This window comes from Desulfosporosinus acididurans, from assembly GCF_001029285.1.
Lineage (GTDB): Bacteria > Bacillota > Desulfitobacteriia > Desulfitobacteriales > Desulfitobacteriaceae > Desulfosporosinus > Desulfosporosinus acididurans.
The window spans coordinates 57,672-115,342 of sequence record NZ_LDZY01000015.1; the positions used below are offsets into that span (position 1 = coordinate 57,672).

The 57,671-nt window shown below is 43.0% G+C and carries 47 protein-coding genes and 1 pseudogene (2 of these 48 cut by a window edge); 7 read left to right on the forward strand and 41 right to left on the reverse strand.

Translation table 11 applies throughout. The features are described from left to right. From DEAC_RS18345 to DEAC_RS18385, 9 genes are all read right to left on the reverse strand, one after another. Positions 1 to 122 carry the start of an O-methyltransferase gene (locus DEAC_RS18345; RefSeq protein WP_047811532.1) on the reverse strand. 532 nt of this gene lie to the left of the window's left edge, so the window shows 122 of its 654 coding nt (coding positions 1-122); its start codon is at positions 120 to 122; its stop codon lies off the left edge, out of view. A gap of 181 nt (positions 123 to 303) precedes the next feature. Beyond that, positions 304 to 1,542, reverse strand: a complete 1,239-nt coding sequence (locus DEAC_RS18350; RefSeq protein ID WP_047811587.1) for an HD domain-containing phosphohydrolase — start codon at positions 1,540 to 1,542, stop codon at positions 304 to 306. Positions 1,543 to 1,565: 23 nt separating this feature from the next. After that, entirely contained in the window at positions 1,566 to 2,813 is a 1,248-nt protein-coding gene (locus DEAC_RS18355; RefSeq protein ID WP_047811533.1) for a globin-coupled sensor protein, read from the reverse strand. A 397-nt stretch (positions 2,814 to 3,210) separates the two neighbouring features. Then, positions 3,211 to 3,423, reverse strand: coding sequence for a hypothetical protein (locus DEAC_RS18360; RefSeq protein WP_047811534.1), 213 nt, complete (start codon positions 3,421 to 3,423; stop codon positions 3,211 to 3,213). 102 nt (positions 3,424 to 3,525) lie between these two features. Continuing rightward, a complete protein-coding gene (locus DEAC_RS18365; protein ID WP_047811535.1) occupies positions 3,526 to 4,083 on the reverse strand; it encodes a Fe-S-containing hydro-lyase in 558 nt (185 codons plus the stop codon). Beyond that, positions 4,080 to 4,940 carry a fumarate hydratase gene (locus DEAC_RS18370; protein WP_047811536.1) on the reverse strand — a complete coding sequence of 287 codons (861 nt, stop codon included), beginning with the start codon at positions 4,938 to 4,940 and terminating at the stop codon, positions 4,080 to 4,082. The genes DEAC_RS18365 and DEAC_RS18370 overlap by 4 nt, the downstream gene beginning before the upstream one ends. 108 nt (positions 4,941 to 5,048) lie before the next feature. Then, positions 5,049 to 8,285, reverse strand: a complete 3,237-nt coding sequence (locus tag DEAC_RS18375; RefSeq protein WP_083996292.1) for a cell wall-binding repeat-containing protein — start codon at positions 8,283 to 8,285, stop codon at positions 5,049 to 5,051. Between the two features lie 438 nt (positions 8,286 to 8,723). Continuing rightward, positions 8,724 to 9,530, reverse strand: coding sequence for an acyl-CoA dehydratase activase (locus DEAC_RS18380; RefSeq protein ID WP_047811537.1), 807 nt, complete (start codon positions 9,528 to 9,530; stop codon positions 8,724 to 8,726). A gap of 109 nt (positions 9,531 to 9,639) precedes the next feature. After that, on the reverse strand, positions 9,640 to 10,653 hold the full coding sequence (locus DEAC_RS18385; RefSeq protein ID WP_047811538.1) for a 2-hydroxyacyl-CoA dehydratase family protein: 1,014 nt from the start codon (positions 10,651 to 10,653) through the stop codon (positions 9,640 to 9,642). A gap of 511 nt (positions 10,654 to 11,164) precedes the next feature. Between DEAC_RS18385 and DEAC_RS23655 the strand changes: the two genes are divergently transcribed. Then, the gene (locus DEAC_RS23655; protein WP_161796475.1) at positions 11,165 to 11,488 is read left to right on the forward strand and encodes a hypothetical protein; all 324 of its coding nucleotides are present in this window, start codon (positions 11,165 to 11,167) and stop codon (positions 11,486 to 11,488) included. 74 nt (positions 11,489 to 11,562) lie between these two features. On the opposite strand, the gene DEAC_RS18395 is transcribed toward DEAC_RS23655, so the two are convergent. The 14 genes from DEAC_RS18395 to DEAC_RS18460 form a co-directional block, all read right to left on the reverse strand. Next, positions 11,563 to 12,813, reverse strand: a complete 1,251-nt coding sequence (locus DEAC_RS18395) for a methylaspartate ammonia-lyase (RefSeq protein WP_047811540.1) — start codon at positions 12,811 to 12,813, stop codon at positions 11,563 to 11,565. Positions 12,814 to 12,889: 76 nt separating this feature from the next. Continuing rightward, positions 12,890 to 14,341 carry a methylaspartate mutase subunit E gene (locus DEAC_RS18400; protein ID WP_047811541.1) on the reverse strand — a complete coding sequence of 484 codons (1,452 nt, stop codon included), beginning with the start codon at positions 14,339 to 14,341 and terminating at the stop codon, positions 12,890 to 12,892. Positions 14,342 to 14,353: 12 nt separating this feature from the next. Beyond that, positions 14,354 to 15,733, reverse strand: a complete 1,380-nt coding sequence (glmL, locus tag DEAC_RS18405) for a methylaspartate mutase accessory protein GlmL (protein ID WP_047811542.1) — start codon at positions 15,731 to 15,733, stop codon at positions 14,354 to 14,356. Between the two features lie 14 nt (positions 15,734 to 15,747). Continuing rightward, the gene (gene glmS / locus DEAC_RS18410; RefSeq protein WP_047811543.1) at positions 15,748 to 16,167 is read right to left on the reverse strand and encodes a methylaspartate mutase subunit S; all 420 of its coding nucleotides are present in this window, start codon (positions 16,165 to 16,167) and stop codon (positions 15,748 to 15,750) included. Positions 16,168 to 16,212: 45 nt separating this feature from the next. Beyond that, positions 16,213 to 17,142: a glutamate racemase gene (gene murI, locus DEAC_RS18415; RefSeq protein ID WP_047811544.1), complete on the reverse strand. Its 930-nt coding sequence runs from the start codon at positions 17,140 to 17,142 to the stop codon at positions 16,213 to 16,215. Further along, the gene (locus DEAC_RS18420; RefSeq protein WP_047811545.1) at positions 17,139 to 18,092 is read right to left on the reverse strand and encodes a GntR family transcriptional regulator; all 954 of its coding nucleotides are present in this window, start codon (positions 18,090 to 18,092) and stop codon (positions 17,139 to 17,141) included. The genes murI and DEAC_RS18420 overlap by 4 nt, the downstream gene beginning before the upstream one ends. 751 nt (positions 18,093 to 18,843) lie before the next feature. Then, positions 18,844 to 20,457: a cell wall-binding repeat-containing protein gene (locus DEAC_RS18425; RefSeq protein WP_047811546.1), complete on the reverse strand. Its 1,614-nt coding sequence runs from the start codon at positions 20,455 to 20,457 to the stop codon at positions 18,844 to 18,846. A gap of 102 nt (positions 20,458 to 20,559) precedes the next feature. Further along, on the reverse strand, positions 20,560 to 21,777 hold the full coding sequence (locus DEAC_RS18430; protein WP_047811547.1) for an ABC transporter permease: 1,218 nt from the start codon (positions 21,775 to 21,777) through the stop codon (positions 20,560 to 20,562). Beyond that, the gene (locus DEAC_RS18435; protein ID WP_047811548.1) at positions 21,774 to 22,499 is read right to left on the reverse strand and encodes an ABC transporter ATP-binding protein; all 726 of its coding nucleotides are present in this window, start codon (positions 22,497 to 22,499) and stop codon (positions 21,774 to 21,776) included. Before DEAC_RS18435 ends, DEAC_RS18430 begins: the two co-directional genes overlap by 4 nt. A gap of 37 nt (positions 22,500 to 22,536) precedes the next feature. Then, a complete protein-coding gene (locus DEAC_RS18440) occupies positions 22,537 to 24,180 on the reverse strand; it encodes an efflux RND transporter periplasmic adaptor subunit (RefSeq protein WP_047811549.1) in 1,644 nt (547 codons plus the stop codon). Positions 24,181 to 24,323: 143 nt separating this feature from the next. Next, positions 24,324 to 25,844 (reverse strand): sensor histidine kinase, encoded by a 1,521-nt coding sequence (locus DEAC_RS18445; RefSeq protein WP_047811550.1) that lies wholly within the window; start codon positions 25,842 to 25,844, stop codon positions 24,324 to 24,326. Then, a complete protein-coding gene (locus tag DEAC_RS18450) occupies positions 25,841 to 26,536 on the reverse strand; it encodes a response regulator transcription factor (RefSeq protein WP_053006501.1) in 696 nt (231 codons plus the stop codon). The genes DEAC_RS18445 and DEAC_RS18450 overlap by 4 nt, the downstream gene beginning before the upstream one ends. Before the next feature lie 198 nt (positions 26,537 to 26,734). Beyond that, the gene (locus tag DEAC_RS18455) at positions 26,735 to 27,169 is read right to left on the reverse strand and encodes a MarR family winged helix-turn-helix transcriptional regulator (protein ID WP_047811551.1); all 435 of its coding nucleotides are present in this window, start codon (positions 27,167 to 27,169) and stop codon (positions 26,735 to 26,737) included. A gap of 83 nt (positions 27,170 to 27,252) precedes the next feature. Then, the gene (locus DEAC_RS18460; RefSeq protein ID WP_053006502.1) at positions 27,253 to 28,080 is read right to left on the reverse strand and encodes a GerMN domain-containing protein; all 828 of its coding nucleotides are present in this window, start codon (positions 28,078 to 28,080) and stop codon (positions 27,253 to 27,255) included. 196 nt (positions 28,081 to 28,276) lie between these two features. On the opposite strand from DEAC_RS18460, the gene DEAC_RS18465 reads away from it, so the two are divergent. Beyond that, a complete protein-coding gene (locus DEAC_RS18465) occupies positions 28,277 to 29,023 on the forward strand; it encodes a ZIP family metal transporter (RefSeq protein WP_047811552.1) in 747 nt (248 codons plus the stop codon). Positions 29,024 to 29,037: 14 nt separating this feature from the next. On the opposite strand, the gene DEAC_RS18470 is transcribed toward DEAC_RS18465, so the two are convergent. Continuing rightward, positions 29,038 to 29,739 (reverse strand): GDSL-type esterase/lipase family protein, encoded by a 702-nt coding sequence (locus DEAC_RS18470; protein WP_047811553.1) that lies wholly within the window; start codon positions 29,737 to 29,739, stop codon positions 29,038 to 29,040. A gap of 174 nt (positions 29,740 to 29,913) precedes the next feature. On the opposite strand from DEAC_RS18470, the gene DEAC_RS18475 reads away from it, so the two are divergent. The 3 genes from DEAC_RS18475 to DEAC_RS18485 all read left to right on the forward strand — a co-directional run bounded on the left by DEAC_RS18475 (position 29,914) and on the right by DEAC_RS18485 (position 31,433). Then, positions 29,914 to 30,396 (forward strand): YlbF/YmcA family competence regulator, encoded by a 483-nt coding sequence (locus DEAC_RS18475; RefSeq protein WP_047811554.1) that lies wholly within the window; start codon positions 29,914 to 29,916, stop codon positions 30,394 to 30,396. Between the two features lie 163 nt (positions 30,397 to 30,559). Then, the gene (locus tag DEAC_RS18480; RefSeq protein ID WP_047811555.1) at positions 30,560 to 31,159 is read left to right on the forward strand and encodes a hypothetical protein; all 600 of its coding nucleotides are present in this window, start codon (positions 30,560 to 30,562) and stop codon (positions 31,157 to 31,159) included. After that, positions 31,146 to 31,433, forward strand: coding sequence for a hypothetical protein (locus DEAC_RS18485; protein ID WP_047811556.1), 288 nt, complete (start codon positions 31,146 to 31,148; stop codon positions 31,431 to 31,433). The genes DEAC_RS18480 and DEAC_RS18485 overlap by 14 nt, the downstream gene beginning before the upstream one ends. A 104-nt stretch (positions 31,434 to 31,537) precedes the next feature. Here the strand turns inward: DEAC_RS18485 and DEAC_RS18490 are convergent, their stop codons facing one another. Then, a complete protein-coding gene (locus tag DEAC_RS18490; RefSeq protein ID WP_047811557.1) occupies positions 31,538 to 32,437 on the reverse strand; it encodes a hypothetical protein in 900 nt (299 codons plus the stop codon). Positions 32,438 to 32,550: 113 nt separating this feature from the next. Between DEAC_RS18490 and DEAC_RS18495 the strand changes: the two genes are divergently transcribed. Continuing rightward, entirely contained in the window at positions 32,551 to 33,507 is a 957-nt protein-coding gene (locus DEAC_RS18495) for a metallophosphoesterase (RefSeq protein ID WP_047811558.1), read from the forward strand. Between the two features lie 279 nt (positions 33,508 to 33,786). Here DEAC_RS18495 and DEAC_RS24870 read toward each other — a convergent pair. Beyond that, positions 33,787 to 34,143: pseudogene (locus tag DEAC_RS24870) on the reverse strand (cell wall hydrolase); the annotation flags it as partial. A 506-nt stretch (positions 34,144 to 34,649) separates the two neighbouring features. Here DEAC_RS24870 and DEAC_RS18505 point away from each other — a divergent pair. Further along, entirely contained in the window at positions 34,650 to 35,045 is a 396-nt protein-coding gene (locus DEAC_RS18505; protein ID WP_047811559.1) for a hypothetical protein, read from the forward strand. 290 nt (positions 35,046 to 35,335) lie between these two features. On the opposite strand, the gene DEAC_RS22950 is transcribed toward DEAC_RS18505, so the two are convergent. The 15 genes from DEAC_RS22950 to DEAC_RS18580 form a co-directional block, all read right to left on the reverse strand. Beyond that, a complete protein-coding gene (locus DEAC_RS22950) occupies positions 35,336 to 38,950 on the reverse strand; it encodes a cell wall-binding repeat-containing protein (RefSeq protein ID WP_047811560.1) in 3,615 nt (1,204 codons plus the stop codon). Between the two features lie 735 nt (positions 38,951 to 39,685). Further along, positions 39,686 to 41,023 (reverse strand): TolC family protein, encoded by a 1,338-nt coding sequence (locus tag DEAC_RS18515; RefSeq protein ID WP_047811561.1) that lies wholly within the window; start codon positions 41,021 to 41,023, stop codon positions 39,686 to 39,688. A 19-nt stretch (positions 41,024 to 41,042) separates the two neighbouring features. After that, positions 41,043 to 42,218, reverse strand: a complete 1,176-nt coding sequence (locus DEAC_RS18520) for a TolC family protein (protein ID WP_053006503.1) — start codon at positions 42,216 to 42,218, stop codon at positions 41,043 to 41,045. A 282-nt stretch (positions 42,219 to 42,500) separates the two neighbouring features. Beyond that, positions 42,501 to 42,845, reverse strand: coding sequence for a hypothetical protein (locus tag DEAC_RS18525; RefSeq protein ID WP_047811562.1), 345 nt, complete (start codon positions 42,843 to 42,845; stop codon positions 42,501 to 42,503). Between the two features lie 48 nt (positions 42,846 to 42,893). After that, positions 42,894 to 44,546 carry a S41 family peptidase gene (locus tag DEAC_RS18530; RefSeq protein ID WP_047811563.1) on the reverse strand — a complete coding sequence of 551 codons (1,653 nt, stop codon included), beginning with the start codon at positions 44,544 to 44,546 and terminating at the stop codon, positions 42,894 to 42,896. Positions 44,547 to 44,767: 221 nt separating this feature from the next. Continuing rightward, on the reverse strand, positions 44,768 to 46,243 hold the full coding sequence (gene cshA, locus DEAC_RS18535) for a degradosome RNA helicase CshA (RefSeq protein WP_047811564.1): 1,476 nt from the start codon (positions 46,241 to 46,243) through the stop codon (positions 44,768 to 44,770). 384 nt (positions 46,244 to 46,627) lie between these two features. Continuing rightward, positions 46,628 to 47,080 carry a hypothetical protein gene (locus tag DEAC_RS18540; protein WP_047811565.1) on the reverse strand — a complete coding sequence of 151 codons (453 nt, stop codon included), beginning with the start codon at positions 47,078 to 47,080 and terminating at the stop codon, positions 46,628 to 46,630. Between the two features lie 190 nt (positions 47,081 to 47,270). Further along, entirely contained in the window at positions 47,271 to 49,121 is a 1,851-nt protein-coding gene (locus DEAC_RS18545) for an O-antigen ligase family protein (protein ID WP_047811566.1), read from the reverse strand. Positions 49,122 to 49,675: 554 nt separating this feature from the next. Then, the gene (locus DEAC_RS18550) at positions 49,676 to 50,821 is read right to left on the reverse strand and encodes a glycosyltransferase (RefSeq protein WP_053006504.1); all 1,146 of its coding nucleotides are present in this window, start codon (positions 50,819 to 50,821) and stop codon (positions 49,676 to 49,678) included. Positions 50,822 to 50,834: 13 nt separating this feature from the next. After that, positions 50,835 to 51,494: an acetyltransferase gene (locus DEAC_RS18555; RefSeq protein WP_053006505.1), complete on the reverse strand. Its 660-nt coding sequence runs from the start codon at positions 51,492 to 51,494 to the stop codon at positions 50,835 to 50,837. 2 nt (positions 51,495 to 51,496) lie between these two features. After that, on the reverse strand, positions 51,497 to 52,426 hold the full coding sequence (locus DEAC_RS18560; RefSeq protein WP_047811567.1) for a glycosyltransferase: 930 nt from the start codon (positions 52,424 to 52,426) through the stop codon (positions 51,497 to 51,499). Continuing rightward, complete coding sequence (locus tag DEAC_RS22380) at positions 52,423 to 54,687, reverse strand: class I SAM-dependent methyltransferase (RefSeq protein WP_053006506.1); 2,265 nt, start codon at positions 54,685 to 54,687, stop codon at positions 52,423 to 52,425. The genes DEAC_RS18560 and DEAC_RS22380 overlap by 4 nt, the downstream gene beginning before the upstream one ends. 11 nt (positions 54,688 to 54,698) lie before the next feature. After that, a complete protein-coding gene (locus tag DEAC_RS18570; RefSeq protein WP_047811568.1) occupies positions 54,699 to 55,823 on the reverse strand; it encodes a DegT/DnrJ/EryC1/StrS family aminotransferase in 1,125 nt (374 codons plus the stop codon). A gap of 29 nt (positions 55,824 to 55,852) precedes the next feature. After that, positions 55,853 to 56,578: an ABC transporter ATP-binding protein gene (locus DEAC_RS18575; protein WP_047811569.1), complete on the reverse strand. Its 726-nt coding sequence runs from the start codon at positions 56,576 to 56,578 to the stop codon at positions 55,853 to 55,855. A gap of 9 nt (positions 56,579 to 56,587) precedes the next feature. Beyond that, a protein-coding gene (locus DEAC_RS18580) for an ABC transporter permease (protein WP_200903161.1) crosses the window boundary here: on the reverse strand, positions 56,588 to 57,671 show its 3' portion. 362 nt of this gene lie beyond the right edge of the window; only the last 1,084 of its 1,446 coding nucleotides appear in the window; its start codon lies off the right edge, out of view; the stop codon is at positions 56,588 to 56,590.

Genomic DNA, 57,671 nt, shown 5'->3' on the forward strand with positions numbered 1-57,671 from the left:
ACTGCCGGTGTCACCACAGGTATGGTTTCCTGAAGAGCTTGTTCTTCCATTTCCCGCAGCAAAGGATCCCTTTCGCCTAACAAGGTTTCAAGGTAACGTTCCATTTCAAAAGGGTAAAACAAGGTAATCGCGCCTTTCTCTATTCAATAATTCCACTTTACCATAAATTCGTCCTTAAATAAAAAAAGTATGTGCTTTCTCTAAATTGCTTGATCACCGAACAAACAACTACAGCAAGGCACATACTATCAATAATATAGTCATCGTAAAGGCAAGCAATTTGCGCAAACAAAATGCTTTGTCTTAACGACAGAAGAGCTGACTCCTGGCTAAAACAATTAATTCCCCGTCAACACTAGTGCCTGCACCTCGTTGAATAATATCGAGGGCTTCAGTTGTTGACATGGCAGGACGATAGGGACGATCCTCAGTTAAAGCAGCAAACATATCTGCAATCGTCATGAGCCGAGAGCCAACATCGATTTCTTTATCCTTAAGTGCAAAGGGATAACCTTTGCCGTCAAGACGTTCGTGGTGATGAGCAGCCCATTCAACCATCCGTGTCGGGAAACCGGCCTCAGTCAACAAGCGATGAGTATAATACGTGTGAGTTCGGATGATATCTACTTCCGAGGCATCTAGGGGCCCTTGCTTATCTAAGATCTTTTTCGGTATAGAGAGCTTGCCTAAATCGTGGAGCAAACCCGCTACATAGATTTCGTGACGTTGCTGTTCACTCCAACCCAAGCCTTCGGCTAAACGTTCCACAACCTCTGCCACTGACCGTGAGTGGCGAGCCGTAAAACTGCTTTTTTGGTCGATAAGATCTGCGAACGTCGCTGCCAGCTCATCAGTAAATCCCGTAGTTTCTAATTCTCTAATCAAGGGAACATGCCAATTCCCAAACAAGAGTCCTAAAACAATTTGCAGCAAATCCGGCTGCTCGATATCCAGCCAAAAGGATTCTTTGGCGGCTAATTGTTCAAAGGCTGCTGCCGGTTCAGAAAAAAACGAAACTCCCTTTTCCCTGGAAATCCAATGTAATAGTTCCTCCCGTTCTTTACGGGTATGCTGACGCCGAGACAGATGCAAATCCACCTGATCGGCTAAGGATAAAATCCTAGCCATCAGCGGGACTTCATCAGCAGGAACACCCAAGGCGCTCCGAGCTGAACCCGGCATTTCATGGTGATATTTTATCGCAGGGGCAAGAATTGCTCCCGAAGGAAACCGCTCAACGATCGCTGAACCGACCAGACAGTGCTTGCTAAGAAGCTTAGCGTTGCCATAGTGAGTCCTAAAGGACCCCATGGCTCCAATATCATGGAGCAGCCCGGCCACCGTTAAATGTACCAATTCCGTTTTATGAAGTCCCAAACTGCGGCCCAGACGCATGGCAATATAAGCTACCCGTTCTCCGTGCTGCTGCCCGACCGCAAACTTTAATCCGCGTTCAACCTCTTCATCAACTAACCCGAGGTCAAGAGCTCGGGAAAAGCTCCACATTCTCCGAATGTAAAAGGCATCCTCAGGCAAAGACATTTTCTCCACCAACTTAACCCTCTCTATTCCCTCATGCCCATTTGCGCCAGCGATGTGGCTGAATTAGCGACATCTTCCGAGGCTGCTCCGATCTGTCCTGCCGTCATAGCTAAGGCATCAATCTGCTGAGCGATTCCCTGAACTTGTTGAATGCTGGAATTGATGGCTGACATAATATCACCGAAGCGATTGACGACTTCTCCTGCCTCTACTGCTGCGCTTTTCATAGCATCCGTAGTTTCCTCAATCGACTGATTAACGGCAATGGTATTTTCTTTGCTCTGGGTAATAAGAGCACTAATTTCCCGAACCGATTGTTCTGAATTGGTGGCCAGTTTCTTAACTTCTTCAGCAACAACACCGAAGCCTCGGCCGCTGTCCCCGGCCCGTGCCGCTTCAATAGCCGCGTTTAAGGCTAAAAGGTTAGTCTGAGAAGCTATTTCTCGAATGACATCAGTAACCGAAGCAATGCGGGCTGAACTTTGATCCAACTGGTTCATTTTTTCCTGCATATCGGAGGCCATGTCTGCCAAACGCAGAATAGTTTCAGAAATCATTTGAATTTTACTCGCTCCTTCTTGAGCTAAAGCATCGACTTTCCTCGAAAATTCTGCTGCTTCGGAAGCATTATCGGAAATACGAGTGGTCGCTTCATTCATTTCAGCCGCAGATGCAGCCGTTTCCTCCGAAGTCGCCGCCAAAGCCTGGCTCGCTTCATTGACTCTCCGCTGCAAACTGTCAATCTCAAACAGTGCCTTTTCCAATTCAGCTTTCTTATCAATCTCAGTCATATAGGATTGTATATAACTAGCCATAACAACTTGCTGGTCGAAACTCAAAATTCTTTGAAAGGCTAAAGCTGAGCGCAGCGCCAAATCGGTTTTTTTCTTGAAATGTTTATAGATCAAGGGAATAATTTCATCACATAAGACCTGATTAGCGCTTAAATAATAAAAAGGCGGTAAATTGATACGATTATGTACTTCTCCAATAGTCACACGCCATTGCATAAATTGTTCGTCAATCGTCTCAGGACAAATTGAGAGCAAATATTTCTTCATCGTAATTTTAAGCTTATCCACCGAAGAAAAACGATCAATAATTGCTTTCAAACCCGGAATCGTCGTAACATGGGCATAAAAGTTGGTAATGATTTGATCGGCATCCTTCTCGATAATCGCACGTACCTCTTTAAGCAGGCTCAACTGCTCGGAATCAATCTTCAACAACCGAGTCGATTCCGTCAGCTCAAATTGATGTAATTGTATCAATGTTATGCACCCTTTCTTAAGTTAATCATTCTTTTTCTTGCCATGTTAATGAACTATCTGATCTGAATAATTTCCCTGTTAATCAAAAGCAACCCTTACCAGCGACGGAGGACTCTAATTACCTGAAGTTAACGAGGGACCCACAGGATAAACTATCCAATTTTAATATCACTCATATTTTATTTTAGGATTTTTATACTAGATTTTTAGAATTCTATTAATAGTCGACAAAATCCTGCTTTTACTATCAAATTCCAATGATAATTTTCTCAAAACGAAAAAAGAGCCCGATTTCGAGCTCTCTTTTCCTTGAGTTGATTCTGTTGTCATGTACTTATGTCAAGCCTTAGTAAGTAAAAGCCTCTTGCTATGCTTTAGTTAATCTTCAAAATTCGGTTCATCCGGCTCGGCGAACGGCAGGACGAGTTATAACATGAGTGATAGATTCATGGTCAAGGATCAGTGGTTCAACCGATCCGTCAGACATAACCTCATAAATCTTAACCTCTCCACCTCCCTTAGTCCACTCATGACAACACTCGCGGCAATAATAACGTTCACGGCCAATTCTGCCTACCTCACGCGCTCCACAAAAAGGGCAATAATCCATAGTTAGCACTCCTATCAAGGATTTCCAATAATATCTTATTATATATTAAAATCCTCAATTCTACTTTAAGAAATTGTGAAGCTTTTGTGACCAATTTTGAGCTTAAACGGTTCTATACCGGGCCTTCCCGCTCTCATACAAATTCGTTCCTTCTTGATCAATAATCACAATCGCCGGAAAGTCTTTGACAACCAACCGTCGAACAGCTTCCGGTCCCAGTTCAGGATAAGCAATCACTTCTGCCGAAACAATACGTTTGGCAATAAGAGCACCAGCCCCGCCGATAGCCCCAAAATAAACGGCACCATGTTCCTTCATGGCATCTATAACCTCGGGACTGCGCAGCCCTTTGCCTATCATTCCTGTTAACCCTTGAGCAATTAACTTAGGGGAATAAGCATCCATCCGGCCGCTTGTCGTTGGTCCCGCCGAGCCAATCACTTGTCCTTCCTTAGCTGGAGTCGGCCCCACGAAATAAATTACTTGATCTTTCATAGCGAAGGGCAATTCAAGACCTTGCTCCAAAGCTTCAACCATTTTCTTATGAGCAGCATCTCGTCCCGTATAAATAACACCACTTAATAAAACATTATCTCCCGCTTTTAAGGTCTTGAGTTTTTCTTGCGTAAGAGGGGTTTCGATGCGTTTTACGTCACTCATTTACTCTCCCTCCCTTGTAAGGTGATTTCCTTATGCCGCGTCGCATGACAGCCTATATTTACAGACACAGGCATGCCGGCGATATGGGTGGGATATACTTCTAAGTTGACGGCCAGCGCTGTCGTCAAGCCGCCAAATCCTTGGGGTCCAATACCCAGTCGATTGATACGCTCTAATAATTCTTTTTCAATATTTGCCAACCGTTCATCCTGGTTATGGATTCCTACTTCACGAAGCAAAGCCTTCTTAGCCAAGAAGGTAGACTTCTCCATAGTTCCTCCGACACCCACGCCGACGATAATCGGAGGGCAAGGGTTTCCGCCGGCTCGGTCTACCGTATCGACAACAAAATCCATCGCGCCTGCCAAACCTTCCGAAGGCTTACACATTTTCAGGCCGCCCATATTCTCACTCCCAAATCCTTTCGGAGCAACAATAAGGCGCAAAGCCTCACCGGGAACAATATCGTAATGAATGATCGCCGGAGTATTATCTCCAGTATTGACCCTGTCAAAAGGATCCTTGACAACAGATTTGCGCAGAAATCCTTGCTCATATCCCTGTCGTACTCCTTCATTAAGCGCATCCGTCAGGTTACCGCCTGCTATGTGCAAATCCTGACCGATTTCCACAAAAAGCACAGCCATCCCGGTATCCTGGCACATTGGTACTTGTTCTTTATGGGCAATATCAGCATTTTCGATAAGACGCTCTAAAACCTCCAGGCCCAAAGGCGAAGATTCGCTTTTCAGGGCTGACTGAAAGCCTGTCATAATATCCGAACTCAAATTATAGTTTGCCTCCATGCAGAGGGTTCGGATGGCCGAAATAATTTCATCCACGTGGATTTCTTTCATTTGGATGTCTGACCTCCTTTAAAGGAATTATTACATAATTTTGCAGAAGAAAAATCTATAAAAGCAATGAAGGAAAGCCTAATCGAACATCTCCTCCGCGATCAACCTTTAGCTGCTTGTAGTCGCTGAAGCTACGGGCGAATATTGACTTGTACCAGAACTGTTAACTGCCTGGATTTTGTAATAATAGGTTGTATTTGCCCAGAGACCGGTATTTGAATAACTATTCGTCGTTACTGTTGCAATATGACTAAAAGTACCTGTGGAGGAAGTTGAACCATAAACATAATATGAAGTCGCACCGCTTACAGCATCCCAACTCAGGTTAATTTGACTTGAGCTTACAACGGAAGCAGTGGCAATTGTCGGCGCAGAAATTGTATTTGAAGCATTCCCTGAACCATTTAGACTGGTTAATACGCTGTCCGGGACAACGACTGTCCCGCCGAAAACAACCTCTTTATTAATACTTCCGGCGATGCTCCCCATATAATCAAGGGTTGACTGTTCTACCGGATTGCTTACCAAGATCACTGGTGAATTTGTTATTGAAGCCAATACTGAACCAGCTAAAGCGTCAGCATAGTTTTCACCGGTGGATATATAACAGGTGCTGAAATCTAGTTGACCGGCGAATGCTTTGAGTACACTAATATTGGTATCATAGCGATCTTCTCCGCTCAGGCGCGTAGGTGAGGGAAGTTGACTATAAACAGCATCGCTGATAACTCCAGTACCGCCTACGACATAAGTACTTTGTATCCCCTTGAGATAGGTTTTTACACTGTCCGGAAGAGTATCTTTTGTAGTCAGCAGGATTGGCATTCCCTTCATTGCAGCAATAGGAGCGATTGACAGAGCATCCGGGAAAGTTTCGCCGCTGGCGATAACTGCCTGGGTAGTTTGTCCAAGTGCTTGGGCGATTTTAACGGAGGTTTCGTAACTATCGTTTCCCGCGATTCTTGTTACCTGCATTCCCATACCTTCAATAGTTTGTTCAACTGCCGAAGAAATAACACCGACTCCACCCACGATAAAAACACTTTTTACTTTTAAGCGTGTAAGTTGTGCCTTTGTATCTTCGTTCAAGGAATCCTTGGTGGTTAGCAACAATGGAGCATTATATTTTTGAGCAAGAGGTGCACTGCATAAAGCATCAGAAAATGTTTCTCCACTGACAATGACAGCATAATAAGAAGTAAGCCATCCTGCTTTGGCTACTTCTGCAGAAGTACCGTACGAGTCCTGCCCCGCTAATCGTTGGGAGGAAATTTGTGAGGTATTGCTGGAAGAAGTAGAGCTGCCGGATGTTCCCGTAGTTGCCGCAGAGACAACTGATGAAAAAGAACTCAAGCCCGAAGTGCCTGCAGCCTGTATTTCATAATAATACGTGGTATTCGCTGGCAGGTTGGTATCTGTATAATTGGTAGTTGAAGTTGTAGCAATATTCGTGTACGTATCTGTGGGCGATGCAGCCCTGTACACATTGTAGGAAGTTGCATTACCAACAGGATCCCAAGTTAAATAGATTTGATTGGTACTTAAGGCAGTGGCTGTCGGATTTGTCGGAGTCGGCAGGGCACCGTTAGTACTCGTTGTTGTTGCAGGGACGATCGCCGAGTCTGCGCTGCTGCCTGCACTTCCAACAGCCACCACTTTATAATAATACGTAATGCCTGTTGACAAGCCTGTATCAGTATAATTAGCTGTTGTAGACGTACCAATAACAGTAAAAGTTCCCGAAGCTGAGGTTGCTCTATAAACGTTATAGCTTGTCGCATTACTCACAGAAGACCAAGTTAAGTATACTTGACTAGTGTTTACAACAGTAGCGATAAGATTTGTCGGCGCAGCTATCGCTCCATTTGTATAGGTTGTAGAAGCAGAAACAATTGCCGAATCCGAACTAGTACCCGCATTGCCTACCGCCACTACTTTATAATAATAAGTTGTGTTCGATGACAACCCCAGATCGGTGAAAGTCGTCGTTGACGGCATACCAACAATCGAAAACGGACCCGCTAGAGAAGTCGCTCTATAAACATAATAGCTCGTTGCATAGCTTACAGGGTTCCAGGTTACGCATAATTGACTTGTACTTACAACACTTGCTGAAACTTGCGTAGGGGCGGACAAAGTACTGTTGGAAAAATTGGCTGTGGTTGAAACTATTTGAGAATCCGGACTTGATCCTGCGCTATTTACCGCCTCAATTTTATAATAATAAGTTGTGTATAATTGCACAGAAGAATCCGTGTAATTTGAGGTTGTTGGTGCCCCAACAATCGTGAAAGGGCCTGAAACTGTGGTAGACCTGTAGACGGAATAATAGGTTGCGTAATTAACGGGACTCCAAGTCAAATACACTTGACTACTGTTCGTAGGCGTAGCTGTAAGATTTGAAGGAGCAGATAGTGCGATATTGGACGTATTTGTTATCGCATAAACTATAGCAGAATCCGAACTTGTTCCGGTACTGCCAACTGCATCCACTTTGTAATAGTAGGTTGTGTTTGGAGACACATTCGTATCCATCAAAGTCGAAGATGAAGGCGAACCAACAATAGCAAAGGGTCCGCCGTATGACGTTGATCTGTACACAGAATAATAGGTAGCATTAACAACAGGATTCCAAGTCAAATATACTTGATTACCACTTTGCGCCTGAGCAACGAGATTTACCGGAGCCGACAGAGCAGTATTAGAATTAGTTGGTATCGCATATACGATTGAAGAATCCGCACTTGTTCCGGCACTATTTATAGCATCTACCTTATAATAGTAGGGTGTGTTTAATGACACATTATAATCCGTATAATTTGTAGTTGTTGGTCCAGCAATGAGGGAATAATTTCCAGTAACGGTAGTTGACTTATAAACATAATAGTAGGATGCGTTGGCAACGGGACTCCAGTTAAGATAAATTTGATTACCATTTGCTGCAGTTGCTGTAAGATTTGTTGGTGCAGCAGGAGCACCATTTGAATTATTCGATGTAGCATATACTATTGCTGAATCTGAGCTTGTTCCGGCAGAATTCGCAGCTGTAACTTTATAATAATAGGAAACACTCGGCGATATACCAGAATCGGTATAATTTGTAGATGTTGGAGAAGCAATAATGGTGTAATATCCATCAGGTGAAGTCGCCCTGTAAACGTAGTACGCCGTTGCATCGACCACCGGATTCCAGGATAAGTAAATTTGGTTACTATTTACTGTTGTAGCAGTAAGATTTGTTGGTGCCAAAGGAATAGTGCTTGCGAGAGTGTTTCGGGGAAAAATCACTCCAACAATCATTAAACAAATCACTATAGCCAGCACCTTGTGATAGAGCCTTTTCATCAATTTTCCTCCTCCTATGTGTAAAAGAGTATTATTCTAATAGTTTTAGGCAGCATATCGCAAAAGAAATAAACCAATTCCGACAAAGAACTCTTGAATCCGATAGTATTATTCTTGTTTGTATGTGCATTATCCTTCTTAGGAAAGGAAACATTTTCACAAAAATGATTGAATTATTAATTCACAGATCTAAATTTTCCTATGTTTCTTTATCGCTCTTCCAAAAACCGCCAACCCTATGTATATTGCAAATGCGACTAAGAAACCCCAGAGCCCTTCTACAATATCTTGGAATTCCATATTTCCCCGACCGGTTATTTTCTGTTCAATTTCGATTGTGAAAACTAAAACAACACGGACTGTAAAGGTATATCTCCCCTATCCCGAAGTGGACCTCGAAGGCTGACTACTCAAAGTATTACCTTAATATTGCTTAAATCAGTCCGAGTAGTTCATTAGGAGATCGCGGCCTTTAACGCAGCACCCAATCGCCCCATTAAACTGAGGTTCCTGTGGAATAATAATCCGCCTGCCCGTACCCTCCTGCAAAAGCCTTGTAACCGCATAATTATGGGCAACTCCTCCGGTAAAGACTAAAAGCTCCCCATCAAAGGATCGTAGGAGTGGCAATATCCTCTTAACTATGGTTGCATTTACTCCGGCAGCAAGCTCATTAAGAGAAAAGCCTTCAACAATCTTACCAATGAGTTCACTTTCCCCAAACACAGCACAGGTAGAATTCAACTCCACAGGAGAATCTGCATAATGGCCAAGCTCCTCAATCGACAAATCTAATACAGCCGCCATGTTTTCTAAATAACGTCCAGACGAGGCTGCACACTTATCATTTGTCAAAAAGTCAATCATTTTGCCTCTGCGGACTTGAATGATTTTACTATCCTGTCCTCCTAAATCAACGAGAGTGAAATCGTTAAGCCCAGTTTGGTAGATAGCGCCCAGAACATGAGCTTTTAATTCCGGAATTGCTTCCCCCCCAGCGAGCTCTAAGGTATTTCGGCCATAGCCGGTAGATACGAGACTGTCAATTTCAGGCAAACCCAGAGCTTCAAAATTCACGACCAGCTTCCCATCGCGCTTACGTCCATACTCTCGATAAAAACGAATAGTATCCAACTTTTCCAGCCGCTTAATCTCTAGGGAATCAGATTCCGTTTGGAACTGCATGAGGGCCATCTTAATACTTCGACTTCCTAGATCAATACCACAAATCGTTTGCACAGACATTTTACCAATTGCCTCCAATGATTCAAACTTCTCCTATAACACGTTTGGATATCAGCGTTACGTTACTGATACTCACAATCAAAATTCAAAAAAAGCGAGGAGCCTTTCTCTATTCCTTTAGCATACTCAAAAATGACTCAATCCTCATCTTGCTCCGTGCATCAAGCCCCGTCGGATTCTCGCCTTCCAGCGTTAAGATCGGGTAGTCCAATTTTTTGCGGATAATCAAATCCTCGATTTGTCGATAGCAAAAGCTTTGGGTATAGTGGATAATTCCATCCAACTGACGTCGTTCAGCTTCATTACGAATGTCCTCGATCCGCTGAAAAACTTGATAAGGATAAGTGTAACGCCTGTATTGTTCAACGATATCCTCTGTTGGAAAGGGCATGGAAAATTGCCTTTGAACTTCATTAAAAACGATACGCGCGCCATGTTCCTCGATAAAATCATAGATCTCAGGAAAAATCGGAGGAACTCCGATAAACCCCAATCGTACCTCCCGTGTCTTTTTCCGGCCTTGGAACAGATTCCCCTCCGCTAACGATTCTCTTTGACGAGCCTCTGCGATAAACTCCTCCATCTCGCGGGCAAATCGTTCCGGATCACCGTTAAAATCCGAGCAGGAAACTTGATAAAGATGATTTTCAAATCCCCTTATCCGATTATCTTCCCAAGTCAGCCGATCAATCTCCCAGGCCAAGGCCCGGACTTGGTCAAGCCGCCTTTTCTGCTCCTTCACACCCTCCCAGGTTGCTCCTAAAGCAGTAATAAGTTTGTCCATTTGCAGCCTAAGCATATCGGGATCACCATCATAAGGAAACGCAAAAGGGATTATATCAATCCCCTCAACTTCCCACGTCTCCATCAAAGCATGGGTATTGCTGCAATCTCCTTGAGTAACAGCGACAATACGGCGGATTTCAGGGTCCTGCAGAGCACTGGAGTACAACCCCTTAATCCAGCCGCAGACATTCCTCGGAAAACCAGCCAACTCAGCATCCTCAACACGCTTCATCGCATCAGAAGCAGTAATAAAAATATTATTCAAATCAATCGGAGTTTCACCTGCCGCATAAATAACCTCAACCGGCACCGTCGTCGTCAAACCAATTTTACCCATAAAAACCTCTTCCCCTTGTCCTTGCGCTTAGCTTAAATTACTTACGCTCTCTATTGTAAAGGTTTCAGCCCCAAAAGTTAAGTCGCCAGCCCCTCTCAGCATCATAACATCCTTCGCGAACACCAACCAATCCACACGTGGCACGAAAGTGCACAACATGGGCTCAGCTGCCCGACCCATAGCATCTACATTTATCCCTCAATAGCGCCATCCGGTCGACTTTAGCATCGACTTTAGCCTCGACATAAAAAAGAGAAGACCAGCCCCCCTACCATCTAAGCCAATAAGGAAACCCAGTCTTCGTCTAAAGATTGTTAACCCAGAAAAGCCCATAGACCACAGAGGAAGGCAGCTTCGCCCACAAGAGTGAACTCATTGCATGGAAAGGCGGTAAAGCTCACAAAGTTTGCGCAGGAGAGTGAAACCGTGGTTCACATCAGGTACTACCCTGAGGTTCGGTGTAGCTCCCGCGCAAACGAGTGAGCGAGCCTTGGAATGCTGAGTGAACGGTGTGGGCGAAGCTGCCCGACCCAAGGATCTACCTTTATCCCTCAATATCACCATCAGCATCGACTTTAGCGTCGACTTTAACATCGACATAAAAAAGAGAAGACCAGCCCCCCTACCATCTAAGCCAATAAGGAAACCCAGTCTTCATCTTAAGATTGTTAACCCGAAAAACCACGGTCCTAAGAGGAAGGCAGCTTCGCCCACAAGAGTGAACTCATTGCATGGAGAGGCGGTAAAGCTCACAAAGTTTGCGCAGGAGAGCGAAACCGTGGTTCACATCAGGTACTACCCTGAGGTTCGGTGTAGCTCCCGCGCAAACGAGTGAGCGAGCCTTGGAATGCTGAGTGAACGGTGTGGGCGAAGCTGCCCGACCCAAGGGACCCCAAATTCAAAGAAAAACTAACGCGATGACGCCTTCCTCCGTAACAGCGCCAACGTCCTATTCATCTCATTGTGCACAATCATATACCCCTCATCGACACCCATCCCAGGCTTAGCCAGCATCTGATCCGGACGGCTAGCCAAAGCAACATGAACAGCCGTTCGTCCGCCTGCATCAGTTTCGTTGCAGGACCCTCCGACATAGGCGCCCACGCCATACTTTTTGGCATAAATCACCGCTTCAATAGTATTTTGTATCCCGCCAAGATCAGGCGTTTTAATTTGTACCATATCTGCCGCTTGAGCATCAACAAACTCGACAATATCTTCATAGGTGTTGCACCACTCATCGGCAACGATTTCCACCTTCACGCCACGCTCTTTCAAGGCTGCCCGCAGGGCCTTCAGTTGAGCAATCTGTCCTTCTGTACTGCCGGCATCCATCGGACCTTCAATCCGTAAATGCAGCGGGGCAGCCGCTTTTTCCAGCTTCGCAAAATACTCAGCCATTTTTTGGGTATCATCTTTGAAGGCAATCCCAATGGTTCCATAAACATCAATATGCAAAACCGGCCGGTAATCATCTCCGCCAATAGTGAGAATACGATCTCTCAGCCAGGTGACGTAGTCTAAAAGCAGTTCCCCGTTAACGCCAAGCTTTGTTTCCACATTATTGATTAAAGCATGAGGCAATACTCCCGCACGCTTAATAATAGCCTTATCGGCATTATCATAGCGATCATCACCTGTTTGGGCAAAAATCGGAACAGGTTCCAAAATCATAGGAAGATCATATTCTTCCAGAATAACTTCCGTCATGGTTTTCTTCTTGGCTTTGGCAACAGCATCAAGAATTGCTTGGCTGACCCCATAGCGAATAGCCGTATGGTAACGGTCTCCGTTAGGACGTTTTGAATTTTCCACTAAACCTACTAAGTGACGGAAAGAATCGAGTTCCTGGCCCAAAAGCTTAGGCGCAATTTCCTCCAAAATAATGGGGATAAATTCTTCCGCCAAAAAGAGAGGATCACGGCCGCCCGCTCCTGAATACTGAACGGCAGCACAATCTCCTGAAGCGACTTGACCATCTTCTAAGATTAACATCACGGAAATAGACTCTCCGCGCTGTCTCACAGCTTTAAACCCCGGGGTCATCGGTTCGCCGGTATAAGTGAAACCGTCATGACCGGCTCCTGCTTTAATGGCCTGCTGATCGTCAAAATAAAACCCTGTAAGTCCCGGTGATGCAATTATGTCAACAATCTTCATGATAATGTTTCCTCCCTAGCTTCTTTCATTTTTCAAATATAACCTGTTCAGTTAAAATATTTCGCTCCCACTCGTCTTACCTTGGCCGTCCAACGAGCATTCCTTTACCAATAGCATAAATATCATCGATGACCATCTGGAAGGAAGGATCCCGGCCCTCATCACGTCCCCGTTGGGCAATGCGTTCACGATGGAAATCCTTGATCGTCTCATCAAAGGGAAGATTGCCGAAATCGAGCATTCTTACAGCTCCCGTAGTATCCCGTGCCGGTAAAATTTTGCCGGCATTAAAACGGCTGGGAGCAAAAGGAACGTCGATAACACCTGCCTGGAATGCCCGAACAGTACCTACAGCGATGTCACCTTCACCGAGACTTAAGACGCGATCCAAAATAGTCCTGGTTTCCGCCAAAATCATCTGTTCTTCTAAAGCCAGTTCCTCAGTCATCGGCAGAGTCTGGTCTTTTAACATACTCAAGACCTGTTTCGTAGCTCGAATCCCTGCCGCATTGGCTTCTTTGGTCGGTATACCCAAGGCTTCGTGAGGCGTTTTCACAATAACCTTCGTCGCTTTGCCTAAGGCAGCCGTAGCAGCACCCCAAGAAATAACACCGAAAGCCTTAGCTTCGTCTTGGGGGAATCCGCCCATCCACTGGTGAAATACGGTGGTAATCATAGCCTTAGGATACCCAAGCTTCTCCATATATTCTTCAGCAAGGACCGGCAGAGTATGCAGAGCAGCGACATCTTGAATCAAGTTGCCGCATTGCCCATAACCCAGGGTCAAACTGCGAACTCCCTGAGCCACAGCCAGAATTCCTTCAATTACAGCCACAGCGTGAGAAATCGCGGGAGGAACAAGTGTCCCGGTCAAGGGGCCGAACGGTTCGCGATTAATTTTTACCCCTTGTTCCTCATACAAGCCAATAAGCCGGTCAACATATTGCCAGTACTTTATCGTACTTTCAATTGAAACATCTTTGGAGTAGGGGATATTATAAGAAATACCTCCTCCTTCAAAATCCGTAAAACCTCCGGCGATCGTAATTTCTGCTAACAACCGAGCGTCAGGAGTACCATGACGTACCTGAACAGGTACCTGAACACTCTCAGCGACTTGCCGGCAGGCTGCAACCCCATGGTTCACTGCCGGAAAGCCATTCAGCATCGAACGCCCGATTGTTCGGCTTTCTTCGATTCCGGATTGTGCTTCCGTATAGCGGTTCTGCCGTGTATAGGAGTCAATCGTCGTAGGCAGAAAATCTGCGCCTCCTTCATCCTGGAGGCAGCGCAGCAATTCAATATGCTCTGTGATCAGCGCCACACCAGCACGCGGTTGGGCAAAAGTGATACCCTTCTCTTTGCCTTCTGCCAGTTTCTCAGCAAAAATTTTGCTTTTGGGCAGTCCCTTATGATAGGCAACTGCTTCTTCGAAATTGACGTCCTTACCGGTCTCCCATTGTCCTAAGACCTCCTGACGCTGACGCTGAAATTCTTCAGCATCCATTTGCCGGACTGTTAATTCCATCGTTATACCCTCCTATAGTTCAACCACGTATTTTTTCATCATTCGAAGCGCAGCTTGGGGCGCAACTTCACGCAGCAAACCCATAGCTGCTAAAATATAATCTTTATCCAGATAGAACCTGGGCTTTTGCGGTTTCAGCAGAGTCGGTTCGGCAGAGTCGAAAAGGGAACCCTTGAGAATTTTCAAAGCATTCGGGTGATGGAGCAAAACTCCTCCGGTCCCAATCACAACGGGCAGCGGTGTCAAATCTTTGCCGCGCTGGACATAGGTTGCTCCAAAAGGCGTGTAAATTACTTCAATCGTTCCGACATGCCGGTCGACAGCTAAGCCAACGGCCATGCGACCCATGGCTGCGTCAAATTCGGCTTCCTCCTCGGTCTGAGGTATTCGCCAGGGATTTTCTTTGAATAGCCCAAGTTGGCTGGCTACTTGCTCATCCGTCCAACCTAAATAATCATACAAGCGCCGGCCTGAAGCTTCCACTAAAGCCTCTGAGCTGTAACGCATGCCCAGATCGCCTTCAACAGTTCGTTTGGCAAAGGGTTCCGGCAATCCTTTGAGGGTGACGCTCGGTTTACTCGGGTCCCCTTTGGCAATGGAATGAACGTCCGTCGTTGCTCCCCCGACATCAACAATCATCAGTTCACCCAGTCCACGCTCTGAGCCGGATCCTTCAGCCAACAATTCTGCTGCCGACAATACCGCCGCCGGAGTAGGCATCATAATCCGTTCTAGAAACTCTTCCGCCTTATCTAAACCTTTGGCGTGAACAATATGGCTGAGGAATATATCGCGTATAGCCATGCGGGCCGAATCGACGGCCAAAACTCCCAGATCAGGCATCACATTGTCCGCCACCACCACAGGTGCGTGCCGTTGTCTGAGCAGGTCTGCAGCCTGAACTGCAGCTGCTTTGTTGCCGGCGACCACCACCGGCAGACTGATAGGCAGCGTGCTCAGCAGTTCCGCATTTTTAAGCAATATTTCTTTATTTCCGCCATCCGTGCCTCCTGCCAGCAAGAAAATATCCGGCTTGGCAGCAATAATCTTCTCCAGATCTTGGGCCGTTAACTCGTAGCTGAATACTTCAAGCAATCTGGCACCCGCTCCCAAAGCAGCTCTTCTGGCCGCTTCAGCAGTTAATTCTTTAACCAGGCCGCTGGCCATCATTTTCAAGCCGCCTGCCGCACTGCTGCAGGCAAGTTTACGGACAAAATTCCATCCTCCCGACGGCTCAGGGATCTCAGCCAGCGCCTTATTCAAACCATCCATAATATTGGTTTCAATCGTTGTGCCGGCTCGGGCGGTACCAACGATCTCTTCCGAATCAAGGTCAACAACCGTCACTTTCGTGTAAGTACTGCCAAAATCGATGAGAAGGACTGCTTGCAAGGCTCATTCCCCCTTTATTCTTCGCTCATCCCTAAATCTTCTCGCAAATCTTTAATGGGAACTTCGGGCATAGTACCCGGCGGGTAAACGCGATTAAAGCCCATTGCCAAGAAGCGTTCTTTAACCGATTCAAAATCTTGTTTCCCCACAACCAGATTACCGCCGACATACATCAAAATGTCACCAATTCCTTTTTCCTGACATTTTTCACGCAGCCCTCGGCAATCCATCTCACCATGGCCATACAATGATGAAACGAGCAGGACATCGGCATTTGTCTCGATGGCAGCATTAATGAACTCTTCTTGAGTTGCCAGCACTCCGATGTTAATTACTTTAAAACCAGCATGAGTAAAGGCATAATCCAAAATGCGGTTTCCGACAGCATGAACATCTGAACCGATTACCCCTAATACCAAGGTCTTTTGTTTCACGATTAATTCCTCCCGGCTTTTTTAAATATGGAAACTAACTAAGATTTAAAAATTCATGGAGCCGTCCACAAAATGGACTTGTTCAACGGATTCGATCGAGTCCTGTAGAAGTGTATTTCCTACCTGTCTGAACAGCTCCGGATCTCCGCTGACAAAATAGCGGGCTCGCCATTGGCTTTTCCCTGAGACAGCTGACGTTGATACTGATTCTAAGGAAGGATCGGATTTCGCTTCAGCCCGCTGCTTCATCTGCCCCAACAATTCTTTAAGTTCCTCTACCACGGCCAGAGCGGGGTCAACAATCAGAACATCTTCACCTAAAATTTCCTTAAGAACCGGTTCCAAAAAAGGATAATGGGTACAGCCAAGAATCAGAGCATCAACCCCGGAGGATTGAAGAGGCGCCAGATAGGTCTTGGCAATACCCCGTGCCTGCCAAGAATCGGCTAACCCGGCTTCAATCAGAGGGACAAAGAGAGGACAACCCTGTGCTTTGACCAAGGCTATGGCCTGTTCCCCATGTTGCCAGGCCGAACGCAGGACCTCATTCTCCGGCACACTTCCTCGGGCCAGAGCGCGGCTAACCCCTAAAGAATAGGCTTTGCTGCGAACCGTCGTTTCCGTGGCTATCAGCCCTATTCGGCCCGCTATGGTTTTCTTAACGGCTAAGCGGGCACCGGGATCAATCATTCCGATCATTGGAATATCAAACCTTTCCCGGAGTGTGGGAAGAGCGGTAGCAGAACTTGTATTGCAGGCAACGACGATGGCTTCCGCCCCTTGCCCAATCAAAAAGCTGACGCTTTCTTCCCCAAAGCGTATAAGTTCCTCCTGGGAACGGTTTCCGTAAGGCACTCGAGCCGTATCTCCAAAATAGACAATTCGAACATCGGGCAGTTGCTCCAGAATTTGTTTGGCTACCGTAAGTCCGCCAACTCCCGAATCGAATAAGCCAATGACCCGTTGTTTCCTCAACGTTTACCCTCCTTTATTTCCAATAAAGCACCGCGCAGCAAATTTAAACTTCCAGTATCCGGTTCGAAGCGAAATTCGATACATTCCATATTATCCGGAAGAACTTTTTCAACCCGAAGCCGCAGCTTCGGTGCAAATATTACTGCTCCGCAAGCGGGCAAAGACTCGCGCAATTTTATGTCATCAGGTTGTATCAATGTCCGAAAGGCGGGATGAAGCCCTGCTTGATTTAAAGCATTAATAACCTTTTCTGCAAAAAGACTGCTCTCGCAAACTAAGGCCAAGTCCCGTCCTACCGTCAATTTGGCAATCCGGACGATAGTTTCCAGCTTTGGCTGGAGTGAAACTCCCAAAATAGGCAAGTTGAACTTCTCAAATAATTTTTTAACCTCTGACAAATGAGCTACTCCTGTAACGAGCATATCCATACTTGCTAAACGTTTTTGAACCATAGGCGAATCCTGAAGTTCAGAGAGCAAAAAAGGCAGCAAACTGACACCAGGGCCAAGGTTCCAGCGCGCATCGTTTAATTGCTCAGGGTTACATTCAATGAAAGCTACTTTCACCCGTGACAGAAAATGCTTTTTCTCCATCCCCCGCACATGAACGAAGGAGACAAAGTCATCAATACTAAAACCTAAGCCAACAGCCTCTTCCATAGCTACATCAATAATCCGAAGGACCTTCTCTTTGCGTCCCTCCTGCTGCATGATCAATAACGTATCGGCCACAAACGTCCCTTTTCCTTGAGCTGAACTTAATACCCCTTCGCTTTCAAGTTCTTTATAAGCTTGACTGACTGTGTTGCGGCTCACGGATAAACTCGCGGCCAGTTCCCGTTCAGTTGGCAATTTCATACCTGCAGCCCAAACTCCCTGAGTAATATGACGTCTAATTTGTTCTTTGAGCTGTATGTAGTAGGGAACTCCGCTCTTACGATCGAGATCCATTTACCCACCTCTTAACTAAGTTTCAGCCCTTTGGCTTAGTCCTTATTGGCATGGTCAATTAGTCCAATTTTCTTACGCTATTATATTCGGCATTTCTCCAAAAATCCCTTCTCGATTCCTAGTATTTTATGAAAATTAATTTATAATTCATACCCAGAATTATAATAACCGCAGTTATTAAAACTGCGCAAAAGACCACAGAGGAAGGCAGCTTCGCCCACAAGAGTGAACTCATTGCATGGAGAGGCGGTAAAGCTCACAACGTTTGCGCAGGAGAGCGAAACCGCGGTTCACATCAGGTACTACCCTGTGGTTCGGTGTAGCTCCCGCGCAAACGAGTGAGCGAGCCTCGGAATGCTGAGTGAACGGTGTGGGCGAAGCTGCCCGACCCCAGGATCCACGTTTATCCCTCAATGCCAACATCAGCGTCGACTTTAGCGTCGACCTAAAAAGAGAAGACCAGACCCCCTTACCATTAAATCATTAAGGGAATCCAGTCTTCGTCTAAAATTATTAACCCAGAAAAGCCCATAGGACCGCAGAGGAAGGCAGCTTCGCCCACAAGAGTGAACTCATTGCATGGAGAGGCGGTAAAGCTCACAACGTTTGCGCAGGAGAGCGGAACCGTGGTTCACATCAGGTACTACCCTGTGGTTCGGTGTAGCTCCCGCGCAAACGAGTGAGCGAGCCTTGGAATGCTGAGTGAACGGTGTGGGCGAAGCTGCCCGACCCCAGTGATCTCCATATCGACCTAATGCTCCAACAAATCCTTAAGCTCTGTCTCCAAATCCAACGAAACACTGCTGTTTGTCCCAATAACTGACGATTGCTTAATATAACCCACATTATACAACAAGAAATAATTCAAACTCGAAGGAATAGTATATTGCGGGACCATAGCAACAAACCCACCTTGTTTAGCAGCTAAAGCCGCTGTTACCAGAGCATCGGCTTTGGGATTTCCCGAACTCACGTCACCTTGACGGACAAGGCCGGAGGCGAAATAGAGGGGGGTTTGAGGCTTAGAAGTGTTAAAAAGATTTTGGAAGATGATATTTTGCGTATCGTATTGATCATAGCCGCCCCAGCGCTTAACGTGGTAGTTGGAGCTTAGTTGATTTTGCACGGAATTTCCTATGACCGCCGTACCTCCCAGCAAAATAACGTTACTTGCCTTAAGAGTTGTCAAAGCCTTAGCCGTGGAAGAGGGTACGGTATCTCTTTCCGTAAGCAGAATCGGACTTCCCTGTTCAGCAGCAAAAGCGCTGATGGCGATAGCATCGGGAATTGCGGCATAATTAGCGATATAAACGGTCTGGGTAGGATCAATCCCCACAGTCGCAGAGATCTGTGCCGCCGTATCGTAAGCCTGCTGACCGGCAATTCGGGTAACGGTGAACTCATTGCTCAAACTATCTTGAATTCCTTGGGAGACCGCAACGGTCCCACCGACAATATAGATATTTTTAGCTCCCAGATTTCGAATTTCCGTTAGCGTGCGATTATCTAATGTAGAAGAACCAGTCATAAGAATCGGTGCATCAAGCTTCTTCGAAAGAGGGGCAGCGGCAAGAGCATCTGAAAATTGATCGTCTCTGGTCAAGATGACATTTGGGGTACCGGAAGCCCAACCGCTTTGAGCCACACTGATTGCCAAGGAGACATTATCCCCAGAATCCCCACCAATGCGGGCGTTTTGAGTGTAGGCCGGGAGTACAGGTATAGTACCAATGATATGGCCGGCAAAGAGAATATTGACGTTCCCAAATTGTGTTGGGGTCATATTAAATGTAAAGGTTCCATCGCTTAGCGTCGTAAAAGAGATTAAGGAACTTCCAACTAATGTTCCATCAACTGTTCCAGAGTCACGCATCAAAGGTTTACCGTTGGTATCCGTTACTTTTACCCTTATGGCATTGTTGGTATTAATATATAAAGGGTCTGTGACAAAAGCTTTTGCGTCCAACACTGTAATAGTTCCCGTGGCAAATGCTGTTCCCAACGCCCCCTCTTGAATTACTAACTGATAATCCCCGGCGGTATCTATCGTCACATTGGAAACTGTATAATCTCCGGTATTTCCAGATATCTGATATATTTTGGAGGTGCCATCAGAACCCTTAATCGTTGCACTGGCTACTGATCCTGAATAGGGATTTCCGTTATTATCCCAAAGCTGGACATTAATATTGCCTGTTTCTCCGGCAATCAGTGTTGAATCGTTGCTGGTTGCGAAACTAAGCCATGCGAGCCAGCTCCCGCCGTCATTTGTGTCCGCTGCTGCTATCCCCGGAATCATCCCTATCAGCAAAATCACGATGGCCAGAACGCTCATCACTACCTGGGCCCGTTTACTTTTCCTCATATTTTTCCCCTTTCCAACTTTTCCGATAACCAAAATTTGCACAATCGAATCAAATACCTGGAAGCAAGCAGCAAAATCCTAATGACCATGATAATTGATAGATTACTCATACCTTAAAGCGTCAATTGGATCCATCGAAGCCGCTTTTCGGGCCGGAAACACTCCGAAGATTATGCCGATGGCTGCAGAGAAACCGAAGGCGACTAACACAGACATTGGGGAAATACTGGTACTCATCTTTAAGGCTTTCCCAGCCAGGGTTGATCCTCCAAAGCCGAGAACAATCCCAATCCCACCTCCCAGAATACTAAGCACAATAGCTTCAATGAGAAATTGCAGCATGATATCCATACCTTTAGCTCCGATAGCTTTACGGATTCCGATCTCCCGCGTTCGTTCGGTAACCGAAACAAGCATAATATTCATAATGCCAATCCCCCCAACCAAGAGGGAAATTCCGGCAATACCGCCTAGGAGCATGGTCAAAGTTTGGGTTACTCCCGTCATAGTTTGTAACATATCGGCCTGATTTTGAATCGTAAAATCATCACTTTGTCCGGCTTGGATTTTATGAGCCCTTTCCAGCTCGGCTGTAATCTGATTTTGAGCGGCTTGCATTTGATCCGCCGAAGTCGCTGAGACCAGGATATTACGAACAGTTTTTTTCCCAAGCAAACGCTCCTGAATGGTAGAAATAGGTGCGGTAATCATATCGTCACTGCTCATAAAACCGGTAGATCCTGTTGCAGTTGTCACTCCAATAACTTGGAAAGGTACATTGTTAATCTTAATGACTTTGCCGATCACTGAAGCATTAGCGTCGCCGAAAAGGTCCGTAACTACAGTAGGGCCAAGGACAGCCACACGGGCGCCTTTATCAACATCGTCTGTTGTAATATAACGTCCCGTGGCCACGGTTACGTTTTTAATTTCCTGATAATCCTGAGTCGTCCCCATAATCGTGGTCGAGGTGTTGCCCGAGCCAAAAACCACTTGTCCATTGGTATTCGCGACGGGAGCGACTGCCTTCACAGCCGTTCCGATCTGAATTTTATCGACATCCGTCATTTTTAAAGTATCGGAACTGCCCATTCCTCCCCGGACTCCCCCGGAATTGGACTGTCCCGAGCTGATGGTCAGGAGATTTGAACCCAAGCCTTGAATCTGTGAGGTAATCGAAGCTGTCGCTCCGTTGCCTATGCCCACCATGGCGATAACAGCCGCAACCCCGATAATCATACCCAGCATGGTGAGGGCAGAGCGCAGCTTGTTGGCCCGCAAGGCTCGAAGAGAGACCCGAATACTTTCTAAAAAGTTCACTTTGCTACTCCCTCCTCGACGATCTGAGCTCGAGCTTTACGGGGATTGGCAACCTTCTCATCCCCTTCAATGTTGCCATCACGGAAATGGACAATCCGTTCTGTAAATTCCGCAATATCCGGTTCATGAGTAACCAGGACAATGGTATTACCTGACTCGTGCAGCCGCTGAAAAATAGCCATAACCTCTTCACTGGACTTACTGTCTAAATTCCCAGTGGGTTCGTCGGCTAAAATGATCGAAGGTTTGGTAACAAGGGCGCGGGCAATGGCTACCCGCTGCTGTTGACCTCCCGAGAGCTCTTTAGGTTTGTGATAAACCCGGCCGCCGAGGCCGACAGATTCTAGAGCTGCAATGGCACGAGTACGCCTTTCTTTGCTGGGTACCCCGGCGTAAAGCATAGGAAGCTCGACATTTTCTACCGCCGTCGTGCGGGGCAAGAGATTAAATCCCTGGAAAACAAAGCCGATCTTACGATTGCGAATCACCGACAACTGGTCACCGCTTGCTTTGGCCACATCGGTTCCGTCGAGAAAATACTCTCCTTCGGTGGGGGTATCCAAGCAGCCCAAAATATTCATCATTGATGATTTACCGGAACCGGAGGGTCCCATGATGGAAACAAACTCACTAGCTCCCACGTGAAGATCCACCCCGGCTAAGGCAGCAACTTGAATATCACCGTTGGCATAGATCTTTTTAATCCCTTTAAGATCGATCAAATTGCATCCCTCCTAACGTATTCTAAAGCTAGCTCACTTAATTTCCTCTGGGACGTCCGCCGCCGCCAGTCACAGCTCTTGCAGCGCCGCCGCCAAAGCCAAATCCAGACTTGGAATTCGAGTTAGAATTAGTCGTCGTTGTGTTGGAAACCGTACCGGTAACGACTTCCTGCCCTTCTTGCAAACCGCTCTTGATTTCCACATTAGTGCCATCGTCAAGACCAACCACGACGGGAACCATACGCACATTAGCCATAGCATTTTTGCTGCCGGCGCCACTTCTTGTTCCTGAATATCCGCTGCCGCCATTTCCAGAGCCAGTGGATCCGCTGCCTGATTTTCTAGCACCTGAATATCCGTTAGCCGCGTTGCCTGCTTGGTTGGAACCGGTTTTGGATTGTCCTTGAGATTGGGACTGCGCTTGGGAATTGGCTGTTGCGGACGTTGTGCCCGGAGCTGCAGGTACCAATACAAACGATTGTGTTCCCCTGGTCTTAACCGCTTCGCTCGGCACAGTTAAAACATTTTTCGCTTCAGCGACAATAATATTGACATTGGCATTCATGCCTGCCCGGAGAAGGTCACTGTTTTGGTCAACTGTCGCTGTGACCTGATAGGTAGTAACGTTGGAGGTCGTTGTGCCCTGCAAAGCAACTGCATTCACTGTCCCACTGATATGATTATTCGGATAGGAGTCAAGGGTAATATCTACTTTTTGTCCGACTTTGCATTGGGTAATATCTGCCTGGTCTATTGCAGCATCTACTTCAAGTTTGTCTCCTACAGGAGTGATCGTGATGATGGATTTGGAATCCGAATCTTGCCCCTGTTGCAGCGGGCAATCTACGACCACAGCATCTACCGGTGCAATGATTGAAGCATCAGCTAAATCAGCCTGAGCGCTGGCGAGCTGAGCCTGAGCAATTTGAATGCTAGCTTGAGCCGATTGAACATCGGAAGCTTGCGGACCTTGCTTCTGCTGTTCCACTTGATATTGAGCGGCGGTAACGTCAGCCTGGGCAGCAGCTAAGGCTTTCGCCGCCCCTCCATTTTGATTGTTATTAGCAGTAGTTAGAGCATCTAAAGCTGAATTCAAAGAACTTTGAGCAGATTGGACGGAGGAAGAATTTCCGCTCAACTGCGCTTTCGCTAAATTATCGCTGGCTTGTTTAACGTTACTATTGGCCAAAGTCACTTGATTGGCCAAATAGCCAGGATCCGCATTCTGCTGGGCAGTCGTTAAATTCACCTGCGCTTTGGCAAGAGTCGACTCGGCTTGCGCAAGGGTTTGAGCATTATAGGAATTCTCAAGGTCTTGATACTTGGATTCAGCGGAAGTCACACTGGCCTCTGCCTGTAAAACAGAGGTTTTTAATTTTGTATCGTCGATCTTAGCAAGGACTTCCCCCGCTTTAACCGTATCTCCTGTTTTCACATTTAGTTGTACGATTTTCCCGGCAGAAGAGGCGTTTCCTGAGGTCGGAAAGGTTAAGGTAATCGCGTGGGGGTAATTAACAGTTCCGGTTGCCGTAATCACTTTTTGAACATCACCCATTTTAGCCTTGGAGGTTGTATAAGCAGCTGCCGCCGGTTTTGCCGTAAAATGCTTATACGCCCAATAGCCCCCTCCCAAGACCAGCAGAACACCAATCACCCCAATGGTCACCTTTTTTTTGTTCATACTCTTTCTCCTTTTCTCGCTCGTTTAAACACAATTCTTAAGTATCTCTCTGCTTGTACTTTAAAAATAATTCTTGCTTAGAATACCATAGACTTTTGTTCAAACGAGGAAGGACTTCTTAAGATATTGTTAAGGATTGACATTTAAAGAGTTTGGGGCCTCACAGGCAGTAGAATCCGGAAACTGCTTCCTTCGCCAAGTTTACTCTCAACCTTGATTGTTCCTCCGTGTGCCTGGATGAATTCTTTAGCAATAGCTAAGCCTAAACCAGTTCCGCCGTTCTCTCGTTCTCGGGATTTGTCAACTCGATAAAAGCGATCAAAGATATGGTCGAGTTCCTCCACAGGAATTCCTTCGCCGGAATCTCTCACGGTTACCTGCACCCATCCTCCGGTTGCAGATTCATCCCGGGAATTTTTTTCCTTAGAACCGGCTTCCTCAGTCTTATCGTCCTTTCTCCGAAAAACATCCCGCAAGCGCCGTGAGGCATCCTCTCCGGCCACTTCGTTTTCCCGAAGATTTTCCACCTCTTCTAAGAGAACGCTCAGAGATCCTCCTGACGGAGTATGCAAAAGCGCATTGCCAATTAAGTTGACGAAAACCTGGGTTAACCGATCGGCATCACCGATGATCTCCGGAATCTTCCCGCCGCTGATGTTGATGTTTAAACCGCGTTCCTCAAATTCTATTTGAAATTGTTCCATAATTTTTCCGACAATAGTCCGAAGGTTAACTGTACTAAGGGCCATAGGCAATTTGCCCGCTTCTGCCAGACTTAGCTGCTGCAGGTCGCGAACCAAGCGAATAAGTCTTAAAGTTTCATCCTGGATGGGCAGAATTGTCTCCGGAGTTGAAGGCAGTACACCCTCTTGAATAGATTCCAGTTTACCCAGGATAACTGCCAGAGGAGTCCGCAATTCGTGGGCAATATCTGCCACCATGTTGCGTCTCACTTCTTCATTGCGATTCAATTGCTCCGTCATTTTATTAAAATCACGGGCCAAAAGGGCGATATCGCCATCGCCTTCGACTTCGACACGTGAAGCCAGATCACCGTCACCAACCCGCCGCACGGCTTCCATGAGGCGATTTAAAGGCTGGGTAAAATGCCGGGTTAAGAGCAGCCCTAAAAGCAGCGCGATTAGAGACGTAATAATTAAACCGATAATCATGCCTTGAATAATGGAAGTCCCGATCGTTTTCGCCAACTTGCTGTCTACCATAGAGGTGTGTATCGACTGCCAATAATGCCCCACTATTTTCCCATTGGCCGTGATTGGCTGCCATTGCTTTTCGATTTTTTCATGATCAGGAAGAGCAGTGAGCTGTTTGCCCAAATCTTTATTCGAGGGATCAACAATGACTTTATTATTTTGGTTAAAGACTAAAAAATGCTGAAAATCCCGTGGCGGGTGGGCAAATTTAGGATCAGGCGGTTTGGTCATAGCCTGGGAAACGTGGTCCTGAACCCCCTCCCAGCTGCTGTGTCCCTCATAGTAAACACTGAGCAGTTGATTCAAGTGATCTCCGAAAGACTGCTGCACATAGGTTTCAGCATGTCCAATCAAAGCCTGAGTTGAGGTAAGGGCAATACCGGCAAAAACAATGGACATAAAAACAACCATGCCGATTAAAGCCAAGATAAACTTACGCCTTAACGTCATAGGTTCTCACCAAACCGATACCCAACCCCAAATACGGTTTCAATATATTTAGGATCACTGGGATTATCTTCGATTTTTTTGCGCAAGTTCGAGACATGAGTGTCGATAGAACGTTCATAATAAAGATACTCTTCTCCCATGGCCTGACGCAGTAGCTGGAGCCGGCTGTAGACTGTCCCCGGACGCAAGGCCAATAAATGAAGAATATTAAACTCTGTCGGTGTAAGAAGCAATTCCTGCCCTTTTTTCGTGACCTTATGGCTTGTAACATCAATGGTCAAGTCTCCGCGCATGAGGAGAGATGAATTGGAGTTCTCCTGAACGCCCCCGGTGGAGCGCCGCAGTACTGTTTTTATGCGGGCTGCCAACTCCCTCAGGCTAAAGGGCTTAACGATATAATCATCGGCGCCAAACTCAAGTCCTAAAACACGATCAATCTCCTCTGACTTGGCCGTTAACATAATGATGGGGATTGTGCTTGTCTCACGCAAACGTTTACACATTTCTAACCCGCTCATTCCCGGCAGCATCCAATCAAGCAGCACCAAATCCGGTTTTTCCTTTTCGATGAGTTCAATCCCCTCAAGACCGTTCTGCGCCGTTACAACACTAAAACCATCCCTCGTAAGATAGTCTCGCACGAGGGTTAAAATCTCAGCCTCATCATCCACTAATACAATTTTAGTTCCCACGTCCACAGCTCCCTCCAGCTTTCGATCTAAAATTTTGATAGTCACAGTATACCGCGTAAATTTTAGTTGTATTTAAGATTATTTTAAAGATTTTATGGAGATTTCGCTACCATGCTTCTCCGGGCAGATAACTCATTTCTTAATATGCCAAAAAATACCTCCACTTAAGCAAGCAAAGGTATTTTTTCCTCATAATTATTATAAGTTCATCCGCTGTTCCAGAAGTTCTAAACTCTGAAGCAGCTTCTGATATTCCTCTTCTGAATAATTCTCGAAAACGTCACTCAAAAAGTTTTGCCGTTCAGCGATAACAGCATCAACAATTTCATGGCCTTTGTCCAATAAACGCAGCCGAACCATTCTCCGGTCATTTTTATCCCGAACCCGTTCTACCAGCTGCGCTCGTTCCATTCGATCTGCTAAATCTGTGGCAGTGCTGCAGGCTACAAATAAGTGTTTCCCCAGTTCACCCATGGTTAGCGGCCCAAATTCCCAGATACTTAAGAGTGCATTGAACTGAAGTGAAGAAATTTCCATACCGACTAGAATCGATCGTCCGCGCTTAAACAAAATGGTGTTTGCTCGTCTTAAGGTCTCCTCTAATTGTTTGGTCAGTTCTTCCGTTGACGCCATCTCTCGTCCCCCATTCTCCATTTAACTCTATTTTAGCATAGATTCAGGGGTTGTACACAAGGAAATATGCCAGCGAATCCTCGTTAAGTAGAACTCGGCGGGTAATTAAAGAGATTGATCGAACTGGGGGAATTAGGTAGCGCATTGTCAGTTTTATTCGGCTGTGAGGTACCTGTTCCCGAAGGCTGCGAGGATTGCGAAGGCTGTAAAGATTGACCGGAAGTTCCTGAACTGCCATTATTCTTATCTGTTCCCGCACTGCTTCCAAGATTAGGAATTATACTCGTTACAGGTGTTGATCCCTTTACCAAACTTGGTTTACTGACCAAATTTGTGGCATCAATTGTGCCATACTTCGTAAGGGGTTTACCTTCGATACGAATTTGGACTTGTTTTATTGTTGAATACTGGGTCAGTGTATTGACAAGGCCGTAAAGTGCTGCTTCCGGTGTAACTTTGGAACTGGGCTGCAGAAATTCTTTGCTTAAATCCACGACCGCCAAATCACCTTTAACAGCGATATCCAAAAGTGTTGTTGAGGCCGGGACAGCGGCTTGATCTTTTGTCCCTTTGGCTGCTGCCGGTCCTTTTAACCACTCAGTTACCGTTTCTCTGGCGACACTTAAGGTCTTAGGCAATGTACGTTGTTCTTTGACAAGATACTTTCCTGTCGAGTCTGGAAAATACAGTGTGATGACCTTGCTATCCGCCGATGGTGATGTTGATGTTGAAGTCAAAGCCGAGGCTGCTGCAGAAATTGCCGCCGTTTTATCCCCGCCAATAAAGTTTCCAAAAGAGCTGTCAGTCCCATCCTTGTTGATAAGAGTTTCCAATGTACCGCAGCCCGTAAGAGACAACAGACTTAGGACTATCATCCCTATTACTAGTTTAGACCCTGCTCTGATTTTCAATGATTGATGCCCCCTCCCAGATCGTTTAAGCTATGATTCCGTTATGGTTTCCTCACAATAAGCCTATGCTTTGTCCGCGAAAATAGTACAAGAACTCACTCCAAGAGATGAATTTGACTGCGGAAAATATTTGTATAAAGCTCAGCTTTAGACCATAAATATGATAGCGATTAAACGTTTGGAAAGGAGATCCCTCATGCAGGATCTATGGGAAATTTTTAAAATCAGTACCATCGCAGGACTAGCTACGACCTTAGGAAGTTTGCTTGTTCTTTTGTTCGGTAAACCGCAGGAGCGCATCCTGGCTTCACTGTTGGCAGGAGCAGGCGGAGTGATGCTTGCCGTGGTCAGTGTTGACCTGCTGCCCAATGCCTGGAAAATCGGCCCGCCTCTTCAGGTTGGCTTGGGCTTTGCCTTAGGCTTGTTCTTCATGCTGATCGCTGATCGTCAGCTCAAGACACCGGGAAGGGACTCGTCACTCCCTTTAACAAGACGTCAGCGTCTTAAACGGACCGGCCTGCTCGTCGCAACAGGGATTGCTTTACACGATATTCCGGAAGGAATGGCCATTGCCATCAGCCAGGAAGCTGCTCCCAGCCTCGGCCTCCTTATTGCCATCGCTATTACCTTACATAATCTCCCCGAAGGAATGGCTACAACCGCACCCTTAACTATGGCTGGAATCCGTTGGTGGAAAATATTAGCTTTAAATATCGGAATAGCTGTCTTCACACCTTTAGGAGCCTTAATCGGCCTTCTGGCACTCGAAGGAGTAGAAAATTCCCTGGCTTTTTTTCTGGCCTTCGCCGCAGGAGCAATGACTTTTCTCGTCTTCGCCGAACTAATCCCCCTCTCACGGGAGCGCCATCCGCATTATGCTCTCCTCGGCGGAACCATCGGTTTCCTATTCTTCGCCCTGATCAGTATGCTTCTTCCGGCATAATGTCTTGATACCCATTACTTCAGCAGTTTAGCCGCATAATCTCCCATTTCTTCATAACCTTTGGCATTGGGGTATTTTCCATCCTTAGAGGCTAAACCAGCAATGTATTTCTTGGAGTTATCAAACAGCACTGTCGTAAAATCCAAGGTCATAATCGACTGTTTTTGGGCGTAATCAATTTCCCAAGCACGAAATTCCTGGATACTCGTTTGATACTTTGGATACCAAATGGGTAAGGCCAAGACAGGAATAATGTTGTGAGCTTTTGCCTTTTCAACTATCGCTTGAATATTCGTTTGATAATCTTTCAGAGAAACATTTTGGAGCGCATCCCCGGTTCCGATAAAAATAATCACTCGGCCCGGCTTTTGACTGACTACATCGGCGTCGAAACGAGCCAGCAAATCTTTGGCTGTCTGGCTCCCTTTTCCCTTATTGACAACGCTTATCTTCAGATCATCGGCTAAGCGCTGAGTCCAAGAATGTCTTGTGTCCAAGGGATATCCCAGGGTAAAGGAGTCCCCTAAGGCTACGATCTTTGAATTGCTGGGAGTTTGTACGGAAGCAGCAGTTCTCTGAGTTTCCGAAGCACCTGCTGTCGATCCCGATGGCTGACCGGCTTGACCCCACAATCCGAGAAATCCGGTGATAACGACAATTAAAGCCAGCGCAGCGGCAGCTTGAATCAGACGTATCTCCAATCGATAAGTACGCATAGAAAAAACTCCTCCTTTTCCTTCTAAAAACTACTTATTCTACATCGTTTTCCTCTTTCCTTCTAACACCACTTAGAACTATATCCCAGAAACCCTCTTCTGAAAGGTCAATCCCCTATACACCAGTGCGCTCCTAAGCGCATATTTTATAGGAGGAAATAAGGAGGTGCCCTTATGAGTTACATTGACAAGGCCCGTGAATTAGGAGAAGCCCTGTCTCAGACCCCCGAACTTCAAGGTCTAAAGGCGGCAGAGGCTGCCATTATGGCTGATCCGCAAAGCAAAGAAGGATTCATCGAGTACCAGGAGAAAGAGCGCAATCTCGTCACTGCCCAAATGATTAGCAAAGTGGTTCCAGAGAAAGAATCTCTAGCTCTGCTTGATCTTAAAGTGCGGCTAATGAATAAATATCCTCTGATTAAAAACTACTTTGTTCAGCAGCAAAATTATGAAAAGCTGATGGCCATGGTTAATCTAACTCTGACAACTGCAATGCATGGGCTGCCTTCGGCAAGCGACCTGCCCATTCCAGAAGAGCTAAAGGGCATGGCCCAGCAAATTCTTGACAAAATCAGCGGCGGAAACCCCATGGAAAAAATGCAGGTCACCCCTGACATGGTAAAAAACCTCAAACTACCGCCATTAACGCAGAAATAGTCAAAGGCAGGGGTTAAAATGATCAATGGTTATCGGGGCCCAAACTTTATCAACGATATCACACATCCTGTAACATTCATAGCTTTTCTGATTGTCATTATTTTAGGAAGCTGGGCAACGATTTGCACCTGGTTCTAAAAACGTAAAGGAGAGGAGGAAAGCCGTGATTCAAAGAACTGAATGTGCTCCCCCCTTACCGGCTACTTCTTTCTCCTTTACTATTTTAGTCGACAGCCCTATTCGCCGCAATTTACCCTTCTGCCCTGTCAGTGCCATGTTATTTCCTATAGCCTCAACGGAAATCGAGTATGCTTCCATGATTGTTGCCGGTATTGATGTGCTGATGACGTTTCTTTTTAAACGTTCATTAGCTCATCCACCCAACTTTAGTCGCCCAACACCGGAACATTATCCCGTGACTCTTACTCTGCCCCAGCTAACGCAGCTTATGCAGGCGACAATGAACGGTCAAATACCTATGCAGCCTCTCCCTCAGCCTGTCCCCGGCCAGGGTTTTGGCCCTGTCGGTACTGACGAGCCTCTATTTCCGGATAACTTGAGCGTTTCCTTAGTAATTTCTGCTCCTTTTGCACCGTTTGACGGAAGTCCTGACACTTCCTTTAACGTCCCCTTATTTGAAATCCCCGGGGTCCCCGGCAACTTAATTATTGCTCTGGGAATCATCATCGCCCAGTTCTTTATCGAGCGCAGCGGAATCGGTATTCCTAATGGAAATGGGGGGGATAGCGTTGCCACTTTTTAACGGGTTGAAAGACGAATGCTCAAGACCCCCACTCTGCAGTTATCCAAATTCTAAGTCACCGGCAGCCTGGGATTATGGCTTTAACCGTCTGGTTCCCGTATTGCAGTCCCCAACCGTCGGAGCAGGAATGTTAGCCATTACTTTTTTCTTTTTCATCGCCTTCTTCTCCAACGTTCTTTTAGCTCAATTATCGTTAAAAACTATCGGCATTGCAGTAACGGTCACAACCTATAGCTTAATGGCTTTAATCGTGCTCATTTTGTTTTTACTGTAGACGATCTCGGGCACCTCTTCAGTGAGCGAATAAAATTAGAATGGCTCAGAGCGCAAAAAATAGCCAGATTGCAATTCTGGCTATTTTTTATCTGTTCTAGTTTTTTAAGGGGTTGGCGGAGGAAGTATGGTTTCAGAAGGTGCCATGACTTCAGGAGCCATCATTGTTTCAGAAGGCACTCCCATCTGACTCGGAGCAGGCAGCACTTGCGGTACGCCAGCACCAGGCAGCGCTTCAGGGCCGACCGGCGGTTTCTTGCCTCTGAACAAGTTAGAGATCTTACCCCAGAAGGATTGAGCCGTATTCTTCATCGGACTGAGGAATGCCGCAGGTCCTCGGGGTTCTTGAACTTTCAAAATAATAGGGCCGTTGGGTGCCTGACCCAGCTGGCCGATACCTTCCACCGAAACTACCGTTCGGGTATAGGGGTACAAGGGAACAGGACTTTGAAAATGGGCCCTATAAACACCATTGCCAACAGGACGCAGAACACCGGCTAAGAAGCCCATCTTCCCTTTATTATCCACAAGATAGGCCGCATACTGACCAAGCTGGCCTTGCCCCAGGAAGGTCTGCGGCGGCGGAAGATTGGCTACTAACAGAAAACTGTTGTCAGGGGATATGGTCGCCACACCGTTAGCAGCAATTCCTTCTTGAGCCGCTTGAAGAATAAGCTGTCTTGCCTGATTCATCCCCTGATTTGGTCCTTGCAGCTGGGGCTGGGAGAAACCGCCCATACCCTGGGATACGGGAGGAACCTGCCAGGGGTTCCCAGGTGCAGGCCCTGAAAATGGGGCTTGTTTAGGGCCGATAAATCCCCCTCGTAGATTTTGAACTTGACCATCCTTTTGAAAAATGCCGTTCGCTTTAAGTTTTGATCCCAAAGTATCACGAATCGTACCGGGAGAGTATCCCGGAGCCAATGGAGCATTAGGTAATGTTGGGAATCCCTGCGAACCCATGGGTTCATAAGGATTTGAAGGAGTGTTCCCGCTGAACTTCACCTTGCGCCCCTCCTTTATAATTTCATACTAACCTCTTAACATGATATGATTAAATGAAAGGAAGAGTTCTGATATACTGTTAAGAAAGGCAAACTATTCTTAGGGAGGCTGCTATGCCGGATAAATTAACCACACTATTTACCAAAGAAATCTCACGCCGGGACTTTTTTCGCGGAGCCGGCGGCTTTATCGTCAACCACTGGCTGCTTTCACTGCTGCCCGTCGGAGGCGCCGGTGTGCTCGGCTGGGCAGAACATGATACCCGGGAATTGCAGAGCGAAATGTGGGATCTATTCTATCCCAAACTGCCAAAATCCCTGGAAGGGAAAACCGTCTGCCAACTGAGCGACCTACATTTGGAAACCCTGAAAATATCTCCCCAGCGCATTTTCCAAACCACGATGGCCCAAAAACCAGACTTGCTCGTCCTTACCGGAGACATCATCTCAACACGTACCGATCTGGATAAAGTCGACTCCTATTTAGAAAAGCTCTCCGCCCCCTACGGAAAGTATGTCGTCTTAGGCAACAATGACTACAGCCACCTGTCACATACATTATTGAAACGTTTTCTGAAACAGCTTCAGGGGCTAGGCTGGATCCCTCTGATTAATGAATCATCCTTTATAACCTCACTTAATCTCTGGATTATTGGCATTGACGATCCGGCAACCGCTCACGATAATGTAGATCAAGCCTATCAAAACCTTCTCACCGCGAAGACCCCACTGTCAACATCCCAGACTCCTCCCTTCTGCCTCGCCTTAGCTCACTCCTCCGATTGCCTCGATGATGTTGCTTTCTACGGAGCCGATCTTTTGCTAACGGGACATACCCACGGAGGCCAAATTCGCATCCCAGGTCTGCCGCCCTTGATTACCAACACTTACCTCGGCGACAAAGGAATTTACGAAGGATACCATGTCATACAAGGCATCCCCCTCTACGTCAACCGCGGTATTGGCGAAAGCGTCATCCCGCTGCGTTTCAACGTTCCCCCGGAAATCACCTTCTTCACCTTGCATCAAGGAAATGCCTCACCCAAACATCAAACCAAAGACGCCAAATAGCCCCGCAAACGCGGGGCTATTTCATTTCTCAAGTCAGGCGGCACATAAAATATGCCGTCACCCAAAAAACGTTCTCTCTTATTCTCGTTTCGTTACCAAGCCCGGGACGCAGTGTGACGCAATCGCGAGGCCTCTACGTAAGCAGCCCAGAAAACTTCCGTTCTAGCGACCGACCCCTGATACGGGGCGGTGAACAGGGATGAACCCCGCTCCCCAAATCAGTCGCTGGAACGGTTAGTTTGCTCTGCGCATGTACGGCTGAACGCTGCGTCATACAAGTCAAATACTAAACGTATGGTTCCCAATCTTTTTAATAACGGGTCTGCTTTTTATCCAACGATCTTTCGTAAGCCGGGGATTATAATAATATATTGCCCCATTGGTGGGATCATCACCTGAAAGTGCTGCTTCTGCAGCCTTGTAGGCTACGTCATTCGGATCAAGGTGAATCTGCTGATCCTTAACGGCCGTAAAAGCACCGGGTTGATAAATAACACCCCACATAGTTTTCGGAAAATGAGGATCCTTAAGGCGATTTAAAACAACAGCTCCAACAGCGACTTGACCTTCAAAATTCTCTCCCCGCGCTTCGCCATAAATTACGCGGGATAACAGGTTGACTTCCTCTTCTGTTACGAAACGCCCCAAACTGCGGGAGAGAACTTGATGCCCTGTATCTGGCGGTGGTGTATCTTGCGACAATTTATTATTTTCATACTGATCATTATTAACAATAATATTATACGTTGGAATTTTAGTTGTCGACTTTGTTGGCGGAGGCTCATTGGAACGAGAAGATTGAGGTCCGGTGTTTGAGTTGACAAAAATGATTTCATACATATCATCTTGCCCTAAAACAGGATAGATGTCGGCTTGCCAAAGAAACAAACACATCAACCCACAAAGAAAGATCGCCAAGGACTTCCGACATCGTCGGTGTGGCAAAAAAATCACCTCTTAAGTTCTAAACTATTTCTAGTCTTTCCCAATAAAGGCGATTTTTATAACATTAAAAATTTTGTAACATGTATTGCTTTTTTTCTTTCCTAATCATATCCAACAGTTAATTTACATATACTTAGGCAAACTGAGCAAAGCTAAAGAGAATAATTTTTTGTACCATGTAAAGTGAGGGTGACGATATGCGAGCTTTTTTAAAAAATTTACTTACATCGTATTCTTCACCATGCGACCTACCCCTAAGCGAAGCCGAACGATTACTGGGAGAAATTGAGGAATCTCGTGAAAAAATCGAGTATGCTTGGAATCACTTCGATTACGCGGATCCGGAATATGTTGAAATTGCTGTTCTTGAACTTCTTTTGGCAGAAACTCAATATAGTATACTCAACAAACGTTACCGTTTAATGCTTGGAATTGAGAAAAAATCCCTGTATTGGGAAACTCCCGAGACAGAATTTCCTTCATTTTCTCTGGAAAGTCAGCTCGAAAACCATGCTTTTTATGGAGCTTTCTTGAATAGTGAAAAAAAATCAACACCTGTAGTCTCCCAGTTATTATCACAAAACCCATCATAATATCCCAACATATCTTTCTAAAATAATCTCCTTAAAAGTTGGCCCAAAATTCTCTCTGGGCCAGCTTTTATCTTCCACTTTCAAGGGGTATCTACAATTCCTTTATGATTTATGTACGGATCTTCCCCTTTTCTCAAATGTAGAAGCGTGTAGAATACTGTTGTTCCTAAAAATAATTTTTGCGGAGACTGTATTATAACCTTTATGCATAAAGGAAGCCGACTCACCCGAAGGTGGATCGGCTCCCTTGTTCGACTGGTACCCTTTGCAGTTAACTTTTAATACTAGAATTATTGAACTACAATCTTAATAGTTTGTACTAATCCACTTGTTGTTACTGCAGTAACCGTGAAATAATCTCCAGACTGAAGGGTATTGCTGGTAATCCTGCCATATTGGTCAATTGCAATTGAGCCGTTTGTGGTAGTTGTATGAGCAATTGTATTACCTGTTGCATCAAGACCGTTAGAGTTGCCAACAAGGCTCACCGATGCCAGATCCATACCTTTAGTGCCATAAGAATCTGTAGCGTAGAAGTAAATGGGTGCTCGGTTTTTACCATTAGCCACGTCGGTTGATAAATGGTTGGCTCCGGCTTGGATATCGGGTTCAGCTGCATTGATATAGCGTGTCAGATATTCTCCTACAGTTAAGTCTGATGCATTAATCGTAGCAGTAGTTTTGTCGGCAGACAGTGTAACACCAGGCACTGTCGTATCAACAGATACACCAACCGATTTTGCTACAGGATCTGTTGTTGTAGAAGTTATCGGGGTAGTCACTGTATGAATCAATCCGTCGGCGCCTTGAATAGTTACTGTCAAGTTAGCGCTTGAACCGGTTTTTGAAGGATCTAATTGTTTAGCTGCTACAAAGACACTATCATAGTTTCCAGCGCTCAAGCTGCCTTGTGTTATACCACCGGTATTAGTCGTGTCGACTGTGAAGTCACTTGAATCAACATAGGCTCCTTTTATAGAACCATCTGCTAATACTACCTTCCCGCCGCCGGCTGTTGTTCCCCATACATGCGGGTTAGCTTCAAAGTCAGTATCACGAGCTGTTATATTGCCGCCCACTTCTGTATAAATTGGATTAGCTACTTTGTCAATAGTATAGCCTTTGATATCTGTATTTTGAAGTACAGAGAACGTTACTGACTTAGAATCAATTGGTGTCAACTTGCTGTAATCCGGACTGCTAGGATTAGTTAGTAAATTCCCTTGGCTATCCTTTTGTTGTACATCATATAGATTAAACGTAACATTTTGTTGGCCTGGGACTAAGGATTTGATTTCTACTCCTTCCCCGCCTTTACCATTGGTACCTACACCATTTATTACGACAGAAGATGATGCGGAGCTTGCTACACTTCCATCTCCATAGGTTTGATATAACTCTAACGCACTTCCTGCCCCCGCGGATGCTACAACCTGGAATCTGTCATTTGGATTAGTAGTTGCATTGTAGGCAGCACCACCGTCTCCATATTTATTAAGAGCTGTGAAATCCATCGATCTGCCATATTGGTCAAGTACAGATAAGCCGCCATATTTATGCCCAAAGTCTACGCGTTGTTCTGCGCCGCCAGCTTGCATTGTACTGGTGAGTACAGAGCTATCCAAGGATAACGTATTAGCTTTAACAGCAGTTTGGACATTAACGGTTATGGTACTGACTTTGCCGGTTTCAGGAACACTTGCAGTAATAACACCAGGTTGGCTTTGGTTTGTGTTATTGGCAGCTGCTTGATACCATAAGCTTGCAGTTCCATCGGGATTTTCTACTAACTTAGCTCCTGCAGTCGATGAATTCGTATAAGCTGGACTGAAAACAACACCCGAAAGATCACTATATTTGGTCAATTGGTTTCCGTCTTGGTCATAGGCCACAAACGGAATTTGTTTGTATTCCCCGGAAGCAATACTTGCGGTAGGAGCCATGATAGTGAAGGTATTAACATCAGCTTGTTTCTTTAAGGTCAAGTTCAAGGATGAAGGAGATCCGCCATAAGTCATTGCTGTAATCGTTACAGGCATATCCATTTGAATAGCGGTACTGTCAACTGTAACTTGAATTGCAGCTTTGTTGCTGTCATTAGGATCTTGTACAACTTTGGCGTGTACATATGGGTTAGAACTTGTTAACTCGTAATCATTTCCGGTTGTGATCAAGCCGTTTTTAACAAGGTTATAATCATTGGTAACGTTTCCGCTCAAATCTGTAGCTGTATAGTCGATATACCAAATATCACTTGTATCCCCAGCTTGAAGAACTGCATTGTTAGCACTAGTCAATTTATTAAGAGTAATACCGCTTAATGTTCCTGCTGCTGTGGAAGTATTTAAAGTTGCACTTGTAGAAACACCAGAGGTTGAATCATAACCTGTAATTACTACTGTAGAGAAGGTAAGGAGATTTGTCGTACCAGGATCTACCTTCAAAACACCGTGTGTTGGAACGGTAATAGAACCAACGCCAGTTGTCCAGGTAATGTTGTTAGCCAGATAGCTGTCGGTAATATCGTTGCCATATTGGTCTTGAACTGTAAAGGTAGCATAGCCAGCTTGCGCGTTGGTTGCAGTTGCTGTGGTAACAGCAAGTTTCGATGAATTAATAGTAATCTTAGCAATTTTTTGTGCAGTAATGGCTACGGTGCTGGTACCTAGATCAGTTGTGTCATTTTTAACGTCAATAGAATAGCTGCCTTCAGGGAGGTTAGCAGAATCAGTCAAGGTAGCGACTGTATTGGTAGAATCCCATGTTGTGCTTAACGTAACAGGGGAGCCTGTGTTTGTAACATTGAAAGAAACCTTAGAAGTGTCGGCAGGTGCAGCGCTGAACTTAACTTGGAAGCTGGTAGCGCTAATGGCACTTACAGAGGTAACGGCTAAATCACCTTGTGCAGGGGTCGTTGTGCCGTTTTCAATACCTATGCGGACGTTATCTGAAACAACAGCGGTTCCGCCAAGAGCCGTTACAACACCATCAGAAGCAAGCTTGCTGTGAACGAAGGTTGCTGCAGCCGGAACGGTTCCGTCGGTAAGAACGATTGCAGAGTTGGTTTGAGCTGCAAGAGGTGCACCAGCGAGAGCATCGATGCCCGTTTTACCATTTGCGACATAGACATTGTCAAATTTTAAGGATGAGCTGAAGTCTTGGATGACTTGGTTATTGGTATCGTAAGCGGTAGTTCCGAAGTGGCGGGCTGCATTCGGAAAGTCTGCTTTCACAGCATCGCTGATGACGCCTGTACCACCAATAACATCAGAGGAAGTGATATTTGAATTTGAGGCTAAGAAAGATTGTACACTAGGAGGTACGGAATCTTTTTCAGTCAAAAGAATAGGTTCAGTGGCAGCGGAAGCAATGGATGCAATGGAAAGAGCGTCTTGGTTTGACCAACCATAAGCTACGGCTACTTTAGAGACTGAAGCACCAAGTTTAACCATTTCCTTTGCGATGTTAGCAGAGGTTTCAAAGCGATCGTTTCCGCCGAGTGAAACGACAGTGATTCCCATGCCGGATAACTGATCAAGAACGGATTGGCTGATGACAGCAGTTCCACTCGTTACATAAACAGTTTTCACGTTAAGCTTTTGGAGTTCAGCTTTGGTGTCAGCATTTAAGGTGTTTCCTGCACCTTGGAGAAGGATAGGGGCTTTGAGGAAGGTAGCGAGCGGCCCAGCAGTCAGAGCATCAACCATGCCATACGAAGTTGATGAAGCCAGAACAGCAGCACCTGTCCAGCCGGTTTGGTCAGCAATAGCGACAGCAGTTTGCTCAGCGGTTGTACCGGCTAAGCGGGTAGGAACGGTAGTAGAAGCGAAAGCATTGTAAGGAACGGCGCTTAAAGCCATACCAGCAATTGCTAATGAAGCTAAAGCTTTTTTAGTCTTTTTCATGCGTAATGTTTCTCCTCTCAATTTTAAAAACAATTTTGTCTTTGATGTCATGTTTCTTTTTTAATAAAAAGTGATCAATGAACGAAACAAATCTGCAGAGACGCTTAAATTCGTCTCTCACCTCCTTAAAGGTTATATTATTAATCTTTAGACATTGCGCAGTATCTAAAAGTATTCCACCGGATTATTCATGGAAGCGTCCCTCCAAAAATGTTGGTAACCGCTCCGATGGGTACCCTTTAGAAACTTTAATAAAATGAGAGCAGCAGACGTCACAATAGCCTTTAAATAGTCATTATATATAATATGCTATTGTTTTTTGAAGTTTGAGCTTTCACTTTTTAAAGCTTTGAACTTCGGACAAACAGATAATAACATATCAAGACTTAAAATACACTTTAAACTTAATGGTTATGTTTCCAAGTATTTCTTTTGCACTTCCTTTATTAACATATCTAAAGATAAATCTTAATAAATTCTAAACCAATTTGCTGTTCTTTATATAATTCTTATACTTACATATGATGGATATATTAATATCCTTAATATTTAACATATCCCCAAGAAGAGAAATGTTGTTGCGTTTAAATATAAAAGTAAGATTGGCCCCGATCTTCAAAACTGAAAACCCGGGCCAATCTTACTTTTAAGGAACAGTAAGAGAAAGCATCCGCCAATCTTTTAACTGTACGGAGCTTTCTCTTCAATTAAATCTTTATTCCCAAATAATCAATACTAATCATCTAAACTGTTTTGGAAATTTGCAGCGTCTGTCATGTACTGATTGATATCCTGCTGAAGTGTAAACTGATCATTGAGAAGTGCATTTTGCAGTGTAATCATATCAAGGATAGTTGATTTTCCTGCATCAATATTCTTTTGCATAACATCGATATTGATTTTGTCAGCTTCCACAGTCAATTGAGCAGCTGCAATTGTATTTTCTAAAGACTTTAAGGAATTATAATCGGTTCTTAACTGTACTAATTGGTTATTTGATATATTAGCTAAAGTTGCTTTCTTGTCCTCAATGCTCAATTCTACTTGATCGGCCGACATGGTATCTTCAAAAACCTTATCAATACTATACTCGATTTGCGAAATATCGATATCCTCTTGATACTTTTTAAGATCATAGTTATTTTGGATTGCTTGAGCGATCTTATTATCCAGATCTGAGTCATCGAATTTCGTATAAGGAATAAGGCTCGACGTCAGAACGACATTTCTGCCGAGATCAATTCCCAAATCTTGTTTGAGTGAAAGCATTTCACTATCACTGGAATTGAGAACACCTTTTTGTTTGGCTTCCAGACCACTTTTAGCAGCATTAAGGGAATCGACAGCGGAAGGAATTTGGAGGCCAAGTTTTATCTGGAGGTTCATTTTGTCTATCTGCGTCGCTAGATTAGTAAGTTGAGTCTGATAATTTTGGGCCTCCTGCTGATAGTTTAAAATATCCTCATACTCATTGGTGACTCGAACCTTAGCATCCTTTAAGTCAGTATCTCTTTGGTGCTTCTCATTGTCTAAGTTCCATTGAGATCGCTTATAATTCAAATCCAGATCTTTCTTACTATCTTCATCAACTACAGGGGCATTGGCGCTATGACGGGCTAATGCTTCCTGATTTTGTCTGTCCAAAATTTGAATCTCGCTATCGTCCAATTTAATGGTGCTGTTGCCCGTTTCTACCATTTTCAGAGCATCATCAAGTGAGAGGTTCAAGGTAGAAGTGTCCGCAGAAGTTGTAGATGTACCAGAAGTACCTGTCGTTGCAGATGAATCGGAAGTACTTGTTGCTGATGCACCAGTAGTACTTGTTGTTGATGCACCAGTAGTACTTGTTGTTGATGCACCAGTAGTACTTGTTGCTGATGTACCAGTAGTACTTGTTGCTGATGTACCAGTAGTACTTGTTGTTGATGTTGACGTCGCAGATACAGCTGTACTTGTGGTTGAAGCACCTGACGTTGGCTGAGTCGTATTGTCAAGAGCGAGTGTACTATTCGTAAAAAGCATCATCGAAGCGATGGGAACAAAAGCAAAAATAGACAAATATTTTTTCTTCATATCTAGCACCCCCATGTTATTAATGGTTATCGTGAATTGGATTTGATGGAAGAAGTTTGTTAACGTGGCTGGAAGTGCTCGTTAAATTAAGTGTAAAAGGTACATATCCGGCACCACTTGCCAAACCCATCATCGTTTGCGCTAACCAAGCATCCATTTGCGAATTTTTATAGTTCATATCAGCCTGTGCTTTAGCTACTTTTGCTTTGTCAAAATCCTGCAGAGTAATCATAGAGTTCTTATACTGAATTTCTGCAGATTGATAATTTGATGCAGCTTGATCATCAAGGTCCTTCTGGGCTTGCATCGCCTTCATTGCTCCTTGCAGCGACGAATAAGTTTCAGTAATATTTTTCTGAACTTTTAATTTATCAAGATCTAAAGCATTTTGATCATTATCAAGGGTTTGCTGTTCTTGCTGGCAGTATAAGTCATAATCTGTCGGCATCGCTGATTTGCCATATTCAAATGCCTCTTTGTCAATATCTAACTGACTCTGATCATCAGCAATTTCTAATCGGTTCGCTAAAGCGAGGCCAATATAAGCATCTAATGATTTTATCTGGCCGGCAGGGACTATGTTATAATCCTGCAGTGAAGAAAACTGTTTTGTAATGTCTTCACCCATAAGATTATTAACTTGCATAGAAGCGGAATTAAATGCTTTTTTAGCGCTATCGTAAGCATATTGAGCTTGAAGATAAGAAATCTGAGTCAATCTCAACTGAGATGGTGAAATTAATCCCAAGGATTCCTGTTGCTGTGCTGTTTTATAATCAGCAGCAAGATCATTCATAAGACCCTGTTGAATATTCTCAGCATAGCTTGCTTTTAAAAGGGAAATATAGGCTTGATAGGAAGAGAGCCTAATATAGTTTGAAAGTACTACTTTTGCATTCGTAACCTGTGTCACCATAACCTTCATTTTCGCGGGATTAAGGATAACTGATTCTATCGTCGAATATGAATTCGAATATTGCAAAGTTCCTCTTAAAATACTGGCCATTCCGAGCATATCCTGATAATTTTTCTGCACTTCTGTTACCTGCCTATCGGCACTTTGCAGCTGCTGAGAAGTTTTCAATGTCTGAATAGCCACTTTTTCTATGTCCAAAGTGTCTTCCGCTGCCAAGGCAGTATGAGCTGAAACTAGTAGCATCAATCCTACTAAAAAAATTGACATCACTTTCTTCATCTGAAATCCTCCTTTGCTAAAAGTTTAAAAATGATTCTATATTCATTTAATAGTTCCTTGTCTCTCCACCCTTCGAAGTTTTGTCGCTAATATGTTAAAATACTTAGAATGTATCAACTATGGAAGGAGAATTTCCAAAGGTCTCTACTCAAGCCAAAATCGAATATGACTATTGGTATAATTGTTTTCACGGTACTTGTTGGAGGACTCGCCGGAGCTTTAGCAGGCGTGTTGTTCGCACCTCAGAGAGGAAAAGCTTTACGCCATTTTATAAGAAGGAAGTTAAGTGGCTTCTTTTTTTCTTCCGCGTAGGTCCTGCCAAAAACACATAATTTGCTTAATTGATTCCAAAAGACTTGTCACAAGATGTAATGGATTCTTCCTGAACTTTTCTATATCAACCGCAACCTCGGTAACCGTTTCGCTTACTTGTTCGGTAGTGTTTTTTACCAGGCCGGTCATTACTTTTACATCGTCGAGCATTGACGGCATATACATATTTAAATCTTCTACAGTGTGCCTAACCTCATCCGTAAGTTTCCGGATCGAGTGAATCCAGATGATTAATTCTATGCCCAGCATCCCTAAGATAATAGTAGCTACAAGTGCACATACTTCATAAACCATAGATTCACCCCTTCTAATCCGTGACTTGATCGCATTCTGGCACTTGAATTACTTCCGGTTATGACCCCAAACTGCCAAGCCGTAGTCTGGTGCAGCAGGGTTGTTAAACATTTTTTCACTTACAACTTTTGAAGTTGTCAAGGATTGAATCTCCGCCTTCTCTTCCGTTCCAGACCCCTTGACTGTATTAATAATTGTAATTGTTCCTTTACTTAATGCCTTGCCAGAGGTATCCAGGACTGTTGGATTAACAACCAGCCAATAGGTTGAGTCGGCGGACAACGTCTTCTCCGGAACCACCTTTACATCAGAGGAACCCAGCGCCTTGTACGTCGCAGGAATTCTTTCTCCAGTTAAACTATTAATTAGCTCAATACTTGAATCGTTCACTGTCTTCCAGTTAACCGCCCCATTAAAGTGAACCTCAAATTGTTTATCCAGCGAAACTCCTGATAATTCACTGACTTTCTGATAATCAGGATAGTACAAAGAATAAGGATCTTGCTTCGTTTCAGGCGTCAAGGAATTCAAAAGTTCACTCCAAGCTTGCCAATAGTCCGTGGTTCTAGCCTTTGTCAGAGCATCTGCTTTATCCGACAACATGAGTTCTGCTGCTTTTAAAGAATCCGCCTTTTGTATTTCTACATCAGGAGTAATCCCCACTTTGTTGATCTCGCGACCGAACGCAGAGTAGAAATGATCTACAGTCATTTTCAAAACGCCGCCATTAGAGAGAGGGAAAATACTCTGTGCCGTACCCTTTCCATATGTAGTTGTACCAACAATGACGGCTGTACGGTAGTCTTTAACAGCACTGGTAAGGACTTCCGATGCGCTGGCACTATTTCCGTTCGTCAAAAAGATAATCGGCTGGTTCAACGTAAACGGCTGAAATGGAGCTTGATCTAAGCGGAGAACGCCAGAACGGTCTTTAACTTGTACCACAACATTCGGACCAATGAAAAATCCCGCAAGAGAAATCGCAGAATCCAAGTATCCGCCGCCATTATCTCTTAAATCAATAATCCAAGAATTGGCACCCTCACTATTTAATTTAAGCACCGTATTGGCAAATTCCACTGGCGTCTCTTCGCCAAACGTCGCTATATCAATGTATCCAATATGACCATCCTTCACAGAACCTGTCACAGTCGGTTCTGCAATTGTTTGGCGAGTCACCGTAAAATCCTTGGACTCAGACCCGCGCTTTATACTGATATGTACCGAGCTGCCTTCCGGTCCTCGTAACAAATTCGCCGCCTGATCAGACGCTAATCCAGCCAAAGGCTGTCCATCCGCACTAATAATCACGTCTCCTTTTTTTATGCCGGCTTGCTCTGCCGGTGATCCTGAAAGCACGGAATCCACCTTGACGCCGTCAGGAAGTAATTCAATAGATACTCCGATGCCTGTAAAACTATTGTTTACGCTCCCTACAAAATCTTGGTATTGCTTTGGTGTAAAATAATTAGTGTGCGGATCTCCAAGCCGCTTGAGCATTTCATCAATCGAAGGAGCATTTAAGACATCCTGAGAAACGGGATCTACATACTGATTCTGCAGTAAGGAACGGACTTCAGACAATGGATCATTTGATGCCGCCCAAACCGGAGTCGAGGTGCTAAGAATCAAGATCAACGAGAGCATTACATTTGCGAAGATTTTCCCAAAAACTCTCATCCGAAAAAGGCTTTTAAACATAATTGTTTATGTCTCCCTCCAAAATATAAGACCACATAATCAATAAACTATTCGACACAGAATTTAATTTACCTTCTAAAATAAAAAAGGACTTTGTGATATTTAGAACATTCCTGACTAATAATTATATAGTAAAATGGAAAAAGGCCAGAGAATGGCCTTTTACGAAGCACCTAGGGGGAAGTAATTGTATTAATTTCCCTTTTCAGGACTAAATTACATTAACCGTTTTTCTTAAAATCTTTCCCTCTTGAAGCACCTGTTGAACCTCCACGAACATCGCAGTTTCTTCTTCGAGACCAAGTATCCGTTCTTTGCGGGTAGTTTTTTCTATTGTAGCCACCTTGTTGTCCTCTTGGTTTACCCACACCTCTCACCCGAATCGGTGCAGCTTCCGTTAAGTGTACCTCAACATTTTCCGGTTCCTTTGTAATTATTTTTAAAGCTGCCGATAGCAGGGTTACAGAGTCATTTTCCGCAAGAAGTTCTTCAGCTATCCCCTTATATTTCTCAATATCCTCTTCAGCGATGACTCTCAGTATTTCATTCATAGTTAATCGTTGCTGACCTTGTACAGCTTCAATAATCGTCGGGACCGGTTTGCGTATGATTTTTCTTTTAATTACTGATTCGATTAGCCGCAGCATTCCCATCTCTCGTGGTGTTACTAAGGTGATAGCGAGGCCCGTCTTTCCGGCACGACCTGTTCTCCCAACTCTGTGAACATAACTTTCAGTATCTTGCGGAATGTCAAAATTAAAAACGTGAGTCACTCCGCTGATATCCAGTCCCCTCGCTGCAACGTCGGTGGCCACTAAAACATCAATGGTTCCATCTTTAAATTGTCTTAAAACACTATCCCTCTTACTCTGGGTAAGATCACCATGAATTCCTTCTGCAGAATATCCACGTTTATTCAACCCCTCAGAAAGTTCATCAACCCGGCGTTTAGTGCGAGCAAAAACTATCGACAGATCTGGGGATTGTATGTCTAAAAGACGTGTCAAAACATCAAATTTAAGTTTTTCAGGTACTTCAAGATAATGCTGTTCAATATCTGAAACTGTTACGCCTGTGGCCTTAATACGAATAAGTTCTGGTTCTCTCATAAACCGCTGAGCAATATTCTGAATCTGATGAGGCATCGTTGCTGAGAAGAGCAGTGTTTGACGTTCTTCAGGTACTTCTTTAAGTATTGTTTCAATGTCTTCCAAAAAGCCCATATTCAACATTTCATCTGCTTCATCTAAAACAACGATCTTTATATCATTCAGGCGAATAGTTCTCCTCCTCATATGATCCATCAATCGTCCTGGAGTTGCCACAATAATGTGGGGCCTCTTTCTCAGAGCACGAATCTGCCAGTCTATACTTTGCCCTCCATAGATTGGTAAAGCATGAATGCGCTTAAACTGACCAATTTTGTTCAATTCCTCTGCAACTTGAACCGCTAATTCTCGCGTAGGAGCTAATACAATCCCTTGAATTTGTTCTGCCTGCTCCGCAATTTTTTCAGTTAAGGGAATTCCATAAGCTGCAGTCTTTCCAGTTCCTGTCTGAGCCTGTCCAATCAAGTCCCGTCCCTGCAAAGCAATGGGAATTGTCATTTCTTGAATAGGGGTTGTTTCTTCAAACCCCATATTAACAATTGAACGTATGACCGTTTCACTTAATCCTAAGTCTATAAACGTCGCCAAAAATTTCATTCTCCTTTTATATTTATTTATATATTTATATTTATCCCAATACACCTTGATCTTAGATTGCTTACCTCTTAGACATGTCCTCTTACTAAAATCCCCAAAGCAAATGGAAAATATAAATTTTAAAATTTTAGGCCAACAAAAATGAGCTTAAAATAATATTATATTATATTATTCATATATTTACAATATATTATCGCCATATACGAATTTATTTAACCGCCATTCACAATAATCCTGAGCCATTACTGTTTTTACAGAAAAAGGTTCTAGCAAACTCTTTCAGTTTATTAGAACCCTTTATGCTGTTTGATGACTATAACATCTGCATAAGTTTCAGCTTAAAAAAGTATTTTAAATTCCGGCTTAGCCTATGCCTCACGGTTTATATGAAATTGAATCTGTAGTTTTTCCGTTTACAACTACTTGCGATGTAATCTTTCGGCCTGGGTAATTGACCTTCAATTGAGACAAAAACTCATTAGCCAAGTTATGAGCATATGTTTTGTCAACTCCGCTTTTAAACGTAATGATCCCATAGATTATTCCTTTTTGTTCAAATATCTGTGTGCCCAGAACATTCTTTTGTGTCATAAGTTGTTTGGATACGCCATTATTGGCTGTCGCCAAGGGAGTTCCTTTAGGTATAGGAGTCAAATATACATTTTTTGATTCTTGGGTATTGTTTGTGCTCTTTTGGGTACCGGCAGATTGTGAACTAGTAGATTGCGTACTGGCATTTTTCTGAGTCTTATCTGTAGAAGTCCCACATCCTACAAGGCCTAAGCCTAATAACAATATCATAAATCCCAGCGTTATTTTTCTGAACAAGCAGACCACTTCCTATCGTTTTTTGATACGAACTAAAAACTCTAACAGCTCACATTATAGCATTGGTTTAACTGACTTCAAAATCAAAATTGCTAGGGCCAATTTTCCAGGTCTGATTTACGTAACAGAGTCCTTCACCTAAACGTGAAGGACCCTTTTCTCCTATTATGCCCCAAATTATTTATTAATATTAACGGCTAACACTACTATCACCAGCAGCTGACTGCGACTTCAATTTCTTCTGTTCTAACATGTAATTGATACTGATACCAGAACCTAAAAGGACCCAGAATACCGGTGCTACTGACACAACACTATCGTTAAAGAAGGCCGCTCCTAGATAGCCACAAATCGCAACAAAAATTCCCACACCAGCTTTTGAGGTGAAATCATCAAAATTGCTTCTAAAGTAGAGCCTGACACTTCTAACAATATAGGTAATAAACAAAGAAAGAAGCGCCAAAAGTGAAATAATCCCTGTATTAATAGCAACCTGTAAATACAGATCGTGAGGTTTATCGACAACCTGCCACATATCTCCATAATAAGCATAGAATTTACCGATGAAATCATTTTGAGGAAAATAAGCGGCAAACGTATCCGGCCCATGACCAATAAATATGGTGTCTTTCAGTAAGGGAATGGCCCTGGACCAAATATAGCCCCGCGAAGATCCTAAGCGTTCTTTGCCTTTGAATCCCCATGTTGCAACTGGTTGGATATCGACAGCTTGACCTCTGCTATTAAGCAAGGAGATCTTATTATTTTTAAAACTAAAGTTTAATTTAAGATTCTCTTTCACTATTTGCAGTTCATTCACATTATTAGTATCCCTAATCGCAGTAATCTGATAATCTTTGTACCGGCTATCTTTAAGCTGAACCTTCCCAGTTTTATCATCTGCTTGGAAGGCAATTGGCTTATTATCTTTGTCCAGGAATGCAACAACATTTCCGTCAACTTCGAATTTAAGTGTTTCAGTTGAGGTTACAAGTGTAGCCTCGTTCCCTGTAATATTCAATCCTTGCAGAAGCGAAGTAGCTTGACCGCCGCTGTCTGAACCTCCGGTGATATTTGAGGCATCAGAAATTAAAGAGTGAATCCGTGTACTTAAATACCCCTTCGAAACTGAATTTAACCCGAATAATATGAGGCCTAAGATAACAATGCCGCCTATAAAATACTTCCAGTTTTTGATTATGTACCGATTCATCATAATCAATAAAATGACGAGGGCTAAAGCGCCGCCAAACATACCTGCCCGTGAAGTACATCCTAACCAGTTTATCGCCATTAAAAGGGAAAAACCAGCAAAGAGCACTTTGAGCCAGCCCTTTTTGGTAAGCAAAAACAGGGTAAAGGATAAAGGAAAGAGCATCGCCATATAGCTGCCGACATAATCAAGGTGGTAAAGTGTGGCATAAATCACACCCTTAGAAAATTGAAACTGTAATTTATCTGCCATTTGTTTGAACACCGCCGGCAGAATAAGGTTTTTGCCAAAAGATGATTTGAAGAAATCATATCCCAGGTATTGAAAAATACCAATAATACCGATAATTAGGGCTCCTATGAACAAGGCTCCGATTAAGACTTTCAGATGCTGTTCCTGTCTCACAAGATTTATCGTTACAAACAATATAACCATGTAGGCTAGAAGAACATACATCCCTTCGTAACGATCGTTGAAACCGTTTAAAGCAATATCTGTATACTGTGAAAACTCCGTGGAAAGAATTACGAAGAACGCATATATTGCTATGGGAATGTAATATAAACTAAGCTTTAACTTATCAGATCCATAAGACATTACGAATAATCCCAGAGCAAGGAGCGACACAATACTGCTTATAATGATCAAAACCATCTTATAATATGAGAAGAAATCCAGATTATTCTTTTCTCCGGTCCAAAATTGAAAGGATGCACCGGATAGGGGGACAACTTTGAGATAGACTACTAAAGGTACCACTGCTAGCAAAAATAATAGCGGTAATAATAAATACCAACTATAGTTTGGAACACTTTCCTTCTTTAGCATAAACCTTTCTCCTTCCCAAAATATGTAACAAACATTCTCATGTGCTATAGAATTTTTTTTACATGTTTGAAATAGCTCTTTATTAGCACACTTATGGCCTTAACCATTCTGCTTTTCTAACCCTAGAAAAAGAATAGATTATTATTAATATTTATAAACGCCGAAAAATTCCTCCTTCCAATGTCTTAGATTTAAAAACCCACGAAGTTTAAATCTTTGCAGGTTCAAGAACTAAATTGAGCGGTCTCAAAACAATTCGCAGGAGGTCTTCCACCTTGCAAGAATCATGATCTTCATCCATTTCAGCAGTTTAAAATAGACTTGTCAAGTCTAACAGTGTATGAGCAGCGTCTTGAATGGACAACATTCCGGACTTACCTTATCAAAAAAAGTATTATTCACTAGGAGAGAGCGACTTTTGTAACATCTTGCAATTCATTAAGGACTTTTTCAACTATCCTAGGTTCACTCTAAACAATCTTATACAAAGTATAAAAATCATGAAACGAAATTATATATTAATGAATATATGCGAGTTCATTATTTTTCTATTGTTACTTTTTCATTTTATAATACAGCTTCTTGCAATACTGATATAAATTTGAGTTTCTATTTAAAAAAATCATTGCAAGCGCCTTTGCCTTGTTTACCTTTACATAAGTTTCTAAATCAAAATCATTAGATTTGTCTACAACTACTCCCTTTGGCAGTATACCTAATAAATCTACTTTACAAGATATATCATGAAAATCCTGCATGGTAAAATGATAAGAATCTTTAAAAGTTTCAGCCATCCCCTCAAGACTATAAATCTCGAAGAAATAATTGATTGCTGCTAGAAGAGGAATGGACGGCATATAATACTTGCCATCAAGCATCAAAAAAAACTTCTCGCAACAAAGTTCGTTATGGGATAGTTTCCCTTTTTTGCGAAACTCCTTTTGAAAAGCTTCTTCAAATAATTCATCGGATACATCCTTGAAATAATTTGTAAGGATATAATAGGACTCCATCACATCTCTTATTGAATTCGTAATCTTAGGTGAGCTGGTGTTTTCGCCTGATTGAATAAAACGCCTGTGCTGAACTAAAGGTTCCTGAAAAATATGGATGTTATAATGCTTTATCAGCCTAATCCACATATCAAAATCAGGAAGCTGCCTAAGCGATAAATTGTAAACCCCAAGAGTATGATACAGTTCGGTCCGAATTAATACGCTTGGATGGCATAGACAATTGCCCCTTTGAAAAAAGTGAGCATACCATTCTGCTTGAGTTCTATTTGGCTGTTCAAAAACATTTTCGTTCATCTTAAGGTGGTTTCCATTTTCATCAATAAATGCAGCCCAAGAAAAGCATGCCCCACATTCCTTATGCTCTTCTAGATAATCAACCTGTTTTTCTAGTCTGCCCGGAAGCCATACATCGTCCGAATTAATCAAAGCAACGTATTTTCCCCGTGCTTGTTCGATTAAATATTTATGATTAATTGTTGCCCCTTGATTTTCGGGAAAAATATGTAGTTTTATTCGTTCATCCTTATATTTCTGAATCTCTTTCACAGTGTTGTCAGGGGAACAATCGTCGGAAATTAAAAATTCATAATCGCAAAAAGACTGTTTCAAAACGCTTTCTAAAGCGATCCTTACATATTTTTCATGCTTATAAGATGGTAGGATAACACTGACTAATGGCGGCATAAAAATTCCCCTTTTAGTTAAATACTTTTCTATTGATATTTTCTTTTTTCATTTTCGCAGGATTGCCCATGTAAATTCCATTGGGTGGTAAACTATGACTAACCACCGAACCCATTGCAATGATAGACCAACTGCCAATCTGAACATTTTCCCTAATTACCGCACCAGCCCCAATGAAACAGTTATCGGAAACACTACAGTTTCCCGCTATAGTTGCACCGATAGACAGAACCGTATTATTTCCAATTACGCTATTATGTGCAACCGTTGAATGATTATAAATTAGCGTATTGTTGTTTATTTGAACGTTGGACGACACGCATACAAAGGGATAAATTATAATGCCTTTCCCCAATCGAGCCGATGGGGATATCACTGCTGAATAATCAATAACGCTGGCTAATCTGTATCCGTCCGAAATAACTTTGCTTGAAAGCGTTTCTCTCGAAGCTGGTTCGCCGTTAGCGATTACGATTATCGCACTTTCCGGAGAAAATATTTTTTGAAAATTATTATAAGAAAATAGTTTCTTACCATAAAAAGAATCGGCATTTATTGTATCATCTATAAAGCAAATTTCCTCCCATTTAGGCGATTGGGTGTTTATTCTTTCAGCTATATCGCAAACTTCTCGGCCGACACCACCCGCACAATAAATAAAAAGTTTCTTCATTTTCACAATCCCTTAATTTTATTCAATATTTTTATAGGAATAATCAATTTAACGATATAAATCAAAATAGGAGGAGTGTAATCCTTTATTCTCTTTAATCCAATTTTTATCCTCGTGAATTTTGAGGAATGAACTATCTGCAAGGGCTTTGATGTGAATAGCCGCTCTTTTAACCTGCTTCTGTGTTCCTCAAATTCATTTTCAAACAAATGATTAGTAAATTCGTTATATTTCTCAATACAATCAAGGGTTTCTCTAATATTATCTTCTTCCCTCTTACTACTCCATACACCTTCTGTGTGAATCCGATAAATACTCATCACATCTGTTAAATAACCGATCATGCCACTTCTTCCCACCATAATATTTATAATCCAGTCATAGGCAGTCATTTCGAACAAACTTTCTGGCAAAGCGTTTATTGCCGACCTACGATACACACACGTAGAAAAATTGCCAATAAAATTCTCACAGATAATATCTCTTGAAGTAATAAGCTGATACCCTTTTCCATTTTCCCACGCAGGCTGGACAATATACTTTGCCTTATTAAAATCTCCGACAACGTACCGATTAAAACTCATCGTACATTCGTAGTGATGATCTAAAAAATTTATATGCTTTTGAAGTCTATATGGATCAGTCCATATATCATCGCCTTCCATTACTGCTATATATTCAGCATCACATTCACCAAACGCACGTTGATAGTTTTTTGTGATCCCCAAATTCCTTTCGTTCTTCAAATAACAGAATGGAATATTAGTTCGTGTTTCATATTTTTTTATCCGTTCTAGTGTATCATCGGTTGATTTATCATCGGCTACCAGAATGTTGAAATCAAAATTCGTTTTTTGAGCTAAAATGCTGCGCAGAGATTCTTCAATAAATTTTGAATGATTATATGTTATTAAAATAACATTTAATTTCATTTTGCACTTCCCTCATTATTTATTCTATTCCCAAACAATCTCCACCATTTGGTTGATTTTATATTATCTTCGAATTTGAGAGAAGTAGCATGTAAGTCATTAAGATCTTTATAATTCTCCGTTAATTCGGAATAATCATTTTTCAATTTGATGTAATTACTTTCTAACTCATTATAGGCTTTCCTTATACTTTTGTCGTCATTTTCTATTGACTCATAACCATTTTGTAAGTCCTTTGTATATCTTTCAAGATTTTCATACTTAGTTTTTATTTCATTGTGATCCATTTCCAAATTTTGATAAGCTGTCTGAATGTTATGATAATCTTTTATAATAGTCTTATAGTACTTTTCTTCTTGCTTTTTTGCATACCGCATATTCTGGACATAATTCTTAATCTCGTTTTCTAACAAGGCAATACGTGGTTTTATTTGAACTTCTAAAGAGTAAAGTCTTTGAATTTTTTTATGCCCATAAACACAAAGACTACGCAATTCGTCTGGATGTTGATAGTAATACTCTATTGTGTTTATAATGTCACCGACATCATGTTGAATAATTACGATCTCAGAACGATTATTAAAATAGCTATTATTTTGTCCTAACTCATCCGTGCAAAACATCGCGGTTTCTCTCATACCCGCATCAACACAACAGCCCGTGGGGAAGCCATCAAATCCTCCCTGCCTTAACTTACCGTGAATGTTGGGTGAAAGGAATATATCTTTATCTGAATAAAATTCATCAAACCACTCTTGATTATGCACTCCATAAAATGTAATGCGCTTTTTAATTTCAGTAACGTCTATCACATTTTCGTCGAAATCCCCAACAACATGAAAATAAATGTTTTGATACTTTTCACATAACTGCTTTGCAGTTTCTATGAATATATCATAGCCCTTATCTTCACCAAGTTCTGTATATCTCATTGCGGCAAAACAAATATCGAGTCTATCCTTTTCAAAACCAAAATGCTTTTTTATCCCAATTGACTTGTTTAATTTTTCAGGCGCTGTCACACTTCCAAAAATCAACAGAATTTGATCTTCTGAACAGAATCCATTTTCAGTTAGGTAATCAAAGGTTATTTTTTGAGTCACAATAACTTTTCTAAAAAATCTAGAGCTAGTAACTTTACGGAGGAAATAATCTGACTCCTGATTATGAAGTGAAAATCCCCCACCTGGATATAATTCAAAAACAAAAGGTATACCGTTTCTTTCAATTGTATCTAATGAATAATAAGTGTTATTCAAAAAACAAAAATACGCAAGTTTAGCTTGAACTGTTTCAGGTAATTCATAACCGTTCCACTGAATGACTTTTTTCGAATATTGCGGGTAGACTTCGCGAAAAGCCTGAAATACACTCCCATTACTTTCCTTACTAACTATATGAAGTGAACCACCGTTCCCAAATATCTTCATCTTATTAAAGTTCTCTAAATAGCTAACAAACTCTTCCATCCTAAAGGAACTAATGGGACATGGAAAAATATCGTCAACCACTAGCAAATCAAGCGGTTCCCACAAATCTTTTACATAAGAAAAATCCTTTAATCCTGTTTGCATACTGCTGCGAAAAGGTGCCAATTGTTCTTCCCGATCACGAGTTTTATCCATCTTGACTAATACACCAAATGTATCTTCTTCTATAAGAAGAAAATTTTTCTCTTTCTCCTTTTCATACACCGATCGGACACTCGGCCAATCAATATCATCAAAAACGATTATTCCCCCTTCACGAACGATAGGGATATAATATTCTGCATCCGATTGGACAAAAACAGTATCATGATTTCCGTCAATATGAAGCATATCAATAGAAATATTCGTATCCTTTATATATTTAATTGCTTCCTCTGAAGGATAACGCAATAAATTTACAGTTGAATCAAAATCAAAGTTCTTTTTAAATGCATTAACTTCCTGAAACAGTTCATTAAAATCCATCTCTTGAATTGCTTTTTGCACTATCTTTTGAATTGCTGGTGAGGCTTCAGCCTCTTTAATACAACTATTAAGATAAGGATCAATTCCATAAGCCCGGCCTTTATTTTCCCGGACTGCCACAGAAACGGTGAATAAGCTCTTCCCTCTATAAACGCCAATTTCGATGTAACTTTTAAACTTCAGATTTTTAAATAAATATGCCATTAAAAAGCATTTATAAAAAGAGCTGCCACCCAACTCATCAGCATATATATTCTCATGAATTTCTTTTATCCGCTTATAGAAATCCAAAGTATTACTATCCAAAAATAAGCCTCCTATATTTTTTTAGTTTTAAAACCTATGATAGCATCACAAATCCGCAGAATATCTTCTTCTTCCAGATCAGCGTATATAGGAAGTGATAACACGCGATCGGCAACATAATGAGCAACCGGCAATTCATATTGTTCAAACTTTCCGTGATAACATTCAAAATCCGTAATCAGTGGATAAAAATATTTACGCGTAAAGATATCTTTTTTTTGTAATTCATCAAAAAGCTCATTTCGAGTAAAGCCAGATAGTTTCTCATCAATTACGATCGGGAAATAAGCATAGTTCCATAAAACGTTCTGGTTATTCTTGTTATCTATCATTTTAATTCCCTTGAAATCCTTCAGCCGTTTAAAATACAATTCATAAGCGTGCTTTCTCTTTTGAATGTTCTTATCAAGATAACAGAGATTACAAATTCCCATAGCTGCAGCAAATTCATTCATTTTGGCGTTTAACCCGATATCCACGACGCTTTCCGGCCCTTCAATACCAAAATTACGAAGATTTTTTAATTTCCTTGTCAACTTTTCATCAGAGTAAATTAAAGCCCCACCTTCAATGGTGTTGAACACCTTAGTAGCATGGAAAGAAAACATGGAAATATCGCCAAAATTTGCAATTGGTTTTCCATCCAACTTAACACCAAACGCATGAGCCGCATCAAAAATTAATTTTAAATGATGTTTTTCGGCTATTTTTTCTAACTTTATTACATTGCAGGGTTGTCCATAAACATGAACTCCTAAGATTGCGCTAGTCTTTTCCGTTATCAAAGCTTCAACTTTATCTTCATCAATCGTATAATCATCAGGTTTAATATCGCAAAATACTGGAACCAGGTCATTCATTACCAAAGCATGAGTTGTGGAGGCAAAGGTAAATGGCGTTGTAATTACTTCTCCCGTTAGTCCCAAAGCCTTAATCGCAATATCAAGAGCCATGTGCCCATTTACATAAAGCTCCAAGTTATCACAACATAAATATTGTTTCATGCTTTCTTCCAATTCCGTGTAAATCGGGCCGTTATTCGTCATCCAGCCAGTCTCCCAGATGCGCTTTATTTTATCAACATATTCTTCCATAGGCGGAAGCGAAGAACGCGTTACCAAAATCTTCTTATCCATAATTTACCTCCAGCTAATTCTCATCTTCTTCATGACATGTAGTTTTGATAATGTTCACAGATTTCCTTTGAATCTCCAATCATTTTGACTTGCCCATAGTCTAACCAAATAACCCTGTCACACATCTCTTTAATCTGCTCAATACTGTGAGAGACAAACAAGACGGTAGTACCTCCACCCATAAGCTCCAACATTCTGGCTCTACTTTTCCTTTGAAAAGCTTCGTCACCTACCGATAGGATCTCATCTACGATTAAAATTTCAGGTTCAATAACCGTGGCAATAGAAAATGCCAAGCGCATCAGCATACCTGAAGAATAATTTCGGATTGGCACATCAATAAACTCCTTGAGTTCTGAAAACTGAACAATTTCGTTATATTTATCTCGCAAATATCTTTCTGAATAGCCCAAAATAGAACCATTGAGGAAAATATTTTCACGTCCGGACAGATCCGAGTCGAACCCGGCACCAAGTTCCAGCATAGGAACAATATTTCCCGATACCATAATTTCGCCTTTTGATGGTTTCAAAATTCCAGATATTACTTTTAAAAGGGTGCTTTTCCCAGCACCATTTCTCCCGATTATCCCTATTACTTCTCCCTTTTGAACTTCAAAACTAACATCTTTTAAAGCCCAAAATTCTTCATACTCCAGTTTTCCTCTCAATCGGGTAACCAAATACTCCTTTAAACTATTAATCCGGTCATGTGTAATTTTAAACTCCATGGATATATGCTCTGCTTTTATCATATCAATTCCTCATAGATTTAAAATAAACTTATTTTGTGTCCTTTTAAAAACGATAGCCCCAATTACTAATGGCAAAAACCCTGCAATCAAGCAAAACAAATAAGCTTTAGGTTCGGGCGAAACGCCATTCAAAATAATCGTACGAGCAAATCGTATGAAGTGGTACAATGGATTCAATTTAAAAATGAAAATGTATTTCTGCGGAAGAATACTTTCAGGATAAAAAATCGGTGTGGCATAAACCCACAACATGCTCACTACATTCCATAAAAACTGCATGTCCCGAAAAAACACCATTGCTGAAGACAAAAGAAAACTCATCCCAATGCAAAAAGCTATAATACAGACAATACTAAAAGGCAAAAGTAACAAAGCCGGTGTAATAGGGGTCCTGGTAATCATCATAACTATGATAAGGGGGATTATGGATATCAACAAATTAATCACCGAAGACAAAACTCTTGAAACCGGGAAAATATACTTTGGAATATATACTTTTGTAATTAGTGACGCATTTCCTACGATAGACCCCAGACCCATTCCAGTTGCTTCCGAAAAAAAGTTAAAGAAGACAATTCCAGTTAGAAGGTACACCGCAAAATTGGAGATATTCGACTTAAAAAGCGTTGAGAACACCACATACTGTACCGTCATAGAAAGCAGCGGATTCAAGAAACTCCAGAACACGCCCAACACAGATCGTTTATATTTTGTTTTAAAATCTCTGGAAACAAGCTGGTGAAGCAAAAAACGGTACTTTAAAAATGTAGCGATAAGATTAAGTCCAAAGCTCCTTTTCCCTTTTTTCTGTTTCACTACTAGATTAATGCAGTAAATTGCAAGTAGAATGCCAAGTCCGATGACGAGATCCCAATAATAATCACCGAATAAAATCTTATCCCGGCCAGAGTAAATGATACAAAGAGTTCCTTGCTGTTTCACTCCATTCAGAAACCATGCTCCTCCGCCCTGAAAGGTATTTCCTGCATCAAACCAAACAGAAATCGTTTTTCCTTCTTCTGAATTTGGAACATTCAGTGTTAAACCCAACGTTTCTCCTTTATTTACTTTTACAGGTTGATCAAATCCAATA

What these genes read in the sequence shown, in the direction of transcription:
- DEAC_RS18350 (WP_047811587.1), bottom strand. Translation starts at nt 1,542, where the DNA reads ATGTCTTTGCCTGAGGATGCCTTTTACATTCGGAGAATGTGGAGCTTT.
- DEAC_RS18360 (WP_047811534.1), bottom strand. Translation starts at nt 3,423, where the DNA reads ATGGATTATTGCCCTTTTTGTGGAGCGCGTGAGGTAGGCAGAATTGGC.
- DEAC_RS18365 (WP_047811535.1), bottom strand. Translation starts at nt 4,083, where the DNA reads ATGAGTGACGTAAAACGCATCGAAACCCCTCTTACGCAAGAAAAACTC.
- DEAC_RS18370 (WP_047811536.1), bottom strand. Translation starts at nt 4,940, where the DNA reads ATGAAAGAAATCCACGTGGATGAAATTATTTCGGCCATCCGAACCCTC.
- DEAC_RS18375 (WP_083996292.1), bottom strand. Translation starts at nt 8,285, where the DNA reads ATGAAAAGGCTCTATCACAAGGTGCTGGCTATAGTGATTTGTTTAATG.
- DEAC_RS18380 (WP_047811537.1), bottom strand. Translation starts at nt 9,530, where the DNA reads ATGTCTGTGCAAACGATTTGTGGTATTGATCTAGGAAGTCGAAGTATT.
- DEAC_RS18385 (WP_047811538.1), bottom strand. Translation starts at nt 10,653, where the DNA reads ATGGGTAAAATTGGTTTGACGACGACGGTGCCGGTTGAGGTTATTTAT.
- DEAC_RS18395 (WP_047811540.1), bottom strand. Translation starts at nt 12,813, where the DNA reads ATGAAGATTGTTGACATAATTGCATCACCGGGACTTACAGGGTTTTAT.
- DEAC_RS18400 (WP_047811541.1), bottom strand. Translation starts at nt 14,341, where the DNA reads ATGGAATTAACAGTCCGGCAAATGGATGCTGAAGAATTTCAGCGTCAG.
- DEAC_RS18420 (WP_047811545.1), bottom strand. Translation starts at nt 18,092, where the DNA reads ATGGATCTCGATCGTAAGAGCGGAGTTCCCTACTACATACAGCTCAAA.
- DEAC_RS18425 (WP_047811546.1), bottom strand. Translation starts at nt 20,457, where the DNA reads ATGAGGAAAAGTAAACGGGCCCAGGTAGTGATGAGCGTTCTGGCCATC.
- DEAC_RS18440 (WP_047811549.1), bottom strand. Translation starts at nt 24,180, where the DNA reads ATGAACAAAAAAAAGGTGACCATTGGGGTGATTGGTGTTCTGCTGGTC.
- DEAC_RS18445 (WP_047811550.1), bottom strand. Translation starts at nt 25,844, where the DNA reads ATGACGTTAAGGCGTAAGTTTATCTTGGCTTTAATCGGCATGGTTGTT.
- DEAC_RS18455 (WP_047811551.1), bottom strand. Translation starts at nt 27,169, where the DNA reads ATGGCGTCAACGGAAGAACTGACCAAACAATTAGAGGAGACCTTAAGA.
- DEAC_RS18465 (WP_047811552.1), top strand. Translation starts at nt 28,277, where the DNA reads ATGCAGGATCTATGGGAAATTTTTAAAATCAGTACCATCGCAGGACTA.
- DEAC_RS18470 (WP_047811553.1), bottom strand. Translation starts at nt 29,739, where the DNA reads ATGCGTACTTATCGATTGGAGATACGTCTGATTCAAGCTGCCGCTGCG.
- DEAC_RS18475 (WP_047811554.1), top strand. Translation starts at nt 29,914, where the DNA reads ATGAGTTACATTGACAAGGCCCGTGAATTAGGAGAAGCCCTGTCTCAG.
- DEAC_RS18495 (WP_047811558.1), top strand. Translation starts at nt 32,551, where the DNA reads ATGCCGGATAAATTAACCACACTATTTACCAAAGAAATCTCACGCCGG.
- DEAC_RS18505 (WP_047811559.1), top strand. Translation starts at nt 34,650, where the DNA reads ATGCGAGCTTTTTTAAAAAATTTACTTACATCGTATTCTTCACCATGC.
- DEAC_RS22950 (WP_047811560.1), bottom strand. Translation starts at nt 38,950, where the DNA reads ATGAAAAAGACTAAAAAAGCTTTAGCTTCATTAGCAATTGCTGGTATG.
- DEAC_RS18515 (WP_047811561.1), bottom strand. Translation starts at nt 41,023, where the DNA reads ATGAAGAAAAAATATTTGTCTATTTTTGCTTTTGTTCCCATCGCTTCG.
- DEAC_RS18520 (WP_053006503.1), bottom strand. Translation starts at nt 42,218, where the DNA reads ATGAAGAAAGTGATGTCAATTTTTTTAGTAGGATTGATGCTACTAGTT.
- DEAC_RS18525 (WP_047811562.1), bottom strand. Translation starts at nt 42,845, where the DNA reads ATGGTTTATGAAGTATGTGCACTTGTAGCTACTATTATCTTAGGGATG.
- DEAC_RS18530 (WP_047811563.1), bottom strand. Translation starts at nt 44,546, where the DNA reads ATGTTTAAAAGCCTTTTTCGGATGAGAGTTTTTGGGAAAATCTTCGCA.
- DEAC_RS18545 (WP_047811566.1), bottom strand. Translation starts at nt 49,121, where the DNA reads ATGCTAAAGAAGGAAAGTGTTCCAAACTATAGTTGGTATTTATTATTA.
- DEAC_RS18550 (WP_053006504.1), bottom strand. Translation starts at nt 50,821, where the DNA reads ATGCCGCCATTAGTCAGTGTTATCCTACCATCTTATAAGCATGAAAAA.
- DEAC_RS18555 (WP_053006505.1), bottom strand. Translation starts at nt 51,494, where the DNA reads ATGAAGAAACTTTTTATTTATTGTGCGGGTGGTGTCGGCCGAGAAGTT.
- DEAC_RS18560 (WP_047811567.1), bottom strand. Translation starts at nt 52,426, where the DNA reads ATGAAATTAAATGTTATTTTAATAACATATAATCATTCAAAATTTATT.
- DEAC_RS18570 (WP_047811568.1), bottom strand. Translation starts at nt 55,823, where the DNA reads ATGGATAAGAAGATTTTGGTAACGCGTTCTTCGCTTCCGCCTATGGAA.
- DEAC_RS18575 (WP_047811569.1), bottom strand. Translation starts at nt 56,578, where the DNA reads ATGATAAAAGCAGAGCATATATCCATGGAGTTTAAAATTACACATGAC.